Source organism: Streptomyces sp. S.PNR 29 (genome assembly GCF_030386795.1).
In the GTDB taxonomy this organism is placed as follows: Bacteria; Actinomycetota; Actinomycetes; order Streptomycetales; family Streptomycetaceae; genus Streptomyces.
Map to the genome: position 1 here is coordinate 230,687 of NZ_JANUQM010000014.1, position 57,671 is coordinate 288,357.

The following is a 57,671-nucleotide window of genomic DNA, read 5'->3' on the forward strand; positions in this document are numbered from 1 at the left end:
CCTGCTCGCCGACCTTCTTCAGGTCGGCGCCGTTGTTCTGGAGGTAGACGGTGACGGTCGCCGGGACACCGGAGGGGTCCACGTCGGTGACGGCGATGACGCCCTTGTCGCCGTCGCACTTGGCTTCGGCCGAGAACTCGCTGATGTCGCAGGCGAGTGCGTTGCCGGCGACACCGAGTGCGAGTGCGGCCGAGGCCGAGGCGACTCCGAGGACACGCACGGAACGCGCTACGGTACGGCGGGATATGGACAGAACTGCCACGTTTGTCCTTTACAGGATGCGCAAATGCGGGGGGTTGAGGGGATGTTGATGTGACATCAGCACTCCCAAGAGCCTCAAGGTTTATAAGCGCTGCATAAGCAGTGTCAACGTGAATGCCGTCAACGCGTGTTGGCTTTGCCGTCTTATTAACCGCCGAGACGTTTCAATGCTTCCGGCGCCTCCTCGATCCGGTCGACCAGCGCGATCCGCGCCTCCATCGACCGCCCCCGCGCGAGCGACTGCAGCAGCGGCCAGGCCGGCAGCTTCTCCGTCCAGTGGGCCCGGTCCACGAGCACCATGGGCGTGGGCTCGCCGCGTGACCGGTAGTAGTTCGGCGTCGCGTTGTCGAAGATCTCCTGTACGGTGCCGGCGGCGCCCGGCAGGAAGACCACACCCGCGTCGGAACGGGCCAGCAGGCCGTCCTCGCGGGTGGCGTTGGCGAAGTACTTGGCGATGTGCGAGGCGAAGGGGTTCGGCGGCTCGTGGCCGTAGAACCAGGTCGGGATGCCGACGGAGGAGCCGCCCTTCGGCCAGCGGCCGCGCACCTCGAAGGCGGCCGTCGCCCATTCGGTGACCGAGGGCGTGAACGTCGGTGCCTTTCCGAGGATCCGGAGCGACTCGGTGAGCATGTCGTCGTCGTGGGGAGCGGCGTACGCACCGAGGTTCGCCGCCTCCATCGCGCCCGGGCCGCCGCCGGTGGCGACCGTGAAGCCGGCGCGGGCCAGCTCCCGGCCGAGCCGCGCGGCACCCGCGTACTCCTCCGTGCCGCGCGCCATCGCGTGGCCGCCCATGACGCCCACCACCCGGGCACCGGCGAGGAGTTCGTCGAGCGCGTCCGACACGGAGTCGTCGTGGACCGCGCGCAGCATGGAGGCGAAGATGTCCCCGTCCGCCTTGGTCCGCTGGAACCAGGCGTACGCCTGCGCGTCGGGCGTGGCCTCGTAGCCGTCCGCCAGGAACGCGAACAGTTCGTCGGGGGAGTAGACCAGGCCCCGGTACGGGTCGAAGGGCAGGTCCGGGACCGGCGGGAAGACCAGGGCGCCGTCGGTGCGTATCTTCGCGGCCGCGTCCTCGCGCATCGGGCAGCCGAGGAAGACGGCGCCCGCCGTGTCCGTGGTGAGCAGTTCGCGCGTACGGTCCGTCAGGTCGACGGCCTGCACGCGGAATCCGGCGAGTGTGCCACGCGCCGAGACGGTCGCGTCGAACTCCTCCAGCGTCTCGATCTCACGGTCGTTGTGGTGGGCCGCATGGGCGGGCATCGTCTGCACCCGCCCATGCTGGCACAGCGGGTCTCAGCCCTCGATGGCCGCCGGGTCCATCCACACGACCTCCCAGGTGTGGCCGTCCAGGTCGTCGAAGGCCCGGCCGTACATGAAGCCCATGTCCTGGACCTTCTCCGACGCGGTGCCGCCGGCGGCGACGGCCTTCTCGACCAGTTCGTCCACCTTCTCGCGGCTCTCGGCGCTCAGACAGATCAGCACCTCGCTGGTCTTCGTGGCGTCCGCGATCTCCTTCTGGGTGAAGGTCGCGTAGAACGGCTTGGTGAGCAGCATCGCCACGATGGTGTCGCTGATCACGACGGAGGCGGCGTTCTCGTCGCTGAACTTCGGGTTGATCGTGTAGCCCAGCTCCGTGAAGAACTTCTTGGACACGTCGAGGTCGTTCACGGGCAGGTTCACGAAGATCATCTGCTGGTACGTCGAGGTCATCGGAGTCTCTCCCATCGGGGGCGTGCTGTTCGGTGGGGTAGACCGGCCGTCCCTGCGGAACTCATCGGCCGACGGGGACTTTTTTTCGTACGGCTCTCAGGGGGCCAGCGGCAGCGACGCCAGTTCGGCGACGATCAGCGTCAGCGGGCCGAACATGGCCAGCAGCCCGGCGACGCGGAGCGCGACGGCCCCGCGCAGCGTCGTCGCGGGCGCCCCGAGCCGCAGCAGCGCGGCGTTGGTGTCGGCGCGGGCCTGCTTGGCCTCTACGGCGGCGGTCAGGAGGGTGGCCACCGCGCAGCCCGCGACGAGAAGGGCGCCGAGGGCGCTGAGCGGGCCGAGCGTCGGTCCGTCCGCGGCGTACAGCGTGGCCGTCGCGTACGCCGCCGAGGCGACCGCGCAGACGACGCCGAGGGGGCGGCCGATGCGGACGGCCTCCTGCATGAGGACACGGCCGGCGAGGAGGCGGAGAGCGCCGGGGCGGGCGCACTGCAGGAGACGGCCGCAGAGGTGGGTGAGACCGGGGCCGGCGAGGGCGAGGCCCACGGCGGTCAGCGCCCAGCCGACGAGCACGCCCACGGGGCCGCTGCTCAGGGCCGCGAGCAGGGTGGGGGAGGGGGTGGTGATGTGGCTGGCGTAGGCCTCCACGGCGAGGCCTGCGGCGAGTACGGCGATGCCCCAGGGGAGGCCGCCGGGCGCTTCGCGGGGGGCCGGGGGCGCGGGGGCGAGGGCCGGGAGGTCGGTCGCGGTGTCCGCGGCAGGGGTGCCGTCGACGTCTGCCGCGGGGTGGGTTTCTCCCGCCCACGTTGCGGGCGGCGACTCGATCAGGGCCGCGGGCTGCGCGGAGCGGGCGTCCGCGGCCGCGTGGGAAACGCCGTCCGCAGGCTGCGGCTCCAGGGCCCGGCGCCCCGCGCCCCCCAAGTGCGCCCCGAAGCGCCCATACGCCCCGAACGTCTCCCGGGCCACCGACATGCCGTGCGCCCCGAAGCGGCCGACGCGCCGTCCCTCCCTCTCGGCGGGCGGGGTGCCCGCCTCGCGTGGCCGCAACACCACCAGCACCGACAGCGACGAGATCGCCGGTACCAGGATCAGCAGCGTCAGGGCCGCGGGCAGCGGCAGGGGCTGGTCCGCTGCCAGGAAGTCGGCGGCCACGGCGTCGAAGGGCATGCCCGTGAGGTCGCCGCGGAGGTGGAGGAAGACGAGCAGGGCGAGCGTGGAGCCGAGGGTGCAGGCCAGGGCCGTGGTCGTCACCGAGATGGCCATCAGGCGGGCGGGACCCAGTCCGATCGCGGACAGGCCCGGGCGGGGCCTCGTGCCCGGGTCGGTGCGGGCCACGGCGACGGCGAAGTAGACCGTGGCGGCCAGCGGGGCCGCGCACCAGGCCAGGCGGAGGGCCGAGGCGCCGGGCGCCTCCGGGTGGCTCATGGCGTGGCCGAGAGCGCACAGCAGCAGGAAGCCCGTGCCGGCCGATGCCGCCACGACCAGCAGGCGGCGCAGCTGGACGGCGAACCGGGCGCCGCGGGTCAGGCGGAGAGCGAGCACGGGGCCCGGCCTTCCGTCTCGGGCACCGGCGGCAGGTGCACGGTCTGCACCCGCCGCCCGTCCAGCAGCGTCACCGTGCGGTCGGCGAGGGCCGCGGCATCCGCGTCGTGCGTGGCGAGGACGACCGTGATGCCGTGCGAGCGGGCCGCCGTGGTGAGCGTACGCAGGACGTGCGCGCGGTCGGCGCGGTGCAGGGGGGCCGTCGGCTCGTCGGCGAACAGGACCGATGGTTCCGGGGCGAGTGCGCGGGCGACGCACACGCGCTGCCGTTCGGCCTGGCGGAGTTCGTGCGGGCGCTTACGGGCGGCGTCGCCGACGTCGAGGCGGCCCAGCCACTCCAGGGCGGCTGTCTTGGCGCGGCGCCGGCTGGTGCCGCGCATCATCAGGGGCAGGGCGGCGTTCTCCCAGGCGGTCAGCTCCGGGACGAGCACCGGGGTGGGGTCGATCCAGCCGAAGCGGTCGCGGCGCAGCCGTTCGCGGGTCAGGGGGCCCATGGTGTGCACCGGCACGCTGTTGAACCAGATCTCCCCGCGGTGCGGCGGCACCAGGCCGGACAGGCACCGCAGCAGCGCCGTCTTGCCGCTGCCGCGCGGGCCGCTGACGGCGAGGATCTCGCCCTCCCGGACGCCGAGCGAGACGCCGCTGAGCGCGGGTGAGCCGTCGTTGTGCTGGAAGTGCAGGGCACGTGCCCAGAGCACGTCGTTGTCCGGCGGGGCCACCATGGCGTACACCTCGGTTCAGATCAGAAATGCCGTGCGGAATGCCGTGTGGATTCCGCGACATCCCCCGTGTGGGGGAACGAAGGCCGGGCCGATCGGTCACTCGCACGCTAAGCAGTCCATAGGGAGACCTCGGACAGCACACGGCCCCGGACCGCCGTTTCTCACTCGAACGGGCGGCACCGGGGCCGTTGTTGATCACAGGGTCGGCTGATCACAGCCTCAGCTGATCACAGTTTCGTCCACGCCTCCGACAGCGTCGCGCGCAGGATCTGCTCGATCTCGTCGAAGGTCTCCTGGTCCGAGACGAGCGGCGGAGCGAGCTGGACCACGGGGTCGCCGCGGTCGTCGGCCCGGCAGTACAGGCCGTTCTCGAAGAGCTTCTTCGACAGGAAGCCGTACAGGACCCGCTCGGTCTCCTCCTCGGTGAAGCTCTCCTTGGTGGCCTTGTCCTTGACCAGCTCGATGCCGTAGAAGAAGCCGTTGCCGCGGACGTCGCCGACGATCGGAAGGTCGTACAGCTTCTCCAGGGTCGAGCGGAACGCGCCCTCGTGGTCCAGGACGTGCTGGTTGAGGTTCTCGCGCTCGAACAGGTCGAGGTTGGCCACGCCCACCGCGGCCGACACCGGGTGGCCGCCGAAGGTGTAGCCGTGCAGGAAGGTGTTGCCGCCCCGGTAGAAGGGCTCGGCGACCCGGTCGGAGACGATGCAGGCGCCGATGGGGGAGTAGCCCGAGGTCATGCCCTTGGCGCAGGTGATCATGTCCGGGACGTAGCCGAACTTGTCGCAGGCGAACATCGTGCCGAGCCGGCCGAAGGCGCAGATGACCTCGTCGGAGACGAGCAGGACGTCGTGGCGGTCGCAGATCTCGCGGACCCGCTGGAAGTAGCCGGGTGGCGGCGGGAAGCAGCCGCCCGCGTTCTGCACGGGCTCCAGGAAGACGGCCGCGACCGTGTCCGGGCCCTCGAAGAGGATCTGCTGCTCGATCTGGTCGGCGGCCCAGCGGCCGAAGGCCTCCGGGTCGTCACCGAAGACGGGCGCCCGGTAGATGTTCGTGTTCGGCACCTTGTGCGCGCCCGGCACCAGGGGCTCGAAGGGGGCCTTCAGGGCGGGCAGCCCGGTGATGGACAGGGCGCCCTGCGGGGTGCCGTGGTAGGCGACCGCGCGGGAGATCACCTTGTGCTTGGTGGGCTTGCCGACCAGCTTGAAGTACTGCTTGGCGAGCTTCCAGGCGGTCTCCACCGCCTCGCCGCCGCCGGTGGTGAAGAAGACCTTGTTCAGGTCACCCGGCGCGTAGCCCGCGAGGCGTTCGGCGAGCTCGACGGCCTTCGGGTGGGCGTAGGACCACACCGGGAAGAACGCCAGCTCCTGGGCCTGCTTGAAGGCGGTCTCGGCGAGCTCGACGCGGCCGTGCCCGGCCTGGACCACGAACAGACCCGCGAGACCGTCCAGGTAGCGCTTGCCCTTGTCGTCGTAGATGTGGGTGCCCTCGCCCCGGACGATGGTGGGGACGGGGGAGTTCTCGTACGAGGACATGCGGGTGAAGTGCATCCACAGGTGGTCGTACGCGGTCTGGGAGAGATCCTTGCTCACGGCTATCGGGTTCCCCACATGTAGGTCTGCTTCTTGAGCTTGAGGTAGACGAAGCTCTCGGTGGAGCGCACTCCGGGCACGGCCCGCATGCGTTTGTTGATGACCTCCAGCAGGTGGTCGTCGTCCTCGCAGACGATCTCCACCATCAGGTCGAACGACCCGGCGGTCATCACCACGTACTCGCATTCGGACATGGCGCTCAGCGCGTCGGCGACGTCCTCCACGTCACCCTCGACGTTGACGCCGACCATCGCCTGCCGACGGAAGCCCACGGTGAGCGGATCGGTGACGGCGACGATCTGCATCACGCCCTGGTCGAGCAGTTTCTGGACCCGCTGGCGCACGGCCGCCTCGGACAGGCCGACGGCCTTGCCGATGGCGGCGTACGGCCGGCGGCCGTCCTCCTGGAGCTGCTCGATGATGGCGAGGGAGACGGCGTCCAGATGCGGGGTGTCTGCGCTTCTACTGGCCACGTGCTCACTGTGCACGAGGTCTCGACAGTTCCGCAAGGCTCGATCGATGAAATCCGTTGTTTACGGCCGCATGACTTGCGGATTTCGCAGTGCTGCGGCGTGTGGGGGTGTTGAAAACGTCAGGGCACGGATTAGGGTGGGTGTCTCAAGGATTGGACAATCCACCAGGAGGGCCTGCAGTGAGCACCGAGCTGCGTCGTCTGCGCAACTACATCGCCGGTGAGTTCAGGGACGCCGCCGACGGACGGACCACCGAGGTGGTCAACCCCGCGACGGGCGAGGCGTACGCGACCGCTCCGCTGTCCGGGCAGGCGGACGTGGACGCCGCCATGGCCGCAGCCGCCGCGGCCTTCCCGGGCTGGCGCGACACGACTCCGGCCGAGCGTCAGAAGGCCCTGCTGAAGATCGCGGACGCGTTCGAGGAGCGCGCCGAGGAGCTGATCGCGGCCGAGGTGGAGAACACGGGCAAGCCGGTCGGGCTGACCCGCTCCGAGGAGATCCCGCCGATGGTCGACCAGATCCGCTTCTTCGCGGGCGCGGCGCGGATGCTGGAGGGCCGGTCGGCCGGTGAGTACATGGAGGGGATGACCTCCATGATCCGCCGCGAGCCGGTGGGCGTCTGCGCGCAGGTCGCGCCGTGGAACTACCCGATGATGATGGCCGTGTGGAAGTTCGCCCCGGCGATCGCGGCGGGCAACACGGTCGTCCTGAAGCCCTCGGACACCACCCCGGCCTCCACGGTCCTGATCGCCGACATCGTCGGTTCGATCCTGCCGAAGGGCGTCTTCAACGTCATCTGCGGCGACCGCGAGACCGGCCGCATGATGGTCGAGCACGACACCCCGGCGATGGCCTCCATCACCGGCTCGGTCCGGGCCGGTATGCAGGTCGCCGAGTCCGCGTCCAAGGACCTCAAGCGGGTCCACCTGGAGCTGGGCGGCAAGGCCCCGGTCGTCGTCTTCGAGGACACCGACATCGCCAAGGCCGTCGAGGACATCTCCGTGGCCGGCTTCTTCAACGCCGGTCAGGACTGTACGGCCGCCTGCCGGGTCCTCGTCCACGAGGCCATCCACGACGAGTTCGTCGCCGCGCTCGCCAAGGCCGCCGCCGACACCAAGACCGGCCAGCCCGACGACGAGGACGTCCTGTACGGGCCCCTCAACAACCCCAACCAGCTCGCCCAGGTCGAGGGCTTCATCAACCGTCTGCCGGCGCACGCGCGCGTGGAGGCCGGCGGCAAGCGCGTCGGTGACAAGGGCTTCTTCTACGCCCCGACCGTCGTCTCCGGCGTCAAGCAGGACGACGAGATCATCCAGAAGGAGGTCTTCGGCCCGGTCATCACCGTCCAGTCCTTCTCGGACGAGGACCAGGCAGTGGAGTACGCCAACGGCGTCGAGTACGCGCTGGCCTCCTCCGTGTGGACCAAGGACCACGCGCGTGCCATGCGGATGTCCAAGAAGCTCGACTTCGGCTGCGTGTGGATCAACACCCACATCCCGCTGGTCGCCGAGATGCCGCACGGCGGCTTCAAGAAGTCCGGCTACGGCAAGGACCTGTCGGCGTACGGCTTCGACGACTACACGCGGGTCAAGCACGTGATGACGTCACTGGACGCGTAGGCCTCCGGCGGTTCAGCCGCTCTCCTCCGGCCCCGGCGAGCCGCGCCGGGGCCGGTTTGCGGCCGGGGCACGCCGGTGGACCGCGCTGCGTTCGGACGACGCGGGCCCCGGAGTCCCGCGTCGTCGTGGGCAGCCGGCTCGGCCGCCGGCTCGGCCGTCGGCGGGTGGTGGCCTGGCGGGCGGTGCTTTGCTGGGTGGCCGGCGGGAGGGCGGCGCTTGCTGGTGGCCGTCGAACGAGCGGTGCTTTTGCTGGGTGGCCGTCTGGTGGGCGATGCCTGCCCGGGTGGCGGAGACGCGGGGGTGGTTTGCCGGGTGGTGGAGTCGGCGGGGGTGGTTGGCCGGGTGGTGGAGTCGGCGGGTGTTTTGCCGGGGGGCGGAGACGCGGGTCTGGTTTGCCGGGTGGCGGCACGGTGTCGTGTGGGCGGCGGTGCGGAACGGGGAACTCCCGGCCGGGGTCGGCCGTTTGTCCGTGCGAGGGCCTGGGCGGCATGCTGCACGGGTGCCCGAGACTCCGACGACCAGCGTCCCGTCCCGCCGGGCCCTGCTGCGCACCCTCGGGGGCGGGGCCCTGCTCGGCGCCCTCGCCGGCTGCGGCGTGCCTGCCGCGTACATCGCGCCCGGCGACCGTGCCGCCCCGGACCGCTCCGCCATCGACAAGCGTCTGACCTGGGCGAACTGGCCGCTGTACATCGACACCGACGACGAGAACCCGAACAGCCGGCCCACACTGGAGGCGTTCGAGAGGCGCACGGGCATCTCCGTCGACTATGTCGAGGAGATCAACGACAACGACGAGTTCTTCGGCAAGATCAGCCCCGCCCTGATGAACCACCGGCAGACGGGCCGCGACCTGATCGTCATCAGTGACTGGATGTGCGCGCGGTTCGTCCGGCTGGGCTGGGTGCAGGAGATGGACCGCGCCCGCCAGCCGAACGTGACACGGTACCTGGACCCGCTGCTCACCTCGCCCGCCTTCGACCCCGGCCGCACGTTCACGGTGCCGTGGCAGTCCGGCATCACCGGCATCGCGTACAACCGCCGCAAGCTGGGCCGGGAGATACGCCATGTCTCCGACCTGTGGGCGAGCGACCTGAAGGGCCGGGTCACCCTCCTCTCCGGCCTGGACGAGGCGTTCGCGCTGCTCATGCAGGGCAACGGCGTGGACATCACCCGCTGGACGGCGGACGACTTCCACACCGTCTGCGACCAGGTCGAACGGCACGTCCGCAGCGGGCAGATACGGCGCTTCACCGGCAACGACTACACCAAGGACCTGGTCGGCGGCGACGTCCTGGCCTGCCAGGCGTACTCGGGGGACGTGATCCAGCTCCAGGCGGACAACCCCGACATCCGGTTCGTCGTGCCCGAGGAGGGCGCCGAGCTGTGGGCCGAATCCCTGATGATCCCGAACCTGGCCCGCCACAAGGCGAACGCCGAGCGCCTCATCGACTACTACTACCGGCCCGAGGTCGCCGCCGAACTGGCCGCCTGGGTGAACTACGTGTGCCCGGTCCCGGCCGCACAGGACGTGCTCGCCTCCGCCGAGGACCGGGAGACCGCGGCCCTGGCCGAGGACCCGCTGATCTTCCCGGACGCGGCGATGCGGGAACGGCTCGCGATCGCGCGGGACATCACGGCGGGGGAGCGGAGTCAGTTCGCGAAGCGGTGGAACGGCATCGTGGGGATGTGACGCGGTCGAGGTCCCCCTGATTCACCACTCCGAACGGAATGTGGACGCTCGGAGTGGTCTGGGAGGTGCCCCTGAGGTGGCTCTCCTGGTCGTCGAAGAAGATGTGCGGCCTCAGTACGTCCATGATCGAGCTCTTGTCGACGCCACCGAGGAAGAAGGCGTCGTTGACGGTCACGCCCCAGTTGCCGAGGCTCAGTACGGCTCGCTCGTGTGCGGGTGCGCCGCGTGCCGTGACGATGGACACGCGGACGCGGTTCACGTAGGTCTCGTCCTCCCGGCGCCGTTCCTCCTCCCTGCGCTGCAGCTTGTTGATCTCGCGCAGGAAGTCGCGGAGCGGGCCCGCGTCGTGCGGAGTGGTGACGTTCAGGGTCTCGTGGGCGCGGAAGCCCTCGATGCCGTCCTGCCGGAACACCCGCTCCGACTCGTCGTCGGCCAGAACGCCGTCGAAGTCGAAGGCGATCCGCAGGTCCCTGTCCCCGGGGTCGTCGGCCACGGCGGCACCGAGGACCCGGCCCGCCGGCAGACCCGCGGCGACGGCCTCCCGGACGTCGTTCGCGTCCGCCGACAGGAACAGCGACATGTGCAGCGCGCGCATGAACGTGTACGGTGCCCGGCCCTGCATGAAGACGGCGCGGCTTATGGGCAGGCCATGAGACGTGATGGAACGCATGACCCGAAGTCCCGTGTCGGGGTCGTTGCGGGACAGGATGATCACTTCGACCAGCGGGTCGTCCTCGGGGTTCAGGTCGTTCAGCGACAGGATGCGGCGAATGAAGGGGAAGGCGACTCCCGGCCGGAGGGTGTTGTCCAGGTTGTCCCGCTGATAGACGCGATAGCCCGCCTCGCCTTCCGCCCGGAACACGGCATCGGACTCATCGAGGTCGAACAGAGCGCTGGAGGCGACTCCGATGACCAACCGGTTCTCCAGGCTGTAGGGCGGCACGGTCACTCCCCTCGGGTGAGCCCTGCGGATCGCAGTCATGGCTACCCCGCCGAACCGCCCTTCACCGACGCTCCTGACAGCGCGCCTAGGCCGCGAGTTCCTTGGTGATGCGTTCCAGCATGAACGCCGAGGACTCGCGGGCCCGTTCCTCCCAGGCGAAGACGCAGGAGGTGGCGACGCCGTCGAAGTTCAGCTCGCGCAGGGTGCCGAAGAAGGCGTCCCAGTCGACCTCGCCCTGGCCGATGTCCAGGTGCTGGTGGATACGGGCCGGCGTGCCGGGCGGGTTGAGGATGTAGCGCAGGCCGGAGGAGCCCTTGTGGTTGAAGGAGTCGGCGATGTGCACGTGCTGGAGCTTGTCCCCGGCGTACCGCATCATCGCGGCGATGTCCGCGCCGACCTCCGAGGTGCCCGAGAGGTGGAAGGAGTGCGGAGCGCAGTAGAGGTAGTTCACCCAGGGCTTGTTGATGGCGCGGACGAGGTCGACGGCGGGGGTGTTCTCCTCGCAGAAGTCGTCCGGGTGGGCCTCCAGGTTGAGGGCGATGCCCTCCCGCTCGAACAGCGGCAGCAGCTCCTCCATGGACCGCCAGAAGGCGGCCTCGCTCTCGGCGGCGCGCTCGGGGCGGCCGTTGAACTCCGAGTTCATCAGCGGGCATTCGAGGTCGGCGGTGATCTCGATCATCCGCTTCCAGTAGCGGACGGCGGCCTGCCGCTCCGTCTCGTCCGGCGAGGACCACTTGTAGAGGGGGAGCACGGAGGACAGCTGAACGCCGTGCGTGCGCAGGGACTTCTTCAGCGCGGCGACGCGCTCGTCGTCGGCCCGCGGGTGGAGGAAGAACGGCATGAAGTCCGGGCGCGGGGACAACTCGATGTACTCGTAGCCGAGTTCGGCGACGGTGCGCACCATGTCGTCCATCGGCAGGGCGCGGAACATGTACGGGTCGAGAGCGATCTTCATGCGGTGCCTCCGTAGAAGGCGGGTCGGGGCTTCATGTCGACGGTGACGACGGTGCCGTCGGACTCCAGGGAGCGGACGGCGGCGTCGGTGATGACGGTGGCGGCGTAGCCGTCCCAGGCGGACGGTCCGGTGGGCTCGGCGCCGGTGGCGACCGTGGCGACCCACTCGCGGAACTCGGTGTCGAAGGCGTCCGCGAACCGGCCCTTCCAGTCCTGCAGGACGGCGGTGCCGTGCCGTCCGGCGCTGCGGACCCCGACGGCGGCCGGGTCGGGGAGGCGGACCAGGCCCTCCTCGCCGACGGCTTCGCACTGGATGTCGTAGCCGTACTGGCAGTTGACGAAGACCTCAAGGTCGATGCGGACGCCGCTCGCGGTCTCGAAGTACATCAGCTGCGGATCCTTGAGGTGGTCGAACCGCTTGCTCGTGGCGCGCGGGGTGATCACCTGGGCGGAGACGATCTCGTCGTCCAGCAGCCAGCGCAGTACGTCGATCTCGTGCACGGCCGTGTCCTGCGCGGCCATGGCGGAGTGGTACGAGTCCGGGACGGTCGGGTTGCGGTGCGCGCAGTGCACGATCAGCGGGGTGCCGATCGATCCGGAGGCGATGACCTCCTTCATCTGGCGGTACCCGGCGTCGAAGCGGCGCATGAAGCCGACCTGGACCAGGCGGCGGCCGCGGGCGCGTTCGGCGTCGACGATGCGGAGGCAGTCCTCGGCGGTGGTGGCGAGGGGCTTCTCGCAGAACACCGGCTTGCCGGCCGCGACGGCGCCCAGGACGTGCTCGGCGTGCGTGGGGCCCCAGGACGTGACGAGAACGGCGTCCACATCGGGGGAGCCGATCAGGTCGGCGCCGGTCGGCAGGGCGGTGGCGCCGACGCCGGCGGCCACCTCGGCGGCGCGGGCCGCGTCGATGTCGGTGACGGCGGTGACCTGTGCCCCCGTGACGACCTCGGTGAGTCGTCGTATGTGGTCCTGGCCGATCATTCCGGCGCCGATGACACCTACACGTACGGTCATGGTCGAGTCCTTCAGACAGTGGTCAGGAGAAGCGGGCGCGGAGTTCGGCTTCGAGGGTTTCGAGCGAGCGGCCCTTGGTCTCGGGGACGTAGAGCTTGACGAAGGCGAGCGAGAGGACGCCCGCCACCACGAACAGGAAGAAGGTGTTGGAGATCCCGATCCCGGAGACCAGGGACGGGAAGACCAGGCCGATGACGAAGTTCGTCAGCCACAGCACGACGGCCGCGACGCCCATGCCGAAACCGCGCATCCGCATCGGGAAGATCTCCGACAGCATCAGCCAGGTCACCGGCGAGATCGCGCCCTGCTGGAAGGCGAGGAAGGTGACCGTCATGGCGAGCACCGCGTAGGCGCGGCCGTCACCGGAGGGCAGTACGAGGGAGAAGACACCGATCAGCAGCAGTGCGGCGGTGGTGCCGATCTGGCCGGTCATCAGCATCGGGCGGCGGTTGACCCGGCCGAGCAGCCAGATGCCCACGAAGGTGGCCAGCACCGAGATCACACCGTTGGCGATGTTCGCGGTGAGGGCGCTGTCCGAGGCGAAGCCGGCGTCGGTGAGGATCTGGGTGCCGTAGTACATGATCGTGTTGACGCCGGTGATCTGCTGCACGATCGCGATGCCGAAGCCGACGAACATCAGCTTGCGCACCCACGGCGTGGCCTTCATGTCCTGCCAGCCGCCCAGCTTCTCCTGCGCCTCCTTGACGGCGAGCGCGGAGACCTCCGCCAGCTCGGCCTCGGCCCGCTGCCGGGACCGCACCTGCCTGAGGACGTCCAGGGCCTCACCGAAACGGGTCTTGGAGGCCAGCCAGCGCGGGCTCTCCGGCATCACCAGCATGCCGAACCAGAGCACGACGGCCGGGAGCGTGGCGATCACCAGCATCCAGCGCCAGACGCCACCGGACTCGCCGCCCACCCGCGCGATGATCGCGTTCGAGGTGAAGGCCAGCAACTGCCCACTGACGATCATGAGTTCGTTGCGGGTGACCAGCGCGCCGCGCCGTTCGGCGGGGGAGACCTCCGCGAGATAGACCGGCACCGTCACCGAGGCACCGCCGACCGCGAGGCCCAGCACGAAGCGCGCCACGACCATGACCGCGGTGTTCGGCGCGAGCGTGCAGCCCAGCGCGCCGATGAAGAACACCACCGCGAGGGTGAGGATCGTACGGCGCCGGCCGCGCGCGTCCGACAGTCGGCCTCCGCACACGGCGCCCAGCGCGGCGCCGAGCAGGAGCGAGCTGGTGACCATGCCCTCGGTGACCGGGGTCAGACCGAGGTCGTCCGTCATGTACGGCAGGGCGCCGTTGATGACGCCGGTGTCGTAGCCGAAGAGGAGTCCGCCGAAGGTGGCGATGACGGTGATGAGCCGCAGCCGCCGGGAGACGGACGGCGGCGCGTCGTCCGTGACCGTGGTGGCCTGTGTCGTTTCGTCCCTGACGTCCATGGGCGCCTCCTACCGTGCGAGAGTCGGACGGCGGGTACCCGTCAGCCCGCAGCCGGCCAGGTGCTCACGGGTGCTGACCGCGATGGGCAGCGGCACGTCGGGAGCGCACGGGTACAGGTCCTGCTCGACGATCACGAACAACTCGGCGTCGAGGGTGGAGAGTTCGGCCACCACGTCGGCCGGGTTCGGCACGCCCGCCGGAGGCGAGACGCACACCCCGCGCTTGACGGCCTCGCCGAAGGAGAGGTCCTCGGCGGCGACCTGGGCCAGGATCTCGGGGTCCATCTGCTTGATGTGGACGTAGCCGACGCGCTCGCCGAACCGCCGGATCAGGTCGAGGTTGTCGCCGCCGCCGTAGGCCACGTGCCCGGTGTCCAGGCAGAGGTTGGTGTAGCGGGAGTCCGACTCGTTCAGCAGCCGCTCGATCTCCGGCTGCGTCTGGATGTGGCTGTCGGCGTGCGGATGGATGACCAGGCGTACGTCGTACTCCTCCAGGAGCAGCTTGCCCAGCCGGTCGGCGGCCCGGCCGAAGCCCGCCCACTGCTCGGCGGTCAGCTCGGGCGACTCGGTGAACGCGCCGGTCTTCTCGTCCCGGTACATGGGCGGGATGAGCACCAGGTGGTGCGCTCCCGCGGCGGCGGTCAGCGAGGCCACCTGCCGGACGTGGGCGAGCATCTCCTCCCACGCCTCCGGCCGGTGCAGCGCGCCGAACGCGGTGCCACCGGAGACCTGCAGCCCACGGGAGTCCAGCTCTTCCTTCAGCCGCTGCGGATCGGTGGGGAGGTAGCCGTACGGCCCGAGCTCCAGCCAGCGGTAACCGGCCGCCGCGAGTTCGTCGAGGAAGCGGGTGTACGGCACCTGGTGCTCGTCCTCGGGGAACCAGACCCCCCAGGAGTCGGGGGCCGAGCCGAGGCACAGGTTGCCCGCGATCGTGCGGAGTGGGGTTGGCGCCGTTGCCATGGTGTGTCCTTTGCGGAGAGGGGCAGGGACGACCAGGAGGTATCGCGCTCTACTAGCGCGCTCTAGTCCGAGTACGATGACCCCTGTCCAAATGTCATGTCAATAGCTTGTTGCCGGGAGATTTCGCGTCCGCCCGCTAGGGTCTGTCTGACAAATTCCCGTCGTCCGTCCGCGGGGCAGGCGGGAATTTGTCAGACAGGCCCTAGGGTGGGCGCCGTCGGAGGGTGGGTGCACTGGTGGATGCGTCGGGCAAGCAGCGGCCCACGATGGCGGACGTCGCCGAGAAGGCGGGCGTGTCCCGGGCGCTCGTCTCGATCGTGTTCCGCAACCAGCCGGGGGCGAGCGAGGAGACCCGGGAACGGGTGCTGCGGGTCGCCGACGAGATCGGCTACCGCCCCGACAGTGCGGCCCGGCTGCTGGCCCGCGGGCGCAGCCGCACCCTCGGTGTGATGTTCACCGTCCACCAGACCTTCCACACCGACCTCATCGAGGGCATCTACCCCGAGGCCGAACGCCTCGGCTACGACGTCCTGCTCTCCGCGGCCGCCGAGGGCCGCAGCGAGGCCAAGGCGGTCGAGGCGCTGCTCAGCCACCGCTGCGAGGCGCTGATCCTGCTGGGACCCGATGCCGAGGCCACCTACCTCGACGAACTCGGGCGCCGTACGGTCACCGTCTCGGTCAGCCGCCGCGTCCCCCGGGCCCGCGTCGACTTCGTGCACAGCGCCGAGGGCAAGGGTGTACGGCAGGCCATGGACCACCTGGTCGAACTGGGGCACCGCCGGATCGTGCACATCGACGGCGGCCGGGGCCCGGGGTCGGCCGAGCGGCGGCGTGCCTACCGGGCGGCGATGCGCCGGCATGGGCTTGAGGCCGAGGTGCGGGTGATCCCCGGCGATCACACGGAGCAGTCGGGCATCGATACGGGGCGCATGCTCCTGGCGGAGCGGGACCGGGGGCTGCCGCTGCCGACGGCGGTCCTCGCGGGCAACGACCGCAGCGCCATGGGCCTGCTGATGTCCCTGACGCGGGCCGGCGTCGAGGTGCCGCGCGACCTGTCCGTCGTCGGATACGACGACAGCCACCTCTCCCATCTGATGCCGATCGGGCTGACCACGGTCCGTCAGGACGCGGTGCTGATGGCGGAGCACGCGGTGCAGTTCGCCGTGCAGCGGCTGGAGAAGCCGGAGCTGGAGCCGAGGGAGGCGGTCCTGGACCCGAAGCTGGTGGTACGGGGGACCAGTGGGCCGCCGCCGGAGGGTGCGGTCTGAGCACACGGGGGCGGGCCGGCACCGCGCGCGCGGTGCCGGCCGATCGCGGTGATCACCACGGTCAACGCGTTCCCTTCGCGGCGAACTCCGCGACGGCGTCGACGTTGTCCTTCGTCACGAACGCCGGTCCGGTCAGGACGGGCGCGGTGCCGCCACCGCTGACGTTGCCGTTGGTCTTGTACAGCCACAGCGCGTCCACGGCGAGGTAGCCCTGCAGGTAGGGCTGCTGGTCGACCGCGAACTCGACCTTGCCGTCCTGGACGGCCTTCACCAGCTCCTTGTTGAGGTCGAAGGTCGCGACCTTGGCCTTGCTGCCGGCGTCGGACACCGACTGCACGGCGGTCAGCGCGATGGGGGCGCCGAGGGTGACCACCTGGTCGATGGAGGAGTCCTGCTTGAGCTTGGCGGTGATCGTCGACTTCACGGACGGCATGTCGGTGCCGTTGACGTAGATCGTGTCCGTCTTGCCCTTGAAGCCCTTCTCCAGGCCGGCGCAGCGGGCCTCCAGGGCGACCTGCCCCTGCTCCTGGATGACGCACAGGGCGTGCTTGGCGCCGAGCTGGTTCAGCCGCTCGCCGAAGGCCTGGCCGGCGATGTTCTCGTCCTGGCCGAAGTACTCGAGCATGCCCAGCTCTTTCCACTGGTCGACGCCGGAGTTGAACCCGACGACCGGGATGCCGGCCGCCTTGGCCTTGGCCACCACCTTCTTCATGGCGTCCGGCTTGGCCGCGGTGAGCGCGATGCCGTCGACCTTCTGGTCGATCGCGTTCTGCACGAGGTTGGCCTGGTTTCCGGCGCTGGGGTCGCTGGAGTAGACGAGCTTGATGTTGTCCTTGGCGGCGGCGGCCTGTGCGCCCTTGCGGATCAGGTCCCAGAAGGTGTCGCCGGGGGAGGCGTGGGTGACCATGGCCACGGTCATGCGGGGGGTGGTGGCCTTCCCCGCGGACGCGGCTGCCCCGCCCTCCTCGGACTTCTTCCCGCCGCTGCTGCTGGAGCAGCCGGCGGCGAACAGGGTGCCGACCAGTACGGTGGCGGTCAGGGTGACGGCTCGGCTGTGTCTGTGCATGTCCCTCGCACCTCGCTGTGCTGGTCAGGGTGGGTGTCCATATGGGTCACGGTGACTGGTGCATCTGGGTCACGGTGACTGGCGCGCTTCACTAGCGCGCTCTAGTGGCACGTAACTATGAGGCCGCCCGTCGGTGATGTCAACGGTTATGTCAGGACGTACCAACAAAGGCTCCGGCATGGGTGGCGCCCCTGCCGGGGCGGCTTCGGCGCGGCGTGCCCGTACCGCGGGAGCGGGCCGCGGCGCCGGAGGCGGTGTGCGGCGGGCCGAGGGGGCCGACGCGCGGGAGTTCGCGGTCGGCGCGGGCATCACGGCCCCGATCGTCGCCGCCGCGTCCACCGCCGGTCACGCCGGTGGCGGGTGCTTGGCGCCTTCTGCCGGTCCGCGCTGGACGGCGTCGGTCCTCGCGCAATTTTTGAACACGTTCAAGAACTGGGCGTAGAGTGCCCGCATGAGCGACAGAGCCGCCCTGCTGAGGGGCATCCGCGTGTGGCTGGTCTTCTTCGTCGTCTGCCTGGTGCTCAGCGGCGCCACGGCCTTCCCCCTGGTGCACGAACTGCGCTGGACCGAGGACCTGCTGCGGTCCCTGTCCGTACCCGAGCACCTGCCGGGGCTCATGGACTGGATCGAGCGCGTCCGGCGCGGCCTCGACGAGACCGACGCCGAGCACCCCTTCGTGCTGTACGGCACGGACTGGCTGGCCTTCGCCCACCTCGTCATCGCGGTCGCCTTCTACGGCCCCTACCGCGACCCGGTCCGCAACATCTGGGTCGTCGAGTTCGCGATGATCGCCTGCGCCGGGATCATCCCGCTCGCCCTGATCTGCGGCCCGATCCGGGAGATCCCCTTGTGGTGGTCGGTGATCGACATGTCGTTCGGAGTCTTCGGGGTCATTCCGCTGTATGTCGTCCGCAGGAAGATCAAGCGGCTGGAGGCGCTCACCCCGGGTGCTGTTCCGGCCCTGGCCACTTGAGGGCGTCCGGCCCGATCCGTCCGGCGGCCGGATCGGTCGACGCGTGGGTGATCAGTCGGCGTTCTTCTGCCGAGCCGCACGGTCGAGCTCCCGGGTGAGCGCGTCCTCGCCCCGGCCGACCAGGATCTTCTCGATGCTGTGGTCGTCGTGCCGGGAGATCCGCTCGCCCTGGGCGAAGCCGTCGGTGCCGAGGACGCGCCCGCACCACTCCCCACGGCCCACCACGTGGTCGTCGAACGGTACGACCGCGCCCTCGCCGAGGGCCACCCAGCGGTCCTCCTCCCAGCGCAGGGCGAGGATGTAGGTGTGGCCGGGGACGACGCGCGGGGCGGCTCCGGTGAGCTCGTCGACGCGGGTGGCGCCGTCGGAGCGGAGGACCTTCCAGCCGGGGGCGACGTAGTCGACGGTGGAGCCGACCGCGGGGTGCGAACGGGCGCGGGAGGTGAAGGCGACGGCTTCCCGGGTCAGTTCGACGGTGCGCTCCAGCTGGTAGCGGTACGCGCCGGCGGGCAGCTCCTCGCGGTCGCTCTCCCGTTCCCGGACGGCGCGTCCCACGATCACGACATCGGCGTGGCGGACCCAGTCCCGTGCCGTCGCGGACGGATACCGCTGGACCGGGAGCCCGCAGCCGTTGACGGTGTCGAGGCCCCGCCAGCCGGTCAGCACGCCGGCGACGACGCCGACGGCGGCGAGAACCACGACGACCGGGCGGCCCAGCGCGTGAAGTAAGGAACTGTTGGAGCCTGTGAGGTTTCTGAACACCTGCTGATCTTGGTCCGGCGGTGATCGATCCGACGTGGTGGAAGCCACACCTCCGGCCACAGCAGTGTTACAGACCGAGGCGGCCTTCTGTTCTGCGTCCGGCCAGATCCCGGCGGAAAAAGTGTTATCCGGCCCGCCTTCACCCCGTCTCCCCTCCCGTCCCTCACGTCCCTCACACAGGGAGGCGCCTTCATGTACCGCCCGTACCGGGAACAGGCTGTGATCCCCGACATTGCCCACGGCACAGGCTCGGCTGAGAAGGTGCGGTAGGGCAGCAGGTGACCCAGGGGACCCCGGAGGGGACGTACGTGGACGAAAGGGCCGGGCGGCAGTGGCGCTCCACCATCGCGGCGGCGCAGGCCGGTGACCGGCAGGCGCTGGACGAGCTGGTCGCGGGCTGGCTGCCGCTGGTCTACAACGTCGTCGGCCGCGCCCTGAACGGCCACGCCGACGTCGACGACGTCGTCCAGGAGACCATGCTGCGCGCCGTCGGCAACCTGGGCTCGCTGCGCGATCCGGACAGCTTCCGGTCCTGGCTGGTGGCGATCGCCATGCGGCAGATCCGGGACCGGGCCCGGCGCAGGTCCCCGTCGGAACAGCTGGACGAGGGGACGGCCCGGGAGGCCGCCGACTTCGCCGAGCTCAGCGTGCTGCGGCTGCAGCTGGAGGGGCAGCGGCGCGAGGTCGCCGAGGCGGTGCGGTGGCTCGACGACGAGGACCGGCAGCTGCTGTCACTGTGGTGGCTGGAGGTCGCCGGCGAGCTGACCCGGCGTGAACTGGCGGCCGCCGTCGGCATCACCCGGCAGCACGCCGCCGTACGCGTCCAGCGGATGAAGGAGCGCCTGGAGACCGCCCGCGGCATCGTGCGCGCCCTCGACGGTGCCTGCCCCGAGCTGCGCGAGCTGACCGCCCGCTGGAACGGCCGCCCCGACTCGGTGTGGCGCAAGCGGCTGGCCCGGCACGTCCGGGGCTGCGCCTACTGCGGCGACACCCGCGAGTCCGTCGTACCGGCGGAGCGGCTCCTCGTCGGGATCGCGCTGGTCCCGGTCCCCGTCGGCTTCACGCTGTCACTGGCCTTCGGTGGCAAGACGGCCGTGGCCGCCACGTCGGCGGGCTGGTCCGCCAAGCTGCTCGGGGCGCTGACCAAGCCGGCCGTCGCGATGACGGCGGGCGCGACGATCGTCGCGGGCGGCGCGTACGTCGTGACGCAGACGCCCGACGCCCCGCCCCCGCGCGCGGCCGTCACCCCCACCGCGGCGACCTCTCCGGCCGCCCCGCCGCCACCGTCCGCGGAGCCCACGCCCACGCCGACCCCGACCCCGACCCCGACCCCGTCGCCCACGCCGAAGGCCGACCTGTACGGCACCGTCGTCGACGCCGTCGACCGGGCTCCGGACCCGAACGCGCGCCCCGCCGCCCTGCCGCACCGCCCCGAGTCCGGGATCACCAGCACCGGGGGCCCGATGGCCGTGATGCAGCACCGCGGGGAGAGCGTGACCCTGACCGGCCGGGGCTACGTGCTGGTGCGCTGGCAGATCTCGCCCAAGTACCGGCCCGGCGCCGTGGTCATGCCGGCCTGGACCGGCCTGAAGGGCAAGCTCTTCCACGTCGCCTCCGGCGGTGGCCGCCGTATGGACGACCCTCTCCAGGGCAGCCCCGGCGGCTACGCGACCGGTATGGGCGGCCCGGACATCGGCTGGGCCGTCCTGCCGTCCGGCACCCAGCAGATGTGGCAGAACGAGTACTTCTACCTCGACGGCACCGTCACCCTCATCCAGAACGAACGCGGCTGCGACTACGGCATCACCGTCTTCCCGTCGAGCTGGGAGGCGGCGAACAAGGACGTCAACACCGGGCCCGACCAGGGCGCCATCCGCTACGGCCTGGTCCGCGACAACGGCGAGGACACCGCCCCCGTGCCGCAGTACGTCACCCGCGGGACTCCGGCCGATCCCGCGACGGTGCCTCAGCGTTCCCGCGTGTAGCGCTGCCGCGTACGGCGGTTCCGCGCAGCGCGGTGAGCGTGTCGATGCGGTTGGTGGTGATCGAGTCGACCCCGGCACCGAGGAGGCGGCGCATCGAGCGGCGGGTGTCGGGGGTCCACACGGACAGCAGGTAGCCGTCGCGGTGGACCCGGTCGGCGATGGCCGCGTCCACCAGTCCGAAGCGGTAGTTGAGCCACCGCGGCCGCACCGCGTCCAGCAGCGCGGGCCGCGGCGGCGCCAGCGTCGTCCAGGTCAGCGCGATCTCGGCGGCCGGGTCGGCGGCGCGCACGGCGAGCATGGCGGCGGCGCCCGCGCAGTAGTACACGCGGTCCTGCGCCCCGCACTCGCGTACGACGTCCACAACCCGGCGGACCGCCCGCAGGCCGGGGCTGCCGGGCAGGTCCAGCATGACGCGGCTGCCGTCGGTCGCGGTCAGCGCCTCGGCGAGCGTCGGCACCCGGCCGTCCGTCAGCCCGCGCACCTCGGCCGCCGACAGCGCGAGCAGCGGACGGTCCTGTTCCCACAGCCGCTTCAGCGTCTCGTCGTGCAGCAGCACGGGCACGCCGTCCCGGGTGAGCCGTACGTCGATCTCGACCGCGTCCGCGCCCAGGGCGAGCGCGGAACGCAGCGAGTCGATCGTGTTCTCACGAACGCGGTAGGGGTCGCCGCGGTGGGCGACGGCGGTCACGGTGCGCGGGGTGGTCATGGCGTGTCCCGTGGGTGTCAGCGGGCGAGCCAGGCCGCGGTGTGGGCGTCGATCTCGTCCTTGATCCTGGCCTTGCCCGGCTCGTCGAGGAAGGACGCCTCGACCGCGTTCTTGGCCAGCTCGGCCAGACCCCGCTCGTCGAGGTCGAGCAGGCGGGCGGCGACCGCGTACTCGTTGTTCAGGTCGGTGCCGAACATCGGCGGGTCGTCGGAGTTGACGGTGACGAGGATCCCCGCCTTCACGAACTCCTTGACGGGGTGCTCGTCGAGCGTGCGGACCGCGCGCGTGGCGATGTTCGACGTCGGGCACACCTCCAGCGGGATCCGGTGCTCGGCGAGGTGCGCGAGCAGCTTCGGGTCCTGCGCGGAGCTGGTGCCGTGCCCGATGCGCTCGGCGCGCAGGTGGGTGAGGGCGTCCCACACCGTCTCCGGGCCGGTGGTCTCGCCGGCGTGCGGCACGGAGTGCAGTCCGGCGGCGATGGCCTGGTCGAAGTACGGCTTGAACTGCGGCCGCGGCACACCGATCTCGGGCCCGCCGAGCCCGAACGAGACCAGACCCTCGGGACGCAGCCGGTCGTCGGTGGCGAGCCGGACGGTCTCCTCGGCCGACACCAGCCCGGCCTCGCCGGGAATGTCGAAGCACCAGCGCAGCACGGTCCCGAACTCGGCCTCGGCCGACTTGCGGGCGTCCTCGATCGCGTCCATGAAGGCGCGCGCGTCGATGCCGCGGCGGGTGGAGGAGTACGGGGTGATGGTCAGTTCGGCGTAGCGCACCTGCTGCCGGGCCAGTTCACGGGCCACCTCGTACGTCAGCAGGCGGACGTCCTCCGGGGTGCGGATCAGGTCGACGACGGACAGGTACACCTCGACGAAGTGGGCGAAGTCCGTGAACGTGAAGTAGTCGGCCAGGGCCTCGGGGTCGGTGGGGACCTTGGAGTCGGGGTGGCGGGCCGCCAGCTCCGAGACGATCCGGGGGGAGGCGGAACCGACGTGGTGCACGTGCAGTTCGGCCTTGGGCAGCGAGGCGATGAAGTCCCGCAGATCGCGCGGGGCACGTGCGTCGACGAGGTGCTCGGTCAAGGGTTCCTCCCCGGAACGGCGTCCCCGGACCGTGCGGACGGCGGGACGCGGGTGATCGGCTGATCGATGACTCCGGGTCATCGTAGGCGGTGGAGGAGGCGGGGTGAGGCGGCTGGGGGAAGGGTCCGGGGAGCCCCGCCGGGGAGGGGGCGGTGCGGGGCGGGGGCCACGCCGGCCTCGCCGGGTGAGGAGGCGTGGAGTGCGGGTCATGCCGGCCTCGTGGGTGCGGAGGCGTGGGGGTCGGAGCGCGGGCCGGGCGCGGGACGGTGGGGCAGGTGGCGTGGGACCGGCGGTGGTGGGTGGCGAGGGAGGTCGTAGCATGGCGGCACGATCGATCCAGGGGGGACGCGACATGACGGACGCAGCGCAGCCGGGCGGGGACACCGCGGGCGGCCACGACCCTTGGGCGCCCCCCGAGAGCAGGACGTCGCTGGAGAAGGGCCACGGCCCCGCCGCGGGTCAGCCGCCCCAGGTTCCGGGGCAGCCGCCTGCCGCCGGTGGGCCGCCCGCGCAGCAGCCGCCGTCCGTGCACGACCAGGCCACGATCGCCTCGATGCCGGCCACCGGGTTCGGCGCACCCGGCTACGCCCCGCCCGGCGGGGCCGCTCCGTTCGACGGCTCAGGGGCCGCGGTGCCGCCCCCGCCCGTCGCGCCCAACGGCCCCGGCGCTCCCGGCGGATACGGCTACCCCGGCTATCCGCAGGGCTACGGCTGGCCCGGTATGCCCATGCAGCCGCAGAACGGCATGGGCATCGCGGCGATGGTGCTGGGCATCCTCTCCTGCTGCCTGTTCTGCCTGTACGGCGTGGTCTCGGTCGTGCTCGGCATCCTCGCCGTGGTCTTCGGGATCAAGGGCCGCAAGAAGGCCGAGCAGGGCCAGGCCGACAACCACGGCCAGGCCCAGGCCGGCCTCATCATGGGCGTCATCGGCATCGTCCTCGGCGTCGCGGTGATCGTCCTGATCGCCGTCGGCATCACGGCCGCCATCAACAGCGACCAGTCGGACGAGGACCCGTCCTACGGTGCCCTCGGCCCGTCGGTCACCGTCCTCGCCGACCGCTGAACCCGTCGGGCGTCAACCTCCCGCACACCCTCCACACAGCACATCCCCGCAGGCCTCCGCAAAAGGGCCCCCTCCATGGCGAACAGGGCCATTACGATGCCTTGACTGTCAACGGAGGGGAGATCGTTTCATGTCCGCCACCAATCCGCCGCCCGGCGGTTTCGGCCCGCCGTCCCAGCCCCCGCAGCAGCCTGCGCCGGGGTACGGCTACCCGCAGTCCGGCCCGGGGTACGGCTATCCGTCGGGTCCCGCGCACCCCGCCACGCCTCCCGCGGCCTACCCGCAGACGCCCGGCTACGCGATGCCCACGCAGCCGAGCAACGGCATGGGGACCACCGGACTGGTGCTGGGCATCATCGGCGTGGTGTGCAGCCTGACGTTCTTCCTGTGGTTCTTCGGCGTCGTCCTGGGCATCCTCGCGATCATCTTCGGCGCCATCGGCCGGGGGAAGGCGAACCGCGGCGAAGCCACCAACAAGGGCGCGGCGACCGCCGGTCTCGTCTGCGGCATCGTGGCCACCGTGCTCCTGCCGCTGCTGGGTTTCGTGCTCTTCGCGAGCATCATGGGCGGACTCGGCGCGGCCTGAACGGGGCTCCGCTCGGCCACAGGGGGCCGGTCCGGGGACCGGCCCCTCGTTCATCCCGCCCGCAGCCGTCTCCGCGCCTCCATCAACGCGAACCCCAGCAGGTTCGGCCCCCGCCACCGCTCCGGGTCCGCCGCCGCCTCGTCGTCCGCGGCCAGACCGATGCCCCACACCCGGTCCACCGGACTCGCCTCCACCAGCACCCTCTCGCCCGTGTTCAGCAGGAACTCCCGCAGCTCCGCATGCGCGGCGAACTTGTGGACGCTGCCCTCGACGACGATCCGGAAGCGCTCCCGCTCCCACAGGGGCTCCTCGAAGCCGCGCACCAGCCGCCCGGCTCTCTTGGCGAGCGCGGGACTCGGCGCCGACACGGCCCTCTCCTCCGCCTCCGCGTCACCGAACCGCCGGGCCTTGCCCGCCATCATCCAGTGCTCCGCGGTCGCGTACTCCACCCCGTCCACCGTGAACGGCGACGGCCACCACTGGCTCAGGCAGCTCGCCCCGATCCGGCCGTCGGGCCGCGGCCGGTGTCCCCAGAAGTGCAGGTACTCGACGCGTGCCCCGGCACGGACCGCCCTGATCAGCGCGTCCCGCGTATCGATCGCCCCCGTGATCTCCACCATGCCCGCGAGTCTGGCACGCACCACTGACAACGGGTCCTGTCTTTTTCAGGCCCGCTCGACACCAGGTCGACAGATTCCGTCGCGTAACCAAAAGGCAACAACGGAATCCCTTGTTGGAGTGCCGTTGCTCTGTCAGGATCGGCACCCAAATCGAGCTGGAGCTACGCCACCCGCCTACTCGGGCGTGGCGGGGAAGGACTGGCACCGCACGATCTTCGGGGACCGGCAGTAGTTGTGACGACAGGCCGCCGACCACGGCCGACAACCTTCCCGAAAGGGCACCACGCGCATGGAGCAGTACGAGCCCGACCGCCTGTCGCCGGTCCAACTGGCCGCGACGCGGCGTAGTTTCCGAAACGGCAGGGCCGCCCTGACCCGCCGTTCTCTGCTGCGCGCCTCCGCGGGCGGCGCCCTCGCGCTCGGCGGACTCGGCACGCTGAGCGCCTGCGGCATCCCCGCGGCGGCCACGTCGCAGGGCGGCGTCCCGGCGGAGGACCACTCGGCGAAGGAGAAGGTCGTCGACTTCTCCAACTGGACCGAGTACATGGACGTCGACGACAGCGGCAAGCACCACCCGACGCTGGACGCGTTCACCCGGCGGACCGGAATCAAGGTCAAGTACACCGAGGACATCAACGACAACAACGAGTTCTTCGGCAAGATCAAGCCGCAGCTCGCCGCGGGCCAGGACACCGGCCGTGACCTCATCGTCCTCACCGACTGGCTGGCCGGGCGCCTCATCCGTCTCGGGTGGGTCCAGAAACTGGACCCGAGCAACCTGCCGCACGCCTTCGCCAACCTGTCGCAGCAGTTCCGCAGCCCCGACTGGGACCCGGGCCGGGCCTACTCGTACCCCTGGCAGGGCATCTCCACCGTCATCGCCTACAACAAGAAGGCGCTGGACGGCATCGAGGTGACATCGGTCTCCGACATGCTCGACAACCCCGGGCTCAAGGGCCGCGTCGGCTTTCTCACCGAGATGCGCGACACCATCGGCATGACCCTGCTCGACATGGGCAAGGACCCGGCCGCCTTCACCGACGACGACTACGACGCGGCCGTCGCCCGCCTCCAGAAGGCCGTCGACAAGGGCCAGATCCGCCGCTTCACCGGCAACGACTACACCTCCGACCTCGCCAAGGGCGACTTCGCGGCCTGCATCGCCTGGGCCGGTGACGTCGTCCAGCTGAAGGCGGACAGCCCGGACGTCGACTTCGTCATCCCGGACAGCGGCTACCTGACGTCCAGCGACAACCTGCTCATCCCCAACAAGGCCCGGCACAAGACGAACGCCGAGCGGCTCATCGACTACTACTACGAGCCGGAACCCGCGGCCGAGCTCGCCGCCTACATCAACTACGTCTGTCCCGTGGACGGCGTGAAGGAAGAGCTTGCGAAGATCGACAAGGATGCGGCGAACAACCCGCTGATCATCCCCGACAAGGCCATGCAGGCGAAGTCCCATGCCTTCCGCTCGCTGAGCTCGAAGGAAGAGACCGCCTACGAAGAGAAGTTCGCGAAGCTCACTGGGGCGTGACCACCATGACGAACGGCAACAGCGGCGACGTCCGCCTCTCCGGGATCAGCAAGACGTACGGCTCCTTCACCGCCGTACACCCCCTCGACCTGACCGTGCCGCAGGGCTCCTTCTTCGCGCTGCTCGGCGCCTCCGGCTGCGGCAAGACCACCACCCTGCGCATGATCGCCGGTCTGGAGGAACCCTCCTCGGGCACCGTCCACCTCGGCGGCCAGGACGTGACCGCCCTCCCGCCCTACAAGCGCCCGGTCAACACGGTCTTCCAGTCCTACGCCCTCTTCCCGCACCTCGACGTGTACGAGAACGTCGCCTTCGGCCTGCGCCGGCGCGGCATCAAGTCGGTGAAGAAGCAGGTCGAGGAGATGCTGGAGCTCGTCCAGCTCGGCGAACAGGCGCGCAAGAAGCCGCACCAGCTCTCCGGCGGCCAGCAGCAGCGCGTCGCCGTGGCCCGCGCGCTGATCAACCACCCCCAGGTGCTCCTGCTCGACGAGCCGCTCGGCGCCCTCGACCTCAAGCTGCGCCGCCAGATGCAGCTGGAGCTCAAACGCATCCAGACCGAGGTCGGCATCACCTTCGTCCACGTCACGCACGACCAGGAGGAGGCCATGACGATGGCCGACACGGTCGCCGTGATGAACGCCGGCCGCGTCGAGCAACTCGGCTCGCCCACCGACCTGTACGAGAACCCGCGGACGACGTTCGCCGCCAACTTCCTCGGCACGTCGAACCTGATCGAGGCCGAGGTCGACTCCCGGAGCGGCGAGGAGATCGTGCTGAAGGCGGGCGGCGGCAAACTCGTCCTCCCCGATGCTCGCTGTTCCGCGCCCACGACGACCGGTGGCAAGGTGCTGGTCGGCGTCCGCCCGGAGAAGATCACCCTCACGCACGCGGACGACGCGGGCGGGATACCCGAGGGCCGCAACCGCATCACCGGCAAGATCGCCGACTCCAGTTTCATCGGCGTCTCCACGCAGTACGTCGTCGACAGCCCGGTCTGCCCGGAGTTCGAGGTCTACGCCCAGAACATCGACCGGGACGCCCGTCTCGTGCCCGGCGCCGACGTGGTCCTGCACTGGAACCCGGCCCACACCTTCGGCCTGGACGCCGCACAGGACATCGACGCGGGGACCGAGGAAGAGGTCGCCTGATGGCCACGGTCACCGAAGCGCCCCCCTCGGCGCCCGCCCCCGAGAAGAAGCCCCCGCGGGGGCGCGGCCGCCGGACCCCGTACTGGCTCCTGCTCCCCGGCATCCTGTGGCTGCTGGTCTTCTTCGCGCTGCCGATGATCTACCAGGCCTCCACGTCCGTGCAGACGGGCTCCCTGGAGGAGGGCTACAAGGTCACCTGGCACTTCGCCACGTACTGGGACGCGCTGTCCGCCTACTGGCCGCAGTTCGTCCGCTCGGTCCTCTACGCCGCCGCCGCGACGATCCTGTGCCTGCTGCTCGGCTACCCGCTCGCGTATCTGATCGCCTTCCGCGCGGGCCGCTGGCGGAACCTGATCATGATCCTGGTGATCGCGCCGTTCTTCACCAGCTTCCTGATCCGCACGCTCGCCTGGAAGACGATCCTCGCGGACGGCGGCCCGGTCGTCGGCGCGCTGAACGCGCTGCACGTCCTCGACGTCACCAACTGGCTCGGCTGGACCTCCGGCGACCGCGTGCTGGCCACCCCGCTCGCGGTCGTCTGCGGACTGACCTACAACTTCCTGCCGTTCATGATCCTGCCGCTGTACACCTCCCTGGAGCGCATCGACGGACGGCTCCACGAGGCGGCGGGCGACCTGTACGCGAGGCCCTGGACCACCTTCCGGAAGGTGACCTTCCCGCTGTCGATGCCGGGTGTCGTCTCCGGCACGCTGCTCACCTTCATCCCGGCGGCCGGTGACTACGTCAACGCCGAACTCCTCGGCTCCACCGACACCCGCATGATCGGAAACGTCATCCAGACCCAGTTCCTGCGGGTCCTCGACTATCCGACGGCCGCGGCCCTCTCCTTCATCCTCATGGCCGCGATTCTCCTCATGGTCACCTTCTACATCCGCAGGTCCGGGACGGAGGAACTGGTCTGACATGTCCTTCGTCAACTGGCTCAAGCGACATCTCGTCGTCATCGCGGGACTGCTGACGCTCGCCTATCTCCTGCTGCCCAACGTCGTCGTGACGGTGTTCTCCTTCAACAAACCGAAGGGGCGCTTCAACTACGCATGGCAGCGGTTCTCCATGGACGGCTGGAAGGACCCGTGCGGCGTGGCCGACCTGTGCGGCTCACTGTCGATCAGCCTCCAGATCGCTTTCTGGGCGACCCTCGGCGCCACCCTGCTCGGCACGATGATCGCCTTCGCGCTGGTCCGCTACCGCTTCCGCGCGCGGGGTGCGGTCAACTCGCTGATCTTCCTGCCGATGGCGATGCCCGAGGTCGTCATGGCGGCCTCGCTGCTCACCCTGTTCCTCAACATGGGCGTACAGCTGGGCTTCTGGACGATCCTCATCGCCCACATCATGTTCTGCCTCAGCTTCGTCGTGACGGCCGTCAAGGCGCGGGTGATGTCGATGGACCCGAGGCTGGAGCAGGCGGCGCAGGACCTCTACGCGGGCCCGTTCCAGACGTTCCTCCGGGTGACACTGCCGATCGCGGCACCAGGCATCGCGGCGGGCGCGCTGCTCGCCTTCGCGCTCTCCTTCGACGATTTCATCATCACGAATTTCAACGCCGGTTCCACCGTCACCTTCCCCATGTTCGTCTGGGGCTCCGCGCAGCGCGGCACGCCCGTCCAGATCAATGTCATCGGTACGGCCATGTTCCTCGTCGCCGTGCTGTTCGTCCTCACCTCCATGGTCATCGGCAACCGCCGGAACAGACCCAAGGCATAACGCTGACGCTCTGTAGGGAGTTGACATCATGGCCCCGAGCGCCATGAACCGTTGGACCTCATCACTCGCCGACGCCCAGCCGGTCCCGTACTGGCTGGAGGACCCCGGCAGGCCCCGCCCCGAGCCCGCCCTCACCACCTCCGAGACCTGCGACCTGCTGGTCGTCGGCGGCGGCTACAGCGGGCTGTGGACCGCGCTGGTCGCCAAGGAGCGCGACCCGCGACGTGACGTGGTACTGCTCGAAGGCCGCGAGGTGGGCTGGGCCGCCTCGGGCCGCAACGGCGGCTTCTGCGCCGCCTCCCTCACCCACGGCCTGCCCAACGGCCTCACCCGCTGGCCGGACGAGATCCACCGGCTCCAGGAGCTGGGCGCCCGCAACCTCGACGAGATCGAGGCCGCGGTCGCCCGGCACGGCATCGACTGCGACTTCGAACGCACCGGCGAGATCGACGTCGCCACCGAGACGTACCAGGCCTGGGAACTCCGGGACTGGTACGAGGAGATGGAGCGCCGGGGCCTCGCCGACGGCGTGGAGTTCCTGGACACGGACGCCGTACGCGAACAGGTCCGCTCACCGACCTTCCAGGCAGGCCTGTACGACCGCAGGGGCGTGGCCATGCTCCACCCGGCGAAGCTCGCCTGGGGCCTGAAGCGGGCCTGCGTGCGGCTCGGCGTGCGCGTCTACGAGCACACCCCCGCCCTCACCCTGAAGCCCTACGGCGCCGGCATGGCCGTACGCACCCCCTACGGCCAGGTCCGTGCCCGCAAGGTGGCGCTCGGCACCAACATCTTCCCGAACCTGGTCCGACGCGTCCGGGCCTACACCGTCCCCGTCTACGACTACGCCCTGATGACCGAGCCGCTCCCCGACGACCGGCTGGCGTCGATCGGCTGGAAGAACCGGCAGGGACTCGGCGACAGCGCGAACCAGTTCCACTACTTCCGCCTGACCGCCGACAACCGCATCCTCTGGGGCGGCTACGACGCGATCTACCCGTACGGCGGCCGGGTGCGCGCCGAGTACGACGACCGCCCGGAGACGTACGCCAAGCTCGCCGGGCACTTCTTCACCTGCTTCCCGCAGCTGGAGGGCGTCCGCTTCACGCACGCGTGGGGCGGCGCCATCGACACCTGCTCCCGCTTCTCGGCGTTCTTCGGCACCGCCCACCACGGGAAGGTCGCCTACGCGGCCGGATACACGGGTCTCGGTGTGGGCGCGACCCGGTTCGGCGCCGAGGTGATGCTGGACCTGCTGGCCGGCGAGCGCACGGAACGCACATCGCTGGAGATGGTGCGCAAGAAGCCCCTGCCCTTCCCGCCCGAGCCCTTCGCCTGGACCGGTATCGCCCTCACCAAGTGGTCGCTGGCCCGCGCGGACGCACACGCCGGCCGCCGCAACCTGTGGCTGCGCACGATGGACCGGCTGGGGCTGGGCTTCGACAGCTGAGCCCGGCCGGCTGCTCCCGCCGGGCGCTGCTCGAACCGGCGATGCACGAGGCGGCGGCGGTCCTGGCCGCGGCGGAGGAGGGGGTGACGACTCCTACGGCTGCTGCGGCCGGGACGGCTGCTTCGGCTGCGTGGCGACCGTCCGGCCGAGGAACAGGAGGAACCCGGTCAGCAGCGCCGTACACAGGCACCAGCTGGCCGCGACGTCCAGCGGCCAGTGGTAGCCGCGGCGGACCAGGCCGAAGCCCACGCCCAGGTTGACGGCGGCGCAGAGCACGGCCAGGGCGCGGCGGGCGAGGGCGGTGCGCAGCCAGGGGAGGAGCAGCAGGGTCGCGGCCCCGTAGGCGACGGCGGCCGTGGCGGTGTGGCCGGAGGGGTAGTAGCCGGTGCCGGGCGGCACGACCGGAGTGCCCGGGCGGTCGGTGAGTTCCTTGAGGGGGACGACCAGCGCCGGGACGAGGGCCATCGTCAGGGCCGCCGCGGCGGCCGGCAGCCACCAGCGGTCCGTACCACTGCGCCGGGTCCGCCAGGCGACGTACACCAGCGCCACGACCAGCACCGGCAGGGCGGCCTGGACGTTGCCCAGGTCGGCGAGGAGTTCGGAGAGACGGTCCGGGTGGACCAGGGCGCGACTGACGCGTTCGTCCACGCCCACCAGCAGGCCGTCGGTGACGACCTGCCAGGTGAACAGCGCGAAGAGCAGGGCCGGAAGCCCGAGAAGGAGGAAGAGGGAGGTCGGCCGCCCCGGAACAGGGGGGGTGATTCCGAGGCGGCCGACCGGACCGGAACGTCGCGCGCCCCGGGGGGTTTGGGGCGAGCGACCGTCCGATCGGTGAGGAGATCCAGAGCCGCAGGCTCCGGTTGTGTGCGCGAGGGCACGACCAGGTCGAAGCTGGGGAGGCCCCGGCCTGATGTCGCCCACAGTCCCCTGTGGGCGGGGTGTATCTCTCATCTGGTTAGAACCTACGACAGGGGGTGCGCGTGCGACAGATGGAAAGGCCTCCTGTCATCCACCTCGCACACCTTCTTCACACGCTCTGTCGCTCGCCGCGCCAGACGTGCACGCAACGGGCTCAGATGCGCGTGAAACCCTGCTCGATGATGTCGAGGCCCTCGTTCAGCAGGTCCTCGCCGATGACCAGCGGGGGCAGGAAACGGAGCACGTTGCCGTAGGTGCCACAGGTCAGGACCAGCAGGCCCTCCTGGTGGCAGGCCTTGGCCAGCGCGGCCGTGGCCTCGGGGTTCGGCTCCTTGGTGGCGCGGTCCTTGACCAGCTCGATGGCGATCATCGCGCCACGGCCGCGGACGTCGCCGATGAGGTCGAACTTCTCGGCCATGGCGGTGAGACGGGACTTCATCGTCGCCTCGATCGCCTTCGCCCGCGCGTTGAGGTCGAGCTCCTTCATCGTCTCGATCGCGCCGAGCGCGCCCGCGCAGGCGACCGGGTTGCCACCGTAGGTACCGCCGAGGCCGCCCGCGTGCGCGGCGTCCATGATCTCGGCGCGGCCGGTCACGGCAGCGAGCGGCAGGCCACCGGCGATGCCCTTCGCGGTCGTGATCAGGTCCGGGACGATCCCCTCGTCCTCACACGCGAACCACTGCCCCGTACGGCAGAAACCGGACTGGATCTCGTCGGCGACGAACACGATCCCGTGGTCGGAGGCAAACTTGCTGATCGCCGGCAGGAAGCCCTTCGCCGGCTCGATGAAGCCGCCCTCGCCCAGCACCGGCTCGACGATGATCGCGGCCACGTTCTCCGGACCGACCTGCTTGGTGATCTGGTCGATGGCCTGCGCGGCCGCCTCCGGACCCGCGTTCTCCGGGCCGGTCGGCCAGCGGTAGCCGTACGCCATCGGCATCCGGTACACCTCGGGCGCGAACGGCCCGAAGCCGTGCTTGTACGGCATGTTCTTGGCCGTCAGCGCCATCGTCAGGTTGGTCCGGCCGTGGTAGCCGTGATCGAAGACGACGACCGCCTGCCGCTTGGTGTACGCACGGGCGATCTTGACCGCGTTCTCGACGGCCTCGGCGCCGCTGTTGAACAGGGCCGACTTCTTGGCGTGGTCACCCGGCGTCAGCTCGGCCAGCGCCTCGGCGACGGCCACGTACCCCTCGTACGGCGTGACCATGAAACAGGTGTGGGTGAAGTCGGCGAGCTGCGCGCCGGCCCGGCGTACGACGGCCTCGGCGGAGGCTCCGACGGACGTCACGGCGATACCCGACCCGAAGTCGATGAGCCGGTTGCCGTCGACGTCCTCGATGATCCCGCCGCCCGCACGCGCCGTGAACACGGGCAGCACGGAGCCCACCCCCTGCGCGACCGCCGCGGTACGGCGGGCCTGCAGCTCCTGCGACTTCGGTCCGGGGATGGCGGTGACGACGCGGCGCTCCTGCGGAAGTGCGGTCATGCGGGGCTCCTGGGGTTGTGCGGAGGGGCGTTTTGCGGGACGTTGCCTTCTTTTCTCGCAGGCTAGGACGGACCGAGGGGGGTGGGCATGCTCCATGTGGGCGTTGTCCGCAGGGCCGGTTGTCCGTCGTGGACATAGCGTCGCGGTGATACCTGGGCGCGGGCCCGGCCGCGTAAACGGTGAACTCCCCAGGGTAGGGCGTTAGATTGACTCGCTGATGGTGGACGGAACGGCTGGTCAGGGGGCAAGGGCGATGGACAGCGACGGGAACCGGGACGCGCAGGGTACGCATGCGAATCCTGTGCCGCGTCCGGCGGGGCCGCCGGAGGTGCCCGCGGTGCCGCCGCGACCGACCCGGGCGCCCGGTGTGCCACCGCTGCCGGACGGGTCGGCGTTCCTGTCCTGGCTGCGCACGCCCCGGCCGGAGGCCCAGCCCGGCGTGTGGCGGTTCGGGCACCGGCCGCGGCCGGCGGAGGAGCCGGAGCGGATTGCGGGGCGGCAGCTGTTCAGCGGTGCAGTGATCGCCTTCCTCGTCGGCTGGCTGATCTGGTCCCTGCTGTGGAACGGCTACCTCGGCGGCTGGTGGCTGCTGCCCCTGTACGCGATGATCCCGGACTCGTGGGCCCAGCCCCACAGCTTCGCCGCCGTCGTGGTCGTGTACGCCTACTACGTGCTGGTCGCGCTGATCATCCTGGTCGGGGTCGGCCGGCTCGGCCGGTGGGGCGAGATCTGGCGCCGGTACGGCCCCACCGCCTGGCGTCGCGCCACGCCGGGCGACGCGCCGCCGCCCGCCCCCGAAGCCGACCCCGCCGAGTATCCGCAGCTCCGCGCCGCCGGGGCCGTCGACGCCGCCGAGCGGCTCGCCGCGGAGGCCCGTTCCGGGCTCATGCGGGACGTCGACCACGCCCGGATCACGCGTGCCTGGCAGGGCGTGCGCAGTGGCCGGCACAGCATGGCCGCCTTCACCAGTGCGGTGCTCAGCGAGGGTGCCGCCGCCTGCCTGCATCCCTCCGGAGCCCGTGACCTGCCCGGCCGGCAGGCCCGGCACGACCTGGTCACCGGTCAGGTGCGGCTCGGCACGACCGCCGACGACCCCCGCAACCCCTACGCCTACCGCGGCACCGGCCTCGCCCTCGGCCCCGACCTGCTCGGCACCTCCCTGCTCGCCGTCGGCCCGGCCGGCTCCGGCAAGACCAGCACCATCGTCAGGCCGCTCGCCGAGTCGCTGTGCCTGCACGCGCTCGCCGGACGGGCCGCCGTCGTCGTGGTCGGCGCGGCCGGCGCGGGGCTGGGCCCCACCGACGCCTACGACGTCGTCGTACGGGTCGGCAACCCCGAATCCGTGTACGACCTCGACCTGTACGGCGGGACGACCGACCCGGACGAGGCCGCCGCCGTCCTCGCCGAGGCCCTCGTCGGGGACCTCGCCGACCCGCACCCCGGCAGCGACAGCCGCCGGTCCACCACGGTCCTCGCGCAGCTGCTCGGGCCGTTCCGGGCGGTGCACGGGCGGTTCCCGTCCGTGCCGGAGCTGCGGCAGCTGCTGGACGGGGCGCCCGGACCGCTGGCCGCGCTGCGCAAGGGGCTGCAGGACACGGGGCAGGAGGCGCTGCTGCGGGAACTCGACGCGCGCGAGAGGCAGCTGGGGCATCCCGGTGACGTGGGCGGGGTGCTCGCCGACCGGGTGGCGCTGCTGGACCGGCCCGCCTTCGCGGGGTTCTTCGACACGTCAGGACAGTCGCGGCCCTTCTCGCTGAAGGCACTGGACCATCCGGTGCGGGTGCGCATCGACCTGCCCGAGCGCGGGCACGCGGACGCCTCGCGGATGCTGGCGCGGCTGGTGCTCGCGCAGTTCACGGCGAGCGTCGCGGTACGGGAGGACCGGTCGCTGTTCGCCTGCCTGATCCTGGACGACGCGACGGGCGTGGTGACGCCCGAGGCCGTACGGGGCATCCAGCGGCTGCGGTCCGCGGGCGCCGGTGCCGTGCTGACGCTGCGCACCCTGGACGACGTACCGAGGCCGCTGCGCGGGCCGCTGCTGGGGGCCACCGGGTGCCGGATGGCGCTGTCCGGGCTCACTCCGTGGGACGGTCAGGACTTCGCCGAGGTGTGGGGCAAGGAGTGGACCGAGGCACGCGACGTCACCGACCGTCAGATCATCGCCGAGACCCCCGCCGGCAAGGCCGTGCACATGCTGCGCCGGGTGATCACGGGGAAGGCGCCGACCGCGCGGGCGGTGACCGTGCGGCAGGTGGAGCGGGAGCGGTGGTCCGCGTCCGAACTGGCGCACGGGGTGCCGGCGGGGCACGCGGTGCTGTCGCTGACCGACGTCAAGGGGGAGCACGCGCCGCCGCTGCTGGTGGATCTGCGGGGTTGAGGTCTTCCCTGCCGGTGCGCGCGCGGGGACCGTACAGTGAGGCAGAATCGACACAGGCCGTTCATACATCGCGGCCAAAAGATCACAAAGATTACACAGACCTGAAGGCCTCATGCCCCCGACGCTCGCCTCGCTCGTCCACCACTCCGCGCTGAAGCTGACCGTGCGAGCGGGCGAGGACCGCCTCGATGTTCCGGTCCGCTGGGCGCACGTCAGCGAGCTGGCCGACCCCGTGCCGTACATGGAGGGCGGGGAGCTGCTGCTGATCACCGCGCTCAAGCTGGACGCGGAGGACTGGGAGGCGATGCGCCGCTATGTGAAGCGGCTGGTCGGAGCCGGTGTCGTCGGGCTCGGGTTCGCCGTCGGCGTCAATTACGAGGAGATCCCCGAGGCGCTGGTGGAGGCGGCGGAGGAGGCGGGGCTGCCGCTGCTGGAAGTGCCGCGCAGGACGCCGTTCCTCGCCATCAGCAAGGCCGTGTCCGCCGCGATCGCCGCCGACCAGTACCGGGCCGTGACGGCGGGGTTCGCCGCGCAGCGGGAGCTGACGAAGCAGGCACTGACGGTCGGGCCGGAGGGGCTGCTGGCCGCTCTGGCGTCGCAGGTCGACGGGTGGGCGGCGCTGTACGACGCCTCGGGCGCCGTCGTCGCCACGGCACCGGAGTGGGCGGGACGCCGGGCGGCGCGGCTCACGGCGGAGGTGGAGCGGCTGCGGGAGCGTCCGGCGCCGGCGTCGTCGGTCGTGGGCGGGCCCGAGACCGAGGACCGGGTGGAGCTGCATTCGCTGGGCACGGGCCGCAGGCCCCGCGCGGCGCTGGCCGTGGGCACGGCCGCGGCCCTCGGCACCGCCGAACGCTACGCCGTCCACTCGGCCATCGCCCTGCTGACGCTCACGACGGAACGGTCGCGGTCGCTGTACGCGGCCGAGCAGCGGATCGGTGCGGCCGTGCTGCGCATGCTGCTCGCCGGGGAGCCGGATCACGCGCGCGCGGTCGTCGGGGACCTGTACGGCGGTCTGCTGGACGCGCCCTTCCGGCTGATCGTCGCCGAGGCGGTGCCGGCGTCGTCCGCCCGCGTGTCGGCGGGCAGGCCCGCCGACACCGACGGCGATCCGCTCGGGGCCCTCGCCGAGGTCGTGGAGTCGGCGGCGGCCCGGGCCGGGGAGGCGGTGCTGGTGGTGCCGGAGGGGGAACGGCTGGTGGTGCTGGCCGCGGACGGGGGCGCCGCCGTCGCCGCGTGCGAGAAGTACGCGTCGGCGCTGGAGGCCGCGCGGGGCGCGAACGGGCGGGAGCCGGCTGCGGGCGGGGACGAGGACGCGCTGGTCGCCGGGTTGTCGGCGCCGTCCGGGCCCATCGCCGCGGCCGGCGCGTACAAGCAGGCCGAGCAGGCGCTGTCGGTGGCGCGGCGGCGGGGGCGGGTCCTCGTGGAGCACGAGCAGCTCGCGGCCGGTTCGGTGCTGCCGTTGCTCGCCGACGACGCGGTGCGGGCGTTCGCCGACGGGCTGCTGCGGGCGCTGCACGAGCATGACGCGACCGGGCGGGGCGATCTGGTGGCCTCGCTGCGGGCCTGGCTGTCCCGTCATGGGCAGTGGGACGCGGCGGCCGCGGACCTGGGGGTCCATCGGCACACGTTGCGGTACCGGATGCGGCGGGTGGAGGAGATCCTCGGGCGGTCGCTGGACGATCCGGATGTGCGGATGGAGCTGTGGCTGGCGTTGAAGGCGACGTCGGGGGAGTAGGCGGGCGGTGCTGGGGCCGGGGCCGGGGTGTCTCGCCCCCGCCGCCCCTACCCGTCCCGTCCCGGGGCGCTGCCCCGGACCCCACTGGGGGCTGCGCCCCCAGACCCCCGCTTCGGCCTGAACGGCCTCGTCCTCAAACGCCGGACGGGCTGGGTTTCTCAGCCCCTCCGGCGTTTGAGGAGCACGGGTCCGCGGGGTCGAAGGGGCGGAGCCCCTGGAGGACGGGACGGGTAGGGGCGGCGGGGGCGAAACCCTTCGGCCCGCACCCCGCCACCTCGCCAAACCGGCGCACCCCCACCCCCCACCACTCCACCCCGGACAAACGACCCCTGGCCACCCCGCGCCTACCGTGGACCCCGGCAACCCGAGAACACCCCAAAGTGGAAGGGCCGGAACCCGACATGACTTCCCCCCATGCCTTCTGGCTCGCCGGCCGCCAGGTCACCGGCGAGGACAGCTTCGACGTCACCTCGCCCTGGGACGGCCGCCTGGTCGGCAAGGTCGCCGTGCCGAGCGACGCCCAGGTCGAGGAGGCCGTGGCTGCCGCGTACGCCGTGCGGGACGAGTTCGCCGCGACCCCCGCCCACGTACGCGCCGCCGCCCTCGACCACGTCAGCCGGCGCCTGGCCGAACGCACCGAGGAGATCGCCCGCCTCATCTCCGCCGAGAACGGCAAGCCGGTCAAGTGGGCCAGGGGCGAGGTCGGCCGGGCCGTCTCCGTCTTCCGGTTCGCCGCCGAAGAGGCCCGGCGGTTCAACGGCGGCGAGGCCCAGCGGCTCGACACCGACGCCGGCGGTCAGGGGCGCCTCGCCTTCACCCGCCGCTTCCCCAAGGGCGTCGTGCTCGGCATCGCGCCCTTCAACTTCCCCCTCAACCTGTGCGCCCACAAGGTCGCCCCGGCCATCGCCGCCGGCGCGCCGATCATCCTCAAGCCCGCCCCCGCCACCCCGCTGTCCGGGCTCGTCATCGGCGAGCTGCTCGCCGAGACCGAGCTGCCCGCCGGATCCTGGAGCATCCTCCCGGTGGCCAACGACCGGATGCCCGCGCTCGTACAGGACGAGCGGCTGCCGGTCATCTCCTTCACCGGCTCCGAGAAGGTCGGCTACGCGATCATGGACTCGGTGCCGCGCAAGCACTGCACCCTGGAGCTGGGCGGCAACGGAGCGGCCGTCGTCCTCGCCGACTACGCGAGCGACGAGGACCTCGACCGGGCCGCGAACCGCATCGCCACCTTCTCCAACTACCAGGGCGGCCAGTCCTGTATCTCCGTGCAGCGCGTGATCGCCGACGCCTCCGTGTACGACCGTCTGCTGCCCCGTATCGTCGCCGCCGTCGAGGCCCAGGTCACCGGTGACCCGAACGACGACAGCACCGACGTCGGCCCGCTCATCAGCGAGGACGCCGCCAAGCGGGTCGAGGCGTGGGTGCAGGAGGCCGTCGACGCGGGGGCCGCGCTGCTCACCGGCGGCAAGCGAGACGGCGCCTCGTACGCGCCGACCGTCCTCGCCGACGTGCCGGCCGACGTCACCATCTCCTGCGAAGAGGTCTTCGGGCCCGTCCTCACCGTGCGCAAGGTGGACGGGGAGGCCGAGGCCTTCGCCGCCGTCAACGACTCGAAGTACGGCCTCCAGGCGGGGGTGTTCACCCACGACCTGCAGACCGCCTTCCGCGCCCACCGCGCCCTGGAGGTGGGCGGTGTCGTCATCGGCGACGTGCCCTCCTACCGCGCCGACCAGATGCCGTACGGCGGTGCCAAGCAGTCCGGCGTGGGCCGGGAGGGCGTGAAGTTCGCCATGGAGGACTACACGTACGAGCGGGTGATGGTGCTGACCGGTCTCGCCCTCTGACCGGCCGCACACCCAGCCCTAGCTAATGGGAACCATTTTCATGTAGGGTTCTCGAAGAGGCCCGGCACCGATGCCTTCCGGTGCCGGGCCCCTTCTTTCCGTCGGCCTGGTCCGGACCCTCAACCGGAGAAGCCGACGCGCGCGAGCCGCAGTGGGCCGCGCAGCCTGAGGTGCACGTCGTGCACGCCGCCGGCGACCATCCCGGTGCCGAGCGTGGTGTAGTCGTACGGGCCGGAGGTGGGCGCCTCGGGCCTCAGTACGGCGAGCGTGGGGCCGCCGTCCAGGGACAGCTCGACGCTGCCCTCACCCGCCACCTCCACGGTCACCTCCGTCACACCGGCCCCGAAGTCGCAGGCCCGGTAGACCAGTTCCCCGGACGTGCCGGCCACCGGAGTCACCGCGTCCCCCGACACCTTCGTGCGGTCGACGATCTCGGTTCCGCTCTGCTCGTCGAAGTCGGCCGCCGCCAGCCCGCGCCGGACGACCGGGCGCGGCGCGACCGGCTCGCCGTCGAGCGTCACCGTCGTCCGCAGGCGCACGTCCTCGCTGGAGGCCCCGGCCAGCAGGGCGTACGGTCCCGGCTCCAGGCGCCACCGGCCATGCGCCACGTCCCAGAACTCGAAGGCGGAGAGGGGGAGGGTGAAGGAGAGGCCGGTCCGCTCGCCGGGAGCGAGCGTGACGCGTCGGTGTGCCACCAGCTCGCGGCGCGGGCGCGGCACCGACGGCTCCAGGGCCTGGATGTAGAGCTGGGCCACCTCGTCGGCCGTGACGTCGCCGGTATTGGTGACGGTGAAGGAGACGCGCACCGTCCCGTCCGCCACCCGGGCCTGAAGGTCGCCGTAGGAGAAGGACGCGTAGGACAGGCCGTGCCCGAAGGGGAACAGGGGCGTGCCCTCGAAGTACAGGTAGGTCTGGCGGCTGCCGATCACGTCGTAGTCGAGGAGGCCGGGCAGGTCGGTGTCGTCGGCGTACCAGGTCTGCGGGAGCCGGCCGGCGGGGGAGACATCACCGGCGAGGACGCGCGCCAGGGCGGTGCCCGCGGCCTGTCCGCCGTGCGCGGTCCACAGCACGGCCGGAAGGTCCGCCGGTTCGACCGCGTACGGGTAGGCGGAGACCAGCGCCAGTACCGTGTTCGGGTTCGCGGCGCGGGCGGCGCGCAGCAGGCGCTCCTGGTGGGCGGGCAGCCGCAGTGTGGTGCGGTCCTCGGTCTCGCGGCCGTTGATGTGCGGGTCGTTGCCCGCGACCACCAGGACCACGTCGGCCTGCTCCGCGACGCGGGTCACCGCGTCCTCGCCGCTCTCGACGACGACGAGCTCGAAAACGTGCGGGTCCTCCTCGGCAACCTTTACGCCGTCGGCCGCGACACACACGGGATGTCCCGTGCCGATGTGCCTGAGGAGGTGGCCGCTCCCATGGGGTTCCAGACGGAAGGTCTCCTGGACGATCCAGCCTCCGGGCTGGTCGGCGGAGGCGCGTACGCAGCCGTCCTCGGCGACCGACAGATAGCGGCCGTCGGGTGCGCGCAGGGTCAGCACGCCCTCACCCCAGTCGACGAGCGCGAACTCGGTGCCGGCGGCGTCGGTGGTGAGCGGGGGCAGGTCGGTCCGTCCGGCGAGCAGGGCCGGATCGAGGGCACCTTCTGCGCCGCGCACCTCGTCCGCGGCGTCTCCGGCCGCCGGTACATGCAGGAACGTGCCGGCGCCGGTCTTGAGGAGCACCCGGTCCACGCCCTCCGCGAACTGGACGCGCTCGGCGCCGAACCGCTCGTACAGGCCCTCCAGCGGGGTCGAGCGGTGGATGAGCGTGCCGCTGTACCAGTCGAGCTTGCACTCGTCGGCGAGCAGGCCGACGACGGCGACGCGGGTGTCGGGGGCGAGGGGGAGGAGACCGTCGTTCTTCAGCAGGACGATCGCCTGCTCGGCGGCCTCCCGCGCGAGCGCGCGGTGTGCCGGGGTGTCGAAGTCCTTGGTGCCGGCGTGCGGGTCGTAGTGCGGGTCGAACTCGCCGAGGCGGAAGCGGACCGACAGCTGGCGGCGGACGGCGGTGTCGATGTCGGCCTCGGTGAGCAGGCCCCGGTCGAGGGCCCTCCTGACGCGTCCGGTCATCTGCGAGCTGTCCGTGCCGTGGTCGGTGAAGCTGTCCACGCCGGCCCGGAGCGAGGCCGCGGTCGCCTCCTCGTGGGTCTCGTAGTAGTGCTCGGAGTCGACCAGGTTGGAGGGGGCGCCCGCGTCCGAGCAGACCAGCAGGTCCTCGTCGGTCCAGGCGCGCAGGTGCTCCCTCAGATAGGGCGAGACGTGGTTGGGGCGGCCGTTGACGAGGTTGTACGCCGGCATGACCCCGGCCACCGCGCCCGCCTCCACCGTCTCGCGGAAGGCGCGCAGGTCGTACTCGTGCAGCACGCGCGGGCGGACCGAACTCGACGAGGTGGCCCGGTCCGTCTCGTTGTTGTGTGCCAGCCAGTGCTTGAGGACGGGCGCCGTACGCCAGTACGTCGGGTGGTCGCCGCGCAGGCCGCGGGTGTACGCGGTGGCGATGGCCGACGTCAGCTTCGGGTCCTCGGAGTAGCCCTCCTCGTTGCGGCCCCACAGGGGGTGGCGCAGCAGGTTCACGGTCGGGGACCAGACATTGAGGCCGACGCGGTCGTCGCGGGCGCGCATCGCGCGCACCTCCTTGGAGACCGCCTCGCCGACCCGCCGTACGAGGTCCTCGTTCCAGGTGGCGCCGAGGCCGACCGCCTGCGGGAAGACCGTCGCCGGGCCCATCCAGGCCACGCCGTGCAGGGCCTCCTGGCCGGTGCGGAAGGCGGCGATGCCGAGCCGCTCGACGGCGGGGGTGAACTGGTGCAGGAATCCGGTCTTCTCGTCGAGCGTGAGCCGCGACAGCAGGTCGTCGATGCGCTTCGCGAACGGCAGGTGCGGATCGCGGAACGGCGGAGTGGGTGGCGTGTGTGCGGTCACGTGGAGATCCCTTTGCGATGGAGCGACGAGGCGCTTTCGAAGCGCTTCGATGCTCATTCGACACCGGGGTGGGTGTCAAGACACTCCGACGCAACTGGTCCGACTCCTCACGGCCTTTCCAAGCAGCGTAGGAGTCCTGCCGGATCGCTAGCACCTCGGAGGAATCTTGGAATCGCCCCTTGTGCGCCCTTGGGTGTTCACTTAACCTCGCAGCAACATCGAAGCGCTTCGACTACCGGGTCTGCCCGCCGGGCGGCGCGCAGTCCTCCGAAAACCGCTTCAGCTCAGCCAGTTCCACTCAAGACACCGCAGCCGACGGCTCCCGCCGGGTGTCCTGGTGCGCCATGAAGGGTTGACGCAATGACGCCGAACGCCGCCTCCGCCTCCCCGAGCCGGAGAAGTTTCCTCGCCTCGACCGCGGTCGCCGCCGCAGCGGTGGCGGGAGGGATGCCGCTGCTCACCGCCTGCGGCGGTGGCCAGGAGGGCCGCAAGGAGGGCGCCACCTCGGGCAAGGACGCCAAGAAGATCCTCCCGACGTTCGTGGCCTCCAGCGTCGTGTCGCCGGACATCCCGTCGAAGAACGGCTCGGCGGCCGGGTTCACCAAGGCGATCGCCATGGCCGACCTGAAGACCTCGGTCAGGAAGAAGAGGGGCAGCGGCGGCAAGCTCACCATCATGGCGCCGCTGTGGGGCACCCCGCCGCCCAACGGCAACCCCTACTACAAGGCCATGAACGAGGCCATCGGCGTCGACGTCACCTGGCAGAACCAGGACGGCAACACCTACGACGAGAAGCTGGGCGCGGTCCTCGCCTCCAGCGACATCCCGGACGTGGTGGTCGTCCCCGGCTGGAACCTGATGGGCAAGATACCCAGCGCCCTCAACGCCAAGTTCGCCGACCTCGGCCCCTACCTGTCCGGCGACAAGGTCAAGGAATACCCCAACCTCGCGGCCGTCCCGACCGACGCCTGGCAGCGCGCCATCTTCGGCGGCCAGCTCCGCGCGATCCCGATGCCGGGCTCGTACGTCCCCAACATCGCGCCCTTCTACCGCAAGGACGTCTTCGACCAGAAGGGCTGGACCCTCCCCAAGACCACGGACGAGTTCCTGGCCTGGGCGAAGGAGGCCACCGACCCCAAGGCCGGCGTGTGGGCCTGCTCCGACATGAAGTGGACCGCCTGGAACGCCTTCGGTGTCCTCAACGGCGGTGACAAGGCGCTGTGGTGGAACATGCAGGACGGCAAGCTGATCAACCGCGTCGAGACCGAGGAGTACCTCGAGGCCCTGGAGTGGGCGCGCAAGCTGTTCGCCGCCGGCGTGGTGCACCCGGACGACAGGGCCGGCAAGACCGCCAACCCGCCCGGCACCCGGTTCACCGCGGGCAAACTCCTCGTCTACAACCAGGACCTGTCCGACTGGTTCGGCAAGACCTCCGAGCAGCGCACGCAGAACCCCGAGTTCGAGATGGGCGCCATGGACATCTTCACCCACGACGGCGGCGACCCGCTGGTGTGGGCGGGGCAGCCGGCGAACATCTTCACCTTCGTCAACAAGAAGGCCTCCGAGCAGCAGATCAAGGACCTCCTCGCCATCGCCGACTTCTGCGCCTCGCCGTACGGCACCAAGGAATGGCTGCTCACGAACTACGGCGTCGAGGGCGTCGACTTCGAACTGAAGAAGGGTGTGCCCACCAAGACCACCAAGGGTGTCAACGAGGTCCTCGGCGCCTTCGACTACACCGGCGACCCGGCCGCCTTCGTCGCCCACCCCGACTTCCCCGAGGTCACCAAGGGCATGGTCGAGTGGCAGCAGCGCGTGGGCGCCTTCACCAAGAAGTCCTCCTTCTACGGCCTGACCGTCACCGAGCCGAACCGCTGGTCCAACCTCGCCGACAACTTCGAGCAGCTGGAGGACGACATCACCCGCGGCCGCAAGAAGATCAGCGACATGCAGCAGGCCGTGTCCGACTGGAAGAAGCAGGGCGGCGACGACCTGCGCGACTGGTACAAGAAGCTGCTCGACCAGACCGGCTCGGCTAAGTGACCCGCGGCGTGCAGGGCTGAGGCAAGGAGAACGGGCCGTGTCACACAGCACGGTGCCTCGCAGCAGGGCCGAGGCGCAGACGACGAAGACCCCGGTGGCGTCCGACGGGGCCACCGGACCGGGGAAGGACGAGGGGCGCTCGGGGAGGCTGAGTCTCCGGCTCAGGTTCAGACGCGACCGCACCCTGATCCTGATGACGCTGCCCGCGGTCCTGCTGCTCCTGCTGTTCAACTACATACCGATCCTCGGGAACGTGGTCGCCTTCCAGGACTACGACCCGTACCTCAGCGACAACGGCTTCGTCGCGATGTTCCAGAGCCCGTGGGTCGGCTTCGAGCAGTTCGAGCGGGTCTTCGCCGACAGCGAGTTCTGGCACGCCGTGCAGAACACGTTCGTGCTGTTCTTCCTCCAGCTGGTGCTGTTCTTCCCCATCCCGATCCTGCTCGCGCTGCTCATCAACAGCGTGGTCAGGCCCCGGGTCCGGGCGGTTTCCCAGGCGATCATGTACCTGCCGCACTTCTTCTCGTGGGTGCTGGTCGTCACCGTCTTCCAGCAGATCTTCGGCGGCGCCGGCATCATCGCCCAGACCCTGCGCGAGCACGGGTACAGCGGCTTCGACGTCATGACCGACCCCGGAGTCTTCAAGTACCTGGTCACGGCCCAGATGGTCTGGAAGGACGCCGGCTGGGGCATCATCGTCTTCCTGGCGGCCCTCGCCTCGGTCCCGGGTGACCTGTACGAGGCGGCCGCGATGGACGGCGCGAGCCGCTGGCGCCGTATGTGGCACATCACGCTGCCCGCGCTGCGCCCGGTGATCGCCCTGCTGCTGGTGCTGCGCGTGGGCGACGCGCTGACCGTCGGCTTCGAGCAACTGCTGCTGCAACGCCAGGCGGTGGGCCCGGACGCCTCCGAAGTCCTCGACACCTACGTGTGGTGGAACGGCATCCGCAACCAGGACTTCAGCTACGCCGCCGCAGCGGGCCTGATCAAGGGCATCGTCGGACTGACCCTCGTCCTCGTGGCGAACAAGGTCGCCCACCTCATGGGCGAGCAGGGGGTGTACAAGAAGTGACCGCCGTCGTCGACCGGCCGCAGGCCGGGAAACCGAGCCGCTGGGCCGCGCCTCCCCGGCCCACCTGGGAGGAGGAGCCCCGCAAGGCCGGGCTCGCCGCCAAGGGACTCGTCCTCGGCATCGCCTGCTTCGCGATCCTCTTCCCGCTGTGGATCGTCATCGTCACCAGCCTGTCCTCGAAGAAGACCATCGACGCCACGGGCGGCCTGGTGGTGATCCCCAAGGACATCACCTTCGTCGCCTACCAGGAACTGCTCAGCGGCGGCCAGGTGCAGCGGGCCACACTGGTCAGCCTCGGCATCACCGTCGTCGGCACGCTGTTCAGCATGACCGTGTCGGTGCTGTGCGCCTACGGCCTGTCCCGCAGCGGCTCGCTCGGCCACCGCTGGATCCTGATGACGCTGCTCACCACGATGTTCTTCAGCGCCGGCCTCATCCCGACGTACCTGCTGGTACAGGCCCTCGGGCTGACCGACACCTATCTGGCGCTGATCCTGCCCAGCGCGGTGAGTGTCTTCAACATCCTGGTGCTGCGCGGGTTCTTCATGGGGATCTCGCCCGAACTCATCGACAGTGCCCGCATCGACGGCGCGGGGGACTGGCGCATCCTCTGGAAGATCGTCCTGCCGCTGTCCCGCGCGGTCGTCGCCGTGATCGCGCTGTTCTACGCGGTGGGCTACTGGAGCGCCTGGTTCAACGCGTCGATCTACCTGACCGACCAGGACATGATGCCGCTGCAGAACGTCATGATCCAGCTGGTGCAGAAGCAGCAGCGGCCCGTCGGTCTCGCCGCCCAGATCAACACCGGTCAGCTCTCGCCGCTCTCCATCCAGATGGCGGTCATGGTGCTCGCCCTCCTCCCGGTCGCCGTCCTGTCGCCCTTCGTCCAGAAGCACTTCAAGAAGGGCATGCTCACGGGTGCCGTCAAGGGCTGACGGTTCCCGGCCGCAGGGCTGTCCGCCATCTCCCGCCCGCGGCTCTCGTCGTGGCTGGTCGCGCAGTTCCCCGCGCCCCTTTCGGGGCGCTCCACGATCCCCTCTCCCGTCAGACGAGGTATGTGTCATGCACGCGTCCTACCTGAGCAGACGTGCCGTTCTCGCCGGGACCGCGGCGGCCGCCGCGCTCACCACCGTCCCGTTCCTCCCCGGGGCGGCCCACGCCGCCGGGACCACCACGGCCGCCGCCCCCGCCTACCGCTGGCGCAACGCCGTCATCGGCGGCACCGGCTTCGTCTCCGGCGTGCTGTTCCACCCGTCGGTGCGCGGCCTCGCCTACGCCCGCACCGACATCGGCGGCGCCTACCGCTGGGACGACCGCGCCGCCCGCTGGACCCCGCTCATCGACCACATCGGCTGGGACGACTGGAACCTCCTCGGCGTCGAGGCCATGGCCGTCGACCCCGCCCACCCCGACCGCCTGTACCTCGCCCTCGGCACCTACACCCAGTCCTGGGCCGGCAACGGCGCGATCCTGCGCTCCGAGGACCGCGGCGCCACCTGGCAGCGCACCGACCTCACCGTGAAGCTCGGCGCCAACGAGGACGGCCGGGGCGCGGGCGAACGGCTCCTGGTGGACCCGCGGGACAGCGACACCCTGTGGCTCGGCACCCGGCACGACGGGCTGCTGAAGTCGACGGACCGGGGCGCCACCTGGGCAGCCGCGCCCGGCTTCCCGCCCTCCCCCTCCGCCACCGGGCAGGGCGTCGTCCTCCTCGTCGCCGCCGGCCGCACCGTCTACGCCGGCTGGGGCGACTCCGACGGCACGGCGGCCGAGCCGAACCTGTACCGCACCGCCGACGGCACCACCTGGGAGGCCGTCCCCGGCCGGCCCACCGGCACTGCCGCCAAGGTCCCGATCCGCGCCGCGTACGACCGCGGCGCCCGCGAGCTGTACGTCACGTACGCCGACGCGCCCGGCCCCAACGGCCAGTCGACCGGCAGCGTGCACAAGCTGTGCACCGCGAACGGCAGGTGGAAGGAGGTCACGCCGGTCAGGCCGGGCGGGACCACCCCCGACGGCGAATCCGACACCTTCGCTTACGGCGGGGTCGCCGTCGACGCCCGCCGCCCCGGCACCGTCGTCGTCTCCACCAACAACCGCTGGGCGGCGATCGACACCCTGTACCGGACCACCGACGGCGGCCGGACCTGGACGTCCCTCAAGGACAGGGCCGTCCTCGACGTCTCGGAGACCCCCTTCCTCACGTTCGGCGCGGACCGGCCCAAGTTCGGCTGGTGGATCCAGGCGGTCGCCGTCGACCCGTACGACTCCCAGCACATCGTCTACGGCACCGGAGCGACCCTCTACGGCACCCGCGACCTGAAGAACTGGGCCCCGCAGATCCGTGGCCTGGAGGAGACGGCCGTACGCCAGCTGATCTCACCCCCGGCCGGGACGGCGCATCTGATCAGCGGATCCGGGGACATCGGCGTGCTGTACCACGAGCGGCTCACGGCGTCCCCGTCGCGCGGCATGGCGACGAACCCGGTGTTCGGGACGGCGACCGGACTCGCGCAGGCCGCGAAGAAGCCGTCGTACGTCGTCCGCGCCGGCTGGGGCGACCACGGCAACGGCGCCTACTCGAACGACGGCGGACAGACCTGGGCGCCCTTCGCCGCACAGCCCGCCATCGCCAAGGACGCGCCCGGGCCGATCGCCACGAACGCCGACGGCAGTGTGCTGCTGTGGTCCTTCGTGCACTGGGACGGCACCAGGTACCCGGCGCAGCGTTCGGCGGACAACGGCGCGAGCTGGACGGAGATCTCCTCCTTCCCGAAGGGCGCCACGCCGGTCGCCGACCCGGTCGACCCCACCCGCTTCTATGTGTTCGACACCGACACGGGGACCGTCCTCGTCAGCACGGACAGTGGCCTGACCTTCACCAAGGGCGCCACCGGCCTGCCCTCCGGGGACACCCAGTTCAAGCTGGTCGCCGCGCCCGGGCGCTCGGGTGACCTGTGGCTGAGCACCAAGGGGAACGGGCTGTACCGGTCCACCGACGGCGGGGCGGGCTTCACCAAGGTCGGCAGCTGCTGGGCCTCGTACGTCCTCGGCTTCGGCAAGGCCGCCGACGGCGCCGACTACCCGGCGATCTACCAGGTGGGCTCGACCGAGAGCATCACCGCCGTCTACCGCTCCGACGACGAGGCGAAGACCTGGGTGCGGATCAACGACGACGCCCACCAGTGGGGCTTCATCGGCGACGCCATCACCGGTGACCCGCGGATCTACGGCCGCGTCTACCTGGCCACCAACGGGCGCGGCGTCCAGTACGGGGAGCCCGTCTGATGCCGGACCTCGCTGCGGCCACCCGGGGCCGGATCCTCTTCGGCGGCGACTACAACCCGGAGCAGTGGCCCGAGGAGACCTGGCACGAGGACGTCCGCCTGATGAAGGACGCCGGCGTCAACTCCGTGACCCTCGGTGTCTTCTCCTGGTCGAAGCTCGAACCCCACCCGGGCGCACGGGAGTTCGGGTGGCTCGACACGCTGATGGACCTGATGCACGACCACGGCATCGGCGTCGTCCTGGCCACCCCCACCTCCTCGCCCCCGCCCTGGATGGGCCGGCTGCACCCCGACACCCTCCCCGTCACCGAGGACGGCCGCACCGAGTGGTGGGGCGGCCGTCAGCACTTCTCGCACTCCAGCGCCACCTACCGGCGCTACGCCGCCGCCATCACCGAGGACCTGGCCGCCCGCTACGGCGGCCACCCCGCCCTCACGATGTGGCACATCAACAACGAGTACTGCACCTTCGACCACGGGGACCAGGCGGCGGCGGCCTTCCGCCGCTGGCTCCGCGAGAAGTACGGCACGCTCGACGCCCTGAACACCGCCTGGGGCACGGCCTTCTGGAGCCAGGGCTACGACAGCTGGGACGGCATCCTGCCGCCCCGCCTCCCGCACTACATGAAGAACCCCACGCAGGTGCTGGACTTCCGGCGCTTCACCTCCGACATGCTCCTGGAGTGCTACGTCGCCGAGCGCGACATCGTCCGCCGGCACACCCCGCACATCCCGGTCACCACCAACTTCATGCCGCTGTGGTTCGGCCAGGACGCCTGGCGCTGGGCCGAGGAGGAGGACGTCGTCTCGGTCGACCTCTACCCCGACCCGCGCGACCCCCTCGGGGCGCAGAACGGCGCTCTGGTCCAGGACATGACCCGGTCCCAGGCCCGCGGTCCCTGGGTGCTCATGGAGCAGGCGGCGGGCCCGGTCAACTGGCGGGGCGTGAACCACCCCAAGCCACGCGGCCTCAACCGCCTGTGGTCCCTCCAGGCCGTCGCCCGGGGCGCGGACGCCGTCTGCTACTTCCAGTGGCGCCAGTCCCGGCAGGGCGCGGAGAAGTTCCACTCCGGCATGGTCAGCCACGCGGGGGAGGAGGGCCGCACGTATCAGGAGGTCAAGCAGCTCGGTGCCGAGCTCGCGCGGATCGCCCCCCATGTGACGGGCCGCCACATCACCGCCGACGTCGCCGTCCTGCACGACTGGCACTCCTGGTGGGCCGGCGCCCAGGACGGCCGCCTGTCCACCCGGGCGGACTACCCGGACGTCCTGCGCGCCTGGCACCGCGCCCTCTGGGAGGCCCACCTCACCACCGACTTCGCCCACCCCGAGCACGACCTGACGCCGTACACGGTGGTCGTCGTGCCCCAACTGTACGCGCTCACCGACGCGGCGATCGACAACCTCCTCGCCTACGTCCGCGGCGGCGGCACCCTCGTCTGCGGCTTCCTGACCGGCATCGCGGACGAGGACGACCGGGTGCGGCCCGGCGGCATGGACGCCCGGCTGCGCGAGCTGTTCGGCATCCGCACCCTGCACGAGTGGTGGCCGCTGGACGCGGGGGAGACCGTCGCGTGCGAGGGCTTCCGCGGGACGCTGTGGTCGGAGGAGATCGAGGCCGCCGAGGACGCCGAGACGATCCCGTACCAGGGCGGCGAACTCGACGGACTGCCCGCCGTCCTGCGCAGGGGCCGTGCCTGGTACGTCTCCACGCTCCCGGAGCCGGACGCGCTGCGCGACCTGCTCGCCCGGATCGCCGCCGGCGCGGGAGTCCGGCCGGTGCTCGACGCGATCCCGGCGGGCGTGGAGGCCGTTCGTCGCGGTGACCTGCTGTTCCTGCTCAACCACGGGCGCGAGGCGGTGACCGTGGAGGTGCCCGGCAGCCACCGGGACCTGCTCAGCGGGTCCACCATGAGGGACGAGGTCACCCTCGGCCGCTACGGCGTGGTGGTGTTGCAGTCATGACCACCTCACCCGTGCACGGCACCTGGGAACCGCAGCCGGCCGCCCGCTGGGAGGACGCCTTCCTCAGCGGCAACGGCCACCATGGCACCCTCGTGTTCGGCGATCCGAACGACGACCGCGTCATCGTCACGCACCACACCCTCGTAAGGCCCGACGGCGACCCGCGGCACCGCCGCCCACCGCAGCTCGCCGCCGGACTCCCCGCCCTCCAGGACCGCCTGCTGTCCGGCGACCTCACCGCCGCCGAGGGCTTCACCGACGGCCGCCCGCTGCAGTGGGTGCAGCCCTTCCACCCGGCCTTCCAGGTACGGCTGCGCCGAGCCGGTGGCACAGCGCTCCGCTACCGCCGCTCCGTCGACTTCACCACCGGCGAGGCGACGGCCGCCGGCGGAGGCTGGACCAGCCGCGTCTTCGTCTCCCGCGCCGACGACGTGATCGTCCAGCACGTCACCGCCCCGCACCTCACCCTCGACCTCTCCCTGGACCCCCGCCTCCCCGGCGCCCCCGAGGGGCTGGGCGTCGGTCACGGCGCCGTGCTCACCCCCGAGGGCGCCCTGCTGAGCCTGCGCGCCCGCTACCCGGGCAGCGACCGCGCCTACACGGGCGTCACCCTGGTCGCCGTCACGGGCGGCACGACGAAACTCGTCCCCCCGGGTGTACACGTCGCGGGCGCCGAGGCGGTCCTGCTGCTCACCCGTGTCCGCCGGCACACCGGCGAGCTGGACGTGGTGGCCGAGGGCCGCGCCCTGCGCGACCTCCTCACCGCCGCCTCGTACGACGACCTCCTCGACCGCCACCTCGCCCTGCACCGCACGGCCTACCAGCGCGTCACCCTCGACCTCGCCGCCGACCCGGCCGAACGCGCCCTGCCGGGCTCCGAGCTGATCAAGCGCCCCCGCAGCGCGGCCCTGACGGAACGGCTCTTCGCCGCCGGCCGCTACCACCTGCTGTCCGCCAGCGGTCTCAACCCGCCCCGGCTCACCGGCCTGTGGACCGGCGAGTGGGACACGGCCTGGTCCGGCGCGTTCACCCACGACGCCAACCTCAACCTCCAGACCGCCTCCGCCGCGGCCGCCGCGCTCCCCGAGGTCACCGAGGCCCACGCCGCGCTGATCCACCGCCAGCTGCCCGACTGGCGGGACAACGCACGCGCGGTCTTCGGCACCCGGGGCGTCGTCGCGCCCGCGCACAGCGACGGTGAGTCGGGGCACTCGTACCACTTCAGCCGCGAGTACCCCCTCCATCTGTGGACCGCGGGCGCCGACTGGCTGCTCAAACCGCTCGTCGACCACGACGAGACACGCGGCGGGCGCGACCCGCGCACCGCCGCCGCACTCGCCGAAGTCGCCCTGTTCTACGAGGACTTCCTCACCCGCACGGACGAGGACGGCCACCTGACGATCGTTCCCTCCTACTCACCGGAGAACCGGCCCGCGAACGCGAGCTGGGGTGCGATCAACGCGGCCATGGACCTCTCGGCGGCCCGGCACGCCCTGCTCACGGCCGCCGAGTACCACCCCGAGCACGCCGACCGCTGGCGTGCCCTCGCCGACCGGCTCCCGCCCCACCGGATCAACGCCGACGGCGCCCTGGCCGAATGGGCCTGGCCCGGTCTGGAGGACTCCTACGACCACCGCCACCTCAGCCACCTCTACGGCGTCTGGCCGCTCGACGAGATCAACCCCTACGACACCCCCGGCCTCGCCGCGGCCGCTCACCGGGCGCTGAAGCTGCGCGGCGCCGAGAACGACTCCGCGCACGGCCACCTCCACCACGCCCTGATCGCCGCCCGGCTCAGGGACGCGGGCCGCGTCGCCCACGCGCTGGGCAACGTCCTGGACGGCGACTTCTTCCACGCCTCCCTGATGAGCGCCCACTACCCGAACCGGGACGTCTACAACGCGGACGCCGCCCACACCCTCCCGGCGGTGCTCATCGAGATGCTCGTGCAGTCCACGCCGGATCGGCTGGTGCTGCTGCCCGCGCTGCCGGCGGCGTACCCGGCGGGCGAACTGAAGGGCGTACGCACCCGGTTCGGCGCAGAGGTCGACCTCACCTGGAGCCCGCGTGAGACACGAGCGGTCATCCGCCCGAACCGCGCCCACCGCATCGAACTCACGACTTTCTCCGGCACACAGCTGCTCGACCTCGTCGCCGGAGAAGACCACGTCCTCCGTCTGGAGACGCGGTGACCCCCCCACTTCCCCCCACCCATGGAAGGGACACCATGGCATCACGCACGCTGAGCAGGATCACCAAGGCGATGCTGGCCCCGGCCCTCGCGATCGGCGCCACCGTCGGCCTCGCCTCGGCCCCCGCCTCCGCCGCCGTATGGAACTCCTGCGACCAGTGGGGCAACACGAGCCTGAACGGCTACACGCTCTACAACAACATCTGGGGCTCCGGCGCCGGCAGCCAGTGCATCTGGGCCAACTCCGGTACCAACTGGGGCGTCTGGGCCAACCACCCCAACACCGGTGGCATCAAGTCGTACCCCAACTCCAAGAAGGTGATCAACAAGACGATCACCTCGCTCGGCTCGCTCTCCAGCAGCTACAACGTCACGGTGCCGTCGTCCGGCGCGTACAACACGTCGTACGACATCTGGGACACCGACTACGACTACGAGATCATGCTCTGGGTCAACAAGACCGGAGCCGTCGGCCCCCTCGGCTCCTCGCAGGGCAATGTCACGCTCGGCGGTCACACCTGGACCGTCTACAAGGGCAACAACGGTGCGAACGAGGTCTTCTCGTTCGTGCGCACCTCCAACTCGACCTCCGGCACCGTCAACATCCTGCCCATCCTGAAGTGGATCAAGGACACCAAGGGCTGGTTCGGCAATGAGACCATCGGCGACGTGCAGTTCGGCTACGAGATCACCTCGTCGAACGGCGGCCTGAACTTCACCACCAACAACCTGACCGTCAGCGGTAGCTGACCGTCACACCAGGGCCGGGGACGACCGTCAGGCGCGGTCGGCCTCGGCCCGCAGCGCGTCGTAGCCGGCGAACGCCGACTCCACGTCGGAGCGGGTCAGACCGTAGCGGGCCAGGTCGTAGGTGTGACGGCGGGTGCCCTTCGGGCGGGCGGTGACCGCGGGGAGGCGGGCCGCGTCCGCCTCGGTCCAGCGGGCGCCGACGGCCGCGTAGAGCTTGGGGGCGCCCGTGGCCGGATCGGAGCCGAGCCAGGAGTACGGGACGTCGACCAGGTCCCCGGGCGGGATGGCGGCACGGGCCGCAAGGCCCCGCTCCATGGCGCGGCTCAGCAGGCGCAGCCAGGTCTGTCCGATGCCGGGCAGGTCGAGGGGGCGGGTGCTGACGGCCATGCCGTGCTCGATCAGGCTGCAGAAGGACGCCACGGCGGTGACCGGGTCGCGGTGGCACCACACGATCGTGGCGTCGGGGAAGACGGTCCGCAGCGCGTCGAGGTTCTCCAGGTGCATGGGCGACTTCAGCATCCAGCGGCGGCGGGGACGGCCGTGCTGGAGGACCTGGAACACCTGCTTGAGGTACCGGTAGTCGGGGACGAAGTCCCGCGCGCAGTGCCAGTCCACGTACGCGGGCAGCAGGGCCTGGGACAGCGGCATCAGGGAGTGCGGGAGGGCGAAGGTGCACTCCTCGGGGCCCTCGGCGGCCATCGGGTGGATGTCACGGAAGCGCGGGGCGAACAGGTGGGTGCCGCGGACCATACCGCGGGCGGTCGCGATCGCCTTCCGCCGCTGCCGGGGCGGTAACTCCAGGTCCGGCGTGAGCAGCTCCCACAGCAGGGGACACCGGTGCTCGGACGAGATCGACAGCACGCCGTGCGTGACGGTGGTCGCGGTGCGCGGCAGGCCCACGACGAACACCGGCCTCTCGATCGGCTCCTGCTCGATCTCGGGACGCTCGCCGATCAGCCGGCGTACGCGGGCCCGGTTCGCCAGGTGCCTGCCGACATGGAACTGCGCGGACCGCCAGCCGACCGGGGTCAGGCCAGGGGCGTCGGCCCACCACCCCAGCAGGCGCCGGAAGTCGTCCACGAAGGCCTCGTCCCCCTCCGCCCGCCCGGACTCGGCGAGGAGACGGTCGAAGACCCGGTAGGGGGTACGCCGGGAGCCCGACCGCGGCAGGAGCAGCAGATTGGCCAGGGTGAGGGGGAGCGGGGTCACGGACACGGGAACGACACCCTTCGAAGGCGGGTTGGCGGGGCCCAGGGGACACTACTGGCCGAACGGGCTTGCCGGAACGGCGCGTTGACGCCGACGGGCGGCCGGTCCCGCCGCTCCGGGACCGGCCGCCCCGCCGCATCCGGGGCTGCTACTCCGCTACAGGCAGCCGTGCCCCGTCCCGCAGGAACAGCGGGATGCGGTCCAGCGGGGCGTCGACCGTGACGGTCGTACCGCCCTCGTACGTCTCACCCGTCCACGCGTCCGTCCAGCGCGCGCCCGCCGGCAGGTACGCCGTACGGGCCGTGGCGCCCGCCGTCAGTACCGGGGCCACCAGCAGGTCCGGGCCGAAGAGGTAGGAGTCGTCGACCGACCAGGCCGTCTGGTCCTCGGGGAACTCCAGGAACAGCGGACGCATGACCGGCAGGCCCTCCTCGTGGGCCGCGCGCATCACGTCCAGCACGTACGGCTTCAGGCGCTCACGCAGCCGCAGGTACTTCTCCAGGATCGCGCCGGCCTCCTCGCCGTACGACCACACCTCGTTCGGGCCGCCGGTCATCTCCGGGCCGAGCGGCATGCCGGGGTCCCGGAAGCCGTGCAGGCGCATCAGCGGGGACAGCGCGCCGAACTGGAACCAGCGGACCATGACCTCGCGGTAGGCGGGGTCCTCCGGGTCGCCGCCGTGGAAGCCGCCGATGTCCGTGTTCCACCAGGGGATGCCGGACAGGGCGGTGTTGAGGCCGGCCGCGATCTGCCGGCGCAGGGTGGGGAAGTCGGTGCCGATGTCGCCGGACCACAGGGCGGCGCCGTAGCGCTGACTGCCCGCCCACGCCGAGCGGTTGAGGGTGATGACCTCGGTCTCACCGGCGGCCACCAGGCCTTCGTGGAAGGTGCGGGAGTTCTCGGCCGGGTAGATGTTGCCGACCTCCAGGCCCGGCCCCGCCCAGTAGCGCAGGTTCTCCTGGAATCCCGGCTTCAGCTCCGGCTCGCAGGCGTCCAGCCAGAACGCCGTGATGCCGTACGGGTCGAGGTAGTTCTCCTTCACCTTCGACCACACGAACTCCCGGGCGTCCGGGTTGGTGGCGTCGTAGAAGGCGACCTGGACGGTGGAGGCGACCTCCTTGTCCGGCCAGTCGGCGTGCGCCATCGGGCCGTACTGGGTGCCGATGAAGTAGCCCTTCATCTCCATGAGCTGGTGGTTCTCGCTCAGCGGGGAGACCGACGGCCAGACGCTCACCACCAGCTTGATGCCGAGCTCCTCCAGCTCCCGCACCATCGCCGCCGGGTCCGGCCACTCCTTCGGGTCGAACTTCCACTCGCCCAGGTGCGTCCAGTGGAAGAAGTCGCAGACGATGGCGTCGATCGGCAGGTTCCGCCGCTTGTACTCCCGGGCCACGGCGAGGAGCTCGTCCTGCGTGCGGTAGCGCAGCTTGCACTGCCAGAAGCCCGCCGCCCACTCGGGCAGCATCGGCGTACGGCCGGTCACCGCGCTGTAGCGGCGCTGTGCGTCGGCCGGGGCGCCCGCGGTGATCCAGTAGTCGATCTGGCGGGCCGAGTCCGCCACCCAGCGGGTGCCGTTGTGCGCCAGCTCGACGCGGCCGATCGCCGGGTTGTTCCACAGCAGGGTGTAGCCGCGGCTGGAGGTGAGCACCGGGATGCCGACCTCGGCGTTGCGCTGCACCAGGTCCAGGACCAGGCCCTTCTGGTCGAACCGCCCGTGCTGGTGCTGGCCGAGGCCGTACAGCTTCTCGTCGTCGTAGGCGGCGAACCGCTGCTCCAGGCGGTGGTGGCCGTTGCCGACGGCGGTGTGGAGGCGGGGGCCGGGCCACCAGAAGTGGGCGCGCTGCTCGGCGAGGAGCTCGCCGCCGTCCTCCGTGCGCAGGAAGCGGATCATGCCCTCGGCGTCGACCTCCGCGGTCAGCGCGCCGACGGTCAGCGTCCCTGTGCCGTCCTCGATCTTGACCGTGCTCTCGGTGGCCGGGGCCTCGTCGAGCAGCGCGCCCGGCAGCCCCTCCAGGACCGGCCCGCCGAGCCGTGCCCGGACCCGGACCGCGTCCGGACCCCACGGCTCGATGCGTACGGTCTCCTGGCGGCCGCTCCACTCCAGCGCGCCGGTCCGCTCGCGGAACGTGCCGATGGTGGGGGACGACTGCGCGAGGCTGACCTGGGGCTGGTTTTCGGCAGGCTGATTCACGTGGGGTGCTCCTGAAGGAGTGCAGACAGGGGATGCCCCAAAGGGCAGCGTGGATCGGGTCAGGAAGCGGCGGAGGGAGCCGGTCCCGAGCTCGCCCGGACCGTCAGCTCGGGCGCGATCAGCACGACCTCGTCGCTGCCGCGCCCTTCGAGCTTGGCGACCAGGCGTTCCATGGCGTGCCGGCCCATCTCCTGCGCGGGGATGGCGACGGACGTCAGCCGCACCGAGGCCTGCGTCGCCACCTGGTCGGGGCAGATCGCCACCACCGACACGTCCTCCGGCACGGCCCGGCCCTGCTGGCGCAACAGGGCGAGCAGCGGCTCGACCGCCGACTCGTTCTGCACGACGAGGCCCGTGGTGCCCGGACGCTCGTCGAACACCCGGGCGAGGGTGACGGCCATCGCGTCGTACCCGCCCTCGCAGGGGCGGTGCAGCAGCCGCAGCCCCAGCTCCTGCGCCCGGGTACGCAGCCCTTCGAGAGTGCGCTCGGCGAACCCGGTGTGCCGCTCGTAGACCGCGGGGGCCTCGCCGATGACAGCGATGTCGCGGTGTCCCAGCGACGCGAGGTGCTCCACGCACAGCGCGCCGGTCGCCCTGAAGTCGAGGTCGACGCAGGTCAGGCCGGTGGTGTCGGCGGGCAGGCCGATCAGCACCGACGGCTGGTCGGTGCCCCGCAGCAGCGGCAGCCGCTCGTCGTCCAGCTCGACGTCCATCAGGATCATCGCGTCGGCGAGCCCGCTGCCGGTGACCCGGC

46 protein-coding genes (2 of these 46 running past the window's edge) are annotated in these 57,671 nt (G+C 71.2%); 23 read left to right on the forward strand and 23 right to left on the reverse strand.

The window, feature by feature from the left end; genetic code table 11:
- The 7 genes from NW895_RS32695 to NW895_RS32725 form a co-directional block, all read right to left on the reverse strand.
- Positions 1–220, reverse strand: the beginning of a protein-coding gene (locus NW895_RS32695; RefSeq protein ID WP_289940277.1) for an LAETG motif-containing sortase-dependent surface protein. Its footprint begins 449 nt before the window's first position; 220 of the gene's 669 nt are visible here — the first part of the coding sequence; it begins with the start codon at positions 218–220; the stop codon falls past the left edge of the window.
- Between the two features lie 188 nt (positions 221–408).
- A complete protein-coding gene (locus tag NW895_RS32700; protein ID WP_289940278.1) occupies positions 409–1,530 on the reverse strand; it encodes an LOG family protein in 1,122 nt (373 codons plus the stop codon).
- 24 nt (positions 1,531–1,554) lie between these two features.
- Positions 1,555–1,971, reverse strand: coding sequence for a VOC family protein (locus NW895_RS32705; RefSeq protein ID WP_289940279.1), 417 nt, complete (start codon positions 1,969–1,971; stop codon positions 1,555–1,557).
- A 96-nt stretch (positions 1,972–2,067) separates the two neighbouring features.
- Complete coding sequence (locus tag NW895_RS32710; RefSeq protein WP_289940281.1) at positions 2,068–3,510, reverse strand: hypothetical protein; 1,443 nt, start codon at positions 3,508–3,510, stop codon at positions 2,068–2,070.
- Positions 3,492–4,232 carry an ATP-binding cassette domain-containing protein gene (locus NW895_RS32715; RefSeq protein ID WP_289940282.1) on the reverse strand — a complete coding sequence of 247 codons (741 nt, stop codon included), beginning with the start codon at positions 4,230–4,232 and terminating at the stop codon, positions 3,492–3,494. Before NW895_RS32715 ends, NW895_RS32710 begins: the two co-directional genes overlap by 19 nt.
- 227 nt (positions 4,233–4,459) lie before the next feature.
- The gene (locus NW895_RS32720) at positions 4,460–5,839 is read right to left on the reverse strand and encodes an aspartate aminotransferase family protein (RefSeq protein WP_289940284.1); all 1,380 of its coding nucleotides are present in this window, start codon (positions 5,837–5,839) and stop codon (positions 4,460–4,462) included.
- Positions 5,824–6,309, reverse strand: a complete 486-nt coding sequence (locus tag NW895_RS32725; protein ID WP_289940285.1) for an Lrp/AsnC family transcriptional regulator — start codon at positions 6,307–6,309, stop codon at positions 5,824–5,826. The genes NW895_RS32720 and NW895_RS32725 overlap by 16 nt, the downstream gene beginning before the upstream one ends.
- Before the next feature lie 164 nt (positions 6,310–6,473).
- Between NW895_RS32725 and NW895_RS32730 the strand changes: the two genes are divergently transcribed.
- The gene (locus NW895_RS32730; RefSeq protein WP_289940286.1) at positions 6,474–7,913 is read left to right on the forward strand and encodes a gamma-aminobutyraldehyde dehydrogenase; all 1,440 of its coding nucleotides are present in this window, start codon (positions 6,474–6,476) and stop codon (positions 7,911–7,913) included.
- Between the two features lie 499 nt (positions 7,914–8,412).
- Positions 8,413–9,603, forward strand: coding sequence for a spermidine/putrescine ABC transporter substrate-binding protein (locus NW895_RS32735; RefSeq protein WP_289940287.1), 1,191 nt, complete (start codon positions 8,413–8,415; stop codon positions 9,601–9,603).
- On the opposite strand, the gene NW895_RS32740 is transcribed toward NW895_RS32735, so the two are convergent.
- The 5 genes from NW895_RS32740 to NW895_RS32760 form a co-directional block, all read right to left on the reverse strand.
- A complete protein-coding gene (locus NW895_RS32740; protein WP_289940288.1) occupies positions 9,545–10,546 on the reverse strand; it encodes a 5'-nucleotidase in 1,002 nt (333 codons plus the stop codon). The genes NW895_RS32735 and NW895_RS32740 overlap by 59 nt on opposite strands.
- 85 nt (positions 10,547–10,631) lie before the next feature.
- The gene (locus NW895_RS32745; protein ID WP_289940289.1) at positions 10,632–11,501 is read right to left on the reverse strand and encodes a sugar phosphate isomerase/epimerase; all 870 of its coding nucleotides are present in this window, start codon (positions 11,499–11,501) and stop codon (positions 10,632–10,634) included.
- On the reverse strand, positions 11,498–12,517 hold the full coding sequence (locus NW895_RS32750; protein WP_289940291.1) for a Gfo/Idh/MocA family oxidoreductase: 1,020 nt from the start codon (positions 12,515–12,517) through the stop codon (positions 11,498–11,500). Before NW895_RS32750 ends, NW895_RS32745 begins: the two co-directional genes overlap by 4 nt.
- Before the next feature lie 22 nt (positions 12,518–12,539).
- Positions 12,540–13,961, reverse strand: a complete 1,422-nt coding sequence (locus NW895_RS32755) for a sugar porter family MFS transporter (protein WP_289940292.1) — start codon at positions 13,959–13,961, stop codon at positions 12,540–12,542.
- 9 nt (positions 13,962–13,970) lie between these two features.
- The gene (locus NW895_RS32760; RefSeq protein WP_289940293.1) at positions 13,971–14,921 is read right to left on the reverse strand and encodes a TIM barrel protein; all 951 of its coding nucleotides are present in this window, start codon (positions 14,919–14,921) and stop codon (positions 13,971–13,973) included.
- A gap of 266 nt (positions 14,922–15,187) precedes the next feature.
- Here NW895_RS32760 and NW895_RS32765 point away from each other — a divergent pair, with 266 nt between their 5' ends.
- Positions 15,188–16,189: a LacI family DNA-binding transcriptional regulator gene (locus NW895_RS32765; protein ID WP_289940351.1), complete on the forward strand. Its 1,002-nt coding sequence runs from the start codon at positions 15,188–15,190 to the stop codon at positions 16,187–16,189.
- A gap of 61 nt (positions 16,190–16,250) precedes the next feature.
- Here the strand turns inward: NW895_RS32765 and NW895_RS32770 are convergent, their stop codons facing one another.
- The gene (locus tag NW895_RS32770; RefSeq protein WP_289940295.1) at positions 16,251–17,255 is read right to left on the reverse strand and encodes a sugar ABC transporter substrate-binding protein; all 1,005 of its coding nucleotides are present in this window, start codon (positions 17,253–17,255) and stop codon (positions 16,251–16,253) included.
- Positions 17,256–17,433: 178 nt separating this feature from the next.
- Here NW895_RS32770 and NW895_RS32775 point away from each other — a divergent pair, with 178 nt between their 5' ends.
- Positions 17,434–17,697, forward strand: coding sequence for a hypothetical protein (locus NW895_RS32775; protein WP_289940297.1), 264 nt, complete (start codon positions 17,434–17,436; stop codon positions 17,695–17,697).
- Positions 17,698–17,706: 9 nt separating this feature from the next.
- A complete protein-coding gene (locus NW895_RS32780; RefSeq protein WP_289940299.1) occupies positions 17,707–18,228 on the forward strand; it encodes a hypothetical protein in 522 nt (173 codons plus the stop codon).
- A 51-nt stretch (positions 18,229–18,279) separates the two neighbouring features.
- Here NW895_RS32780 and NW895_RS32785 read toward each other — a convergent pair whose 3' ends face one another.
- Positions 18,280–18,927 carry a hypothetical protein gene (locus NW895_RS32785; protein WP_289940300.1) on the reverse strand — a complete coding sequence of 216 codons (648 nt, stop codon included), beginning with the start codon at positions 18,925–18,927 and terminating at the stop codon, positions 18,280–18,282.
- A gap of 341 nt (positions 18,928–19,268) precedes the next feature.
- Between NW895_RS32785 and NW895_RS32790 the strand changes: the two genes are divergently transcribed.
- On the forward strand, positions 19,269–20,975 hold the full coding sequence (locus NW895_RS32790) for a sigma-70 family RNA polymerase sigma factor (protein ID WP_289940301.1): 1,707 nt from the start codon (positions 19,269–19,271) through the stop codon (positions 20,973–20,975).
- Here NW895_RS32790 and NW895_RS32795 read toward each other — a convergent pair.
- Positions 20,920–21,681 carry a glycerophosphodiester phosphodiesterase gene (locus tag NW895_RS32795; RefSeq protein WP_289940303.1) on the reverse strand — a complete coding sequence of 254 codons (762 nt, stop codon included), beginning with the start codon at positions 21,679–21,681 and terminating at the stop codon, positions 20,920–20,922. The two genes, NW895_RS32790 and NW895_RS32795, sit on opposite strands and share 56 nt — an antisense overlap.
- A 17-nt stretch (positions 21,682–21,698) precedes the next feature.
- Positions 21,699–22,760: an adenosine deaminase gene (locus tag NW895_RS32800; RefSeq protein WP_289940304.1), complete on the reverse strand. Its 1,062-nt coding sequence runs from the start codon at positions 22,758–22,760 to the stop codon at positions 21,699–21,701.
- Between the two features lie 352 nt (positions 22,761–23,112).
- Between NW895_RS32800 and NW895_RS32805 the strand changes: the two genes are divergently transcribed.
- Both NW895_RS32805 and NW895_RS32810 read left to right on the forward strand, forming a co-directional pair.
- Positions 23,113–23,823, forward strand: a complete 711-nt coding sequence (locus tag NW895_RS32805) for a DUF4190 domain-containing protein (protein WP_289940305.1) — start codon at positions 23,113–23,115, stop codon at positions 23,821–23,823.
- Between the two features lie 130 nt (positions 23,824–23,953).
- Positions 23,954–24,409: a DUF4190 domain-containing protein gene (locus NW895_RS32810; protein ID WP_289940306.1), complete on the forward strand. Its 456-nt coding sequence runs from the start codon at positions 23,954–23,956 to the stop codon at positions 24,407–24,409.
- Positions 24,410–24,459: 50 nt separating this feature from the next.
- Here the strand turns inward: NW895_RS32810 and NW895_RS32815 are convergent, their stop codons facing one another.
- Positions 24,460–25,029, reverse strand: coding sequence for an NADAR family protein (locus NW895_RS32815; RefSeq protein ID WP_289940307.1), 570 nt, complete (start codon positions 25,027–25,029; stop codon positions 24,460–24,462).
- A gap of 289 nt (positions 25,030–25,318) precedes the next feature.
- Here NW895_RS32815 and NW895_RS32820 point away from each other — a divergent pair, with 289 nt between their 5' ends.
- The 5 genes from NW895_RS32820 to NW895_RS32840 are packed head-to-tail and all read left to right on the forward strand — an operon-like array spanning position 25,319 to position 30,886.
- The gene (locus tag NW895_RS32820; RefSeq protein ID WP_289940308.1) at positions 25,319–26,566 is read left to right on the forward strand and encodes a spermidine/putrescine ABC transporter substrate-binding protein; all 1,248 of its coding nucleotides are present in this window, start codon (positions 25,319–25,321) and stop codon (positions 26,564–26,566) included.
- Positions 26,567–26,571: 5 nt separating this feature from the next.
- A complete protein-coding gene (locus NW895_RS32825) occupies positions 26,572–27,714 on the forward strand; it encodes an ABC transporter ATP-binding protein (protein WP_289940353.1) in 1,143 nt (380 codons plus the stop codon).
- Entirely contained in the window at positions 27,714–28,637 is a 924-nt protein-coding gene (locus NW895_RS32830) for an ABC transporter permease (RefSeq protein ID WP_289940310.1), read from the forward strand. Before NW895_RS32825 ends, NW895_RS32830 begins: the two co-directional genes overlap by 1 nt.
- 1 nt (position 28,638) lies before the next feature.
- Positions 28,639–29,439 carry an ABC transporter permease gene (locus tag NW895_RS32835; protein WP_289940311.1) on the forward strand — a complete coding sequence of 267 codons (801 nt, stop codon included), beginning with the start codon at positions 28,639–28,641 and terminating at the stop codon, positions 29,437–29,439.
- Between the two features lie 28 nt (positions 29,440–29,467).
- Positions 29,468–30,886, forward strand: coding sequence for an FAD-dependent oxidoreductase (locus NW895_RS32840; protein WP_289940312.1), 1,419 nt, complete (start codon positions 29,468–29,470; stop codon positions 30,884–30,886).
- A 93-nt stretch (positions 30,887–30,979) separates the two neighbouring features.
- On the opposite strand, the gene NW895_RS32845 is transcribed toward NW895_RS32840, so the two are convergent.
- Positions 30,980–31,807, reverse strand: a complete 828-nt coding sequence (locus NW895_RS32845) for a phosphatase PAP2 family protein (protein ID WP_289940313.1) — start codon at positions 31,805–31,807, stop codon at positions 30,980–30,982.
- A gap of 151 nt (positions 31,808–31,958) precedes the next feature.
- Positions 31,959–33,293, reverse strand: a complete 1,335-nt coding sequence (gene gabT / locus NW895_RS32850; RefSeq protein ID WP_289940315.1) for a 4-aminobutyrate--2-oxoglutarate transaminase — start codon at positions 33,291–33,293, stop codon at positions 31,959–31,961.
- 253 nt (positions 33,294–33,546) lie between these two features.
- Here gabT and NW895_RS32855 point away from each other — a divergent pair, with 253 nt between their 5' ends.
- The 3 genes from NW895_RS32855 (at position 33,547) to NW895_RS32865 (ending at position 39,252) form a co-directional block, all read left to right on the forward strand.
- Positions 33,547–35,670: an ATP-binding protein gene (locus NW895_RS32855; RefSeq protein ID WP_289940316.1), complete on the forward strand. Its 2,124-nt coding sequence runs from the start codon at positions 33,547–33,549 to the stop codon at positions 35,668–35,670.
- A 112-nt stretch (positions 35,671–35,782) separates the two neighbouring features.
- Positions 35,783–37,405: a PucR family transcriptional regulator gene (locus NW895_RS32860; RefSeq protein WP_289940317.1), complete on the forward strand. Its 1,623-nt coding sequence runs from the start codon at positions 35,783–35,785 to the stop codon at positions 37,403–37,405.
- A gap of 401 nt (positions 37,406–37,806) precedes the next feature.
- The gene (locus NW895_RS32865; RefSeq protein WP_289940318.1) at positions 37,807–39,252 is read left to right on the forward strand and encodes an aldehyde dehydrogenase family protein; all 1,446 of its coding nucleotides are present in this window, start codon (positions 37,807–37,809) and stop codon (positions 39,250–39,252) included.
- Positions 39,253–39,371: 119 nt separating this feature from the next.
- On the opposite strand, the gene NW895_RS32870 is transcribed toward NW895_RS32865, so the two are convergent.
- Positions 39,372–42,209: a glycoside hydrolase family 3 C-terminal domain-containing protein gene (locus tag NW895_RS32870; protein ID WP_289940320.1), complete on the reverse strand. Its 2,838-nt coding sequence runs from the start codon at positions 42,207–42,209 to the stop codon at positions 39,372–39,374.
- Between the two features lie 360 nt (positions 42,210–42,569).
- Between NW895_RS32870 and NW895_RS32875 the strand changes: the two genes are divergently transcribed.
- The 7 genes from NW895_RS32875 to NW895_RS32905 all read left to right on the forward strand — a co-directional run bounded on the left by NW895_RS32875 (position 42,570) and on the right by NW895_RS32905 (position 53,517).
- Positions 42,570–44,252 (forward strand): extracellular solute-binding protein, encoded by a 1,683-nt coding sequence (locus tag NW895_RS32875; protein WP_289940321.1) that lies wholly within the window; start codon positions 42,570–42,572, stop codon positions 44,250–44,252.
- A gap of 37 nt (positions 44,253–44,289) precedes the next feature.
- A complete protein-coding gene (locus tag NW895_RS32880; RefSeq protein WP_289940322.1) occupies positions 44,290–45,324 on the forward strand; it encodes an ABC transporter permease subunit in 1,035 nt (344 codons plus the stop codon).
- Positions 45,321–46,259, forward strand: coding sequence for a carbohydrate ABC transporter permease (locus tag NW895_RS32885; protein ID WP_289940323.1), 939 nt, complete (start codon positions 45,321–45,323; stop codon positions 46,257–46,259). Before NW895_RS32880 ends, NW895_RS32885 begins: the two co-directional genes overlap by 4 nt.
- Before the next feature lie 127 nt (positions 46,260–46,386).
- Complete coding sequence (locus NW895_RS32890; protein ID WP_289940324.1) at positions 46,387–48,612, forward strand: exo-alpha-sialidase; 2,226 nt, start codon at positions 46,387–46,389, stop codon at positions 48,610–48,612.
- A complete protein-coding gene (locus NW895_RS32895; protein WP_289940326.1) occupies positions 48,612–50,576 on the forward strand; it encodes a beta-galactosidase in 1,965 nt (654 codons plus the stop codon). Before NW895_RS32890 ends, NW895_RS32895 begins: the two co-directional genes overlap by 1 nt.
- A complete protein-coding gene (locus NW895_RS32900; protein WP_289940327.1) occupies positions 50,573–52,768 on the forward strand; it encodes a glycoside hydrolase N-terminal domain-containing protein in 2,196 nt (731 codons plus the stop codon). Before NW895_RS32895 ends, NW895_RS32900 begins: the two co-directional genes overlap by 4 nt.
- A 35-nt stretch (positions 52,769–52,803) precedes the next feature.
- Positions 52,804–53,517, forward strand: a complete 714-nt coding sequence (locus tag NW895_RS32905; protein WP_289940328.1) for a hypothetical protein — start codon at positions 52,804–52,806, stop codon at positions 53,515–53,517.
- A gap of 27 nt (positions 53,518–53,544) precedes the next feature.
- Here NW895_RS32905 and NW895_RS32910 read toward each other — a convergent pair whose 3' ends face one another.
- From NW895_RS32910 to NW895_RS32920, 3 genes are all read right to left on the reverse strand, one after another.
- Positions 53,545–54,732: a sulfotransferase gene (locus NW895_RS32910; protein WP_289940329.1), complete on the reverse strand. Its 1,188-nt coding sequence runs from the start codon at positions 54,730–54,732 to the stop codon at positions 53,545–53,547.
- 142 nt (positions 54,733–54,874) lie between these two features.
- The gene (locus tag NW895_RS32915) at positions 54,875–56,917 is read right to left on the reverse strand and encodes a glycoside hydrolase family 31 protein (protein ID WP_289940330.1); all 2,043 of its coding nucleotides are present in this window, start codon (positions 56,915–56,917) and stop codon (positions 54,875–54,877) included.
- 59 nt (positions 56,918–56,976) lie between these two features.
- On the reverse strand, positions 56,977–57,671 hold the 3' portion of the coding sequence (locus NW895_RS32920) for a LacI family DNA-binding transcriptional regulator (protein ID WP_289940331.1). The gene runs 322 nt beyond the window's last position; only the last 695 of its 1,017 coding nucleotides appear in the window; the start codon falls outside the window, past its right edge — the gene reads right to left on this strand; its stop codon occupies positions 56,977–56,979.

Bases quoted from the DNA above. Each gene is read 5' to 3' on its own strand.
- NW895_RS32705 (WP_289940279.1), bottom strand. From the start codon at position 1,971: ATGACCTCGACGTACCAGCAGATGATCTTCGTGAACCTGCCCGTGAAC.
- NW895_RS32715 (WP_289940282.1), bottom strand. From the start codon at position 4,232: ATGGTGGCCCCGCCGGACAACGACGTGCTCTGGGCACGTGCCCTGCAC.
- NW895_RS32745 (WP_289940289.1), bottom strand. From the start codon at position 11,501: ATGAAGATCGCTCTCGACCCGTACATGTTCCGCGCCCTGCCGATGGAC.
- NW895_RS32750 (WP_289940291.1), bottom strand. From the start codon at position 12,517: ATGACCGTACGTGTAGGTGTCATCGGCGCCGGAATGATCGGCCAGGAC.
- NW895_RS32755 (WP_289940292.1), bottom strand. From the start codon at position 13,961: ATGGACGTCAGGGACGAAACGACACAGGCCACCACGGTCACGGACGAC.
- NW895_RS32760 (WP_289940293.1), bottom strand. From the start codon at position 14,921: ATGGCAACGGCGCCAACCCCACTCCGCACGATCGCGGGCAACCTGTGC.
- NW895_RS32765 (WP_289940351.1), top strand. From the start codon at position 15,188: ATGGCGGACGTCGCCGAGAAGGCGGGCGTGTCCCGGGCGCTCGTCTCG.
- NW895_RS32770 (WP_289940295.1), bottom strand. From the start codon at position 17,255: ATGCACAGACACAGCCGAGCCGTCACCCTGACCGCCACCGTACTGGTC.
- NW895_RS32775 (WP_289940297.1), top strand. From the start codon at position 17,434: ATGGGTGGCGCCCCTGCCGGGGCGGCTTCGGCGCGGCGTGCCCGTACC.
- NW895_RS32780 (WP_289940299.1), top strand. From the start codon at position 17,707: ATGAGCGACAGAGCCGCCCTGCTGAGGGGCATCCGCGTGTGGCTGGTC.
- NW895_RS32795 (WP_289940303.1), bottom strand. From the start codon at position 21,681: ATGACCACCCCGCGCACCGTGACCGCCGTCGCCCACCGCGGCGACCCC.
- NW895_RS32805 (WP_289940305.1), top strand. From the start codon at position 23,113: ATGACGGACGCAGCGCAGCCGGGCGGGGACACCGCGGGCGGCCACGAC.
- NW895_RS32810 (WP_289940306.1), top strand. From the start codon at position 23,954: ATGTCCGCCACCAATCCGCCGCCCGGCGGTTTCGGCCCGCCGTCCCAG.
- NW895_RS32815 (WP_289940307.1), bottom strand. From the start codon at position 25,029: ATGGTGGAGATCACGGGGGCGATCGATACGCGGGACGCGCTGATCAGG.
- NW895_RS32820 (WP_289940308.1), top strand. From the start codon at position 25,319: ATGGAGCAGTACGAGCCCGACCGCCTGTCGCCGGTCCAACTGGCCGCG.
- NW895_RS32825 (WP_289940353.1), top strand. From the start codon at position 26,572: ATGACGAACGGCAACAGCGGCGACGTCCGCCTCTCCGGGATCAGCAAG.
- NW895_RS32830 (WP_289940310.1), top strand. From the start codon at position 27,714: ATGGCCACGGTCACCGAAGCGCCCCCCTCGGCGCCCGCCCCCGAGAAG.
- NW895_RS32835 (WP_289940311.1), top strand. From the start codon at position 28,639: ATGTCCTTCGTCAACTGGCTCAAGCGACATCTCGTCGTCATCGCGGGA.
- NW895_RS32840 (WP_289940312.1), top strand. From the start codon at position 29,468: ATGGCCCCGAGCGCCATGAACCGTTGGACCTCATCACTCGCCGACGCC.
- gabT (WP_289940315.1), bottom strand. From the start codon at position 33,293: ATGACCGCACTTCCGCAGGAGCGCCGCGTCGTCACCGCCATCCCCGGA.
- NW895_RS32855 (WP_289940316.1), top strand. From the start codon at position 33,547: ATGGACAGCGACGGGAACCGGGACGCGCAGGGTACGCATGCGAATCCT.
- NW895_RS32860 (WP_289940317.1), top strand. From the start codon at position 35,783: ATGCCCCCGACGCTCGCCTCGCTCGTCCACCACTCCGCGCTGAAGCTG.
- NW895_RS32865 (WP_289940318.1), top strand. From the start codon at position 37,807: ATGACTTCCCCCCATGCCTTCTGGCTCGCCGGCCGCCAGGTCACCGGC.
- NW895_RS32875 (WP_289940321.1), top strand. From the start codon at position 42,570: ATGACGCCGAACGCCGCCTCCGCCTCCCCGAGCCGGAGAAGTTTCCTC.
- NW895_RS32890 (WP_289940324.1), top strand. From the start codon at position 46,387: ATGCACGCGTCCTACCTGAGCAGACGTGCCGTTCTCGCCGGGACCGCG.
- NW895_RS32895 (WP_289940326.1), top strand. From the start codon at position 48,612: ATGCCGGACCTCGCTGCGGCCACCCGGGGCCGGATCCTCTTCGGCGGC.
- NW895_RS32900 (WP_289940327.1), top strand. From the start codon at position 50,573: ATGACCACCTCACCCGTGCACGGCACCTGGGAACCGCAGCCGGCCGCC.
- NW895_RS32905 (WP_289940328.1), top strand. From the start codon at position 52,804: ATGGCATCACGCACGCTGAGCAGGATCACCAAGGCGATGCTGGCCCCG.